The following is a 57,136-nucleotide window of genomic DNA, read 5'->3' as shown; positions in this document are numbered from 1 at the left end:
ATAACAGGTATCAAGGATTGCACTGCCCCCATCATCAGCGTCGGGAGCGACAACATCAAAATTGTGGGCAATGCATTGCCGTTGAGTATCCTTTCTCTTCGCTGCTCCATAGACTGGCTTAAAAATTTAACCTTCATTAATTTATCTCCTACTTATCTATTCAGTCTACCACAAAATATTACGCCCTGCTTTTATTTTTGTCAATGAAGCAAAAGCCGTTATTCACTTATCTATTCTTTTTTCATAAACTAACTATATACTTGTCGAATGGAGTGTCTGCATGGAACCTGTACTCGAGTTAAAAAATATAAGTTATGCGTATCACACATTAGATGGAGAAACCAAAACACTGACGGATATTTCATTTTCCGTTGTCTCCGGCGAATTTGTTGCCATTGTCGGGCCCTCCGGATGTGGTAAGTCTACTTTGCTTTCTATTATATCAGGCCTGTTGGTACCGGAAAAGGGGCTTATAAAAATGAATGGGAGATACACTGGAGAAAATGCAATGAACATTGGCTATATGTTACAGCATGATTACCTTTTTGAATGGCGTACTGTTTATAAAAATGTCTTGTTGGGTCTGGAAATCCAACACATGCTCTCGGCCAAATCCCGGGCGAAGGCAAAAGATTTGTTAGAACAATATGGGTTAAAGCAATTTGCAAATTCTAAACCCTCAGAATTGTCAGGCGGCATGAGACAGCGGGTAGCTCTGATCAGAACCCTTGTACTGGACCCGGACATTCTACTTTTGGATGAACCTTTTTCCTCGCTGGACTACCAAAATCGTCTTTTTGCAGCCGATGACATAGGACAGATTATTCGAAGCACAAAAAAAACTGCACTGTTGGTGACTCACGACCTCTCCGAAGCAGTGAGTCTGGCTGACCGGGTTATCATTCTCACAAACCGTCCGGCATCTATTTCCAAAATTGTTCCTATCACTTTCGATCTGGAAAACGACACTCCCCTGCACAGGAGAAATGCTCCGGAATTTAAGAATTACTTTAACACTATATGGGAGGAGTTGAATCAAAATGAGTGACATATCTGTTGGACAGCAAAGTTACCTGAATAGCCGCAAACGACACAAAAGGATTGTTCGGGTTTCCCGGGTTGCAATCCTTTTAAGTTTTTTATTTCTCTGGGAATTTACAGCAAATGTAGGTTTGATTGATTCCTTTATCTTCAGCAGCCCCTCGAAGATTGCATTATGCTTCTGGAGCATGGTTTTAGATAAAACAATCTTTTTGCATATCTGGACCACATTATATGAAACCATTATTAGTTTTCTGCTTGTGACGCTTATCGGAATTATGCTTGCCGTAGCTCTCTGGTGCAGTGAAAAACTCTCGGAAATACTGGACCCTTATCTTGTCGTGCTGAACAGTCTTCCAAAGTCTGCTCTGGCTCCGCTACTAATTGTATGGCTGGGAGCCAACCCGACCACGATCATTGTAGCCGGCATGTCCGTGGCAATCTTCGGAAGTATTTTAAGCTTATATACCAATTTTGCAACGGTAGATAAAGAGAAAATCAAACTGATCTATACCCTGAGGGGAAACAAATGGCACGCACTTTCAAAAGTTGTGCTCCCCAGCTCCATCCCGGCAATTATCAGCAATATGAAAGTTAACATAGGATTGTGCCTGGTCGGTGTGGTTATCGGAGAATTCCTGGCCGCAAGAAATGGGCTTGGCTATCTGATTATTTATTCCAGCCAGGTATTTAAGATGGATTGGCTGCTTATGTCTATTGTTCTTTTATGTATTATGTCTATGGGACTTTATGCGCTGATTAATCTGCTTGAAAAGCACTACGAAAAAAAAATTTGATTTTATCAGGATGGATGCGTTCCGCGAAGCGGCTCTTATAATTTCGCGGAACGTTCTTCCCTCTGAAAGTACCTTTTGCCAAATAAGATATCTTTATCCACGTGTCGCTTCATCTCTTCCACGGAATCAAATTTTTCCTCCGGGCGCTCATAGGCACAGAACTCCACTGTAATGTTTTTGTCATAGGCATTCCCTTCATATTCAAAAGCATACACTTCCAGGAGCAGCTTCATCTCATCTGTTACGGTAGGCTTTACGCCTACGTTTCCAATACCATGGAAACACTTTTTGTCCACCCATATTCTGCAGGCATACACGCCAAAACGGGGGACAATTTTTCTATCTGCCGGTACAATGTTCATAGTTGGAAATCCCAGGGTCCGTCCCAGGCGTTTTCCATGTTCCACAACACCTGACATATGGTAGGAATACCCTAGAAGAAGATTTGCCAGTTCCACATTTCCTTCTTTCAACGCTTCACGTATATAAGTACTGCTGATTTCTCTGTTCTGAAATAATTCTTTATCCAGTACTTCCAACTGATAGTTATATTTAGAGGCGTATTCTGCCAGCATCTTCACATCACCCCGCTTGTTGTATCCAAAACGGAAATCGATTCCTACAGCGACATAGGAGGCATGAAGTCTTTCTGCCAGAATTTTCTCAATGAAGGCTTCTGCTTCCATCTCCCTGATATCCTTTGTAAAAGGACATTCTATCATACAGTCGACTTGAGTTTCCAGATGCTGCCTGCGCTCCCGGTTGGTCAGCAGAGTCTCTTTATTTATATCAAATGCAAATACAACACTCTTTACGTGTTCTTTCTGTGCAAATTTTTGTATGCTTTGAATTAGTTTTTGATGCCCCCTGTGAAGGCTGTCAAACTTTCCAAGGGTCACTGCTGTTCTTTCCGATCCTTTATAGGAGTTAATGTCTGTATAATATTGCATATCTATCCTCACTTTTTCTTTAAGAAGGAGAAAGGAACATTTTCTCGAGTCTGTATTCCTTGGAAAGTATACTATAATAGTAAATACCTATGAATTTTTCCTCTTCACTGTATACCCTAACTCGTTCTCCTTCAGAAGCAGTTCTTTCTTTTGTCATGTATTCCGGCTTAAGGGGATTTCCATTACAGGCAAAATTCCAGTACCGGTCTGCCACTTTAAGCGCCGGTAATTCAGAAAACATAGCATCCATAGGAATGATTACCTCTGAGAGTCTCCCTCTCTTTTTCAGATCTTCTATCTGCCCAAGTTTCAAACTGTTCTCGATTTCAAACCGGCCCACTCTGGTCCGCAGTAATGTCTCCATACATCCGCCTGTTCCCAGTTCTTGTCCAATATCATGACATAGTGTTCTGATGTAGGTCCCTTTGGAACACGTCACTTCCATGGGAATCCGCGGAATTTCAATCTTACTTGTTATGATATCAAAAATCTGGACTTTTCTTTTCTTCCGTTCTACTTCGATTCCCTCTCTGGCAAGCTCATATAATTTTCTTCCATTTACTTTTAATGCGGAATACATCGGCGGAAGTTGTTCATATTCCCCGATGTATCCTTGTATACATTCTTTTATCTGGCTTTCCGTCAAAAAAGAGGTGTCTCTTTCCTCAAGGACATGTCCGGTAATATCCTGGGTGTCTGTCGTCTTTCCCAGTAATAGGACGGCATCATAGGTCTTATTATTATCTGTCAGCATATCACACAGTCTGGTCCCTCTACCCAGGCATACGGGAAGAACTCCTTCTGCGTCAGGGTCCAGTGTGCCTGTGTGCCCTATTTTCTTCTGTCCCAGAATTACCCGGAGCTTTGCCACCACATCATGGGAGGTATATCCTTTTTCCTTATATACATTAATAATACCATTTAACATAAATCTGATTCCTGTTCCTGCCAATCGCTATCCTTCAGACGCGCACAGATGTTGTTGATTACATCATGGCTGGTGCCCTTCATAGTAAACCCGGCAGCTCTTTTGTGGCCGCCTCCTCCAAAGTACTGTGCGATCATGCTGACATCCACTTTTCCCTTGGAGCGCAGGCTGACTTTAAATTGTTGTGTATCCAGCTCATACATAAATACGGCCAATTTTACCCCTTTTGTCAGACGCAGCTGGCTGACAATGCCTTCCAAGTCACTTGGCTTTGCACCATAGAACTTTAGCTCGCTCATACTGACAGAAGATACAATACACTGCTTGTCCAGAATCAATATGCTCTCAAACAGCGCTCTCCCTAAAATCTGATTCTGTAAATAGGTCTTCTCATAGTATGTTTTATCGATGATTTCATTGCCGTCAATGCCTTTACGCATAAGCTCCGCAGCCGCTTCCATAGTCTCCGGAGAAGTGCAGGAATACTGAAATACTCCTGTATCATGGACGATTCCCATATAAAGTGCTTCTGCTGTGTGGCGATTAATCTTTTTCTTGTCCAGCAATCTGTAAATCATCTCCGACGTAGAGCTGGCCTCCGGTTCGATATAATTTTCATCTGCAAATGCCTGATTGCTCACATGGTGGTCGATACATAAAGTATGTTTCGCTGCGCGAAACAAAGGTTCTGAAAATCCAAGACGGGCTGCATCACCACAATCCAGGCAGATAAACAAATCATATTGTTTATCTGCCGGTATATAGTGTTTTACCTCATCTGTTCTTTGAATCATCCTATAAGCTTCCGGAATATCTTCCAGATACACATCAATCTCTTTATCAGGATATTGCTCTTTCAGATAAATATACAGACCAAGATTTGAACCTATGCAGTCTCCGTCCGGGTGTACATGCCCCCCCAGCGCTATGACTTTTCTTCCCTGAATGACATCTGATAGTTGTATACTCATATGACTATTCCTCATCTTTCAATTCCCGGGTCAGCTCATCAATTTTTTTGCTCATATTCACCCCGTATTCAATGGACTGATCCATGATAAATTTAATTTCGGGGGTATTTCTCATATTGATTGTTCTCGCCAGTTCGCGCCTGATATAACCTTCCGCGCTCTGCAATCCTTTAATAGTCTCCTCCTGTGCCTTCTTATCCCCCAGCACACTGATATATGCTTTACAGGTCTTCAGGTCAGGAGCCACTTCTACAGCCACAACGGATGTCATAGGAGCAACACGCGGATCTTTGATTCCTCCGCGCAGAATGTTGCTCAATTCACGCTGAACCTCTGCGTTGATTCTTGTGTTCTTAATACTGTTTTTTCTCATAATCTGCTCCTTTACACAACCGCTGTCACACTCACGGTTATTATTTTCTTTCTATTTCAACCATCTTGTAGGACTCTGCAAGATCGCCCTCCTTGATGTCATTAAAGTTTTCAAAAACAAAACCACACTCATATCCGGCTCTTACTTCCTTTACATCATCCTTGAAACGCTTCAGTGATGCAAGAGGTCCGTCAAATATTACGATTCCGTCTCTTGTCAGGCGTACCGAACATCCTCTTTCAAAGGTACCATCCTGTACATAGGAGCCTGCAATTGTCCCGACACCGGAAGCTTTAAAGGTCTGACGCACCTCTGCATGGCCCAGAACTTTTTCTTCATATACCGGATCCAGCATGCCCTTCATGGCTGCTTCCACATCTTCAATAGCACTGTAAATGACTCTGTATAGCCTCAGGTCTACGCCTTCGCTGTCTGCAATTTCTTTAGCCGTTACATCTGGTCTGACATTAAAGCCGATGATTATTGCATTAGAGGCCGATGCCAGAATAACATCCGATTCGTTGATGGCACCTACACCACCATGGATGATTTTGATGACAACCTCATCATTGGAAAGTTTCAGAAGACTTTGTTTCAAAGCTTCAACAGAACCCTGAACATCAGCCTTTACTACAATATTTAATTCCTTTAAATTGCCTACTTTAATCTGATTAAACAGATCATCCAACGACATCTTGGATTTCGTCTCATCCAAAAGTTTCACCTTGTTCTGCGCAATAAATGTGTCGGCAAAGCTTCTGGCTTCCTTCTCAGTTTCACAGCTGACAAAGACTTCCCCTGCATTGGGTACGTCATTGAGACCAAGAATTTCTACTGGCTGAGACGGTCCGGCTTCTTTTACGCGGCGTCCCTTATCATCCGTCATAGCCCTAACTTTGCCGTGAGCGGAACCTGCCGCAATGGCGTCTCCTACATGAAGCGTACCTTTTTGTACAAGTACTGTTGCCACAGAACCTTTTCCCTTATCAAGTTCGGCTTCAATCACAAGTCCCCTGGCTTCACGATCCGGATTAGCTTTCAGTTCCATCACTTCTGCTGTCAGAAGGATCATTTCCAGCAGCTCTGGGATTCCTTCTTTTGTATGAGCTGATACAGGTACGAAAATAGTGCTTCCACCCCAGTCTTCCGGAATCAGTTCATATTCTGCCAGTTCCTGTTTTACTCTGTCAATATTTGCGCTAGGCTTATCAATCTTATTGATGGCTACAATAATTTCTATTCCCGCCGCCTTTGCATGGTTAATGGCCTCTATGGTCTGAGGCATCACACCGTCATCTGCAGCTACAACAAGAATGGCAATGTCCGTTGAATTTGCACCGCGCATACGCATTGCAGTAAATGCCTCGTGCCCCGGGGTATCAAGAAACGCAATCTTTTCACCCTTCACCTCCACAACGTATGCTCCAATGTGCTGTGTAATTCCGCCTGCTTCCCGTCCGATTACATTTGTGTGGCGGATAGCATCCAGAAGTGAGGTCTTACCGTGGTCTACATGCCCCATAACACATACAACCGGCGGACGTTTAACCATTTTGCTTTCATCTTCTTCGTCTTCTTTGAGGAGCTCTTCAATGACATCCACAACTTCTTCTTTCTCACACAGGACATCAAATTCCATCGCAATTTCTTCGGCGGTGTCATAGTCAATCTCCTGATTTACCGTAACCACTTTTCCCTGCAAAAACAGCTTTTTCACGATAACTGAAGGCACAACCTTCATCTTATCCGCAAGTTCTTTGATTGTGAGCACTTCCGGAAGGACTATCTGTTTGATCCGCTCTTCCTTCTTCTCTACCGGCTTTGGCTGTGGTTTAACCACTTCTGCTACATTTTTTTGTCTCTTGCCCTTTTTACCTCTGCCGCCGAAATCGTGATCCTTATACTCTTTTTTCTTGTAATCTTTCTCTTTATCTTTTGCTTTATTCCTCTGAACCTTCTTCTGTTCTACTAACGGTGTTGGAATTGCATCCTTGTCATTTCTTCTATTGTCCCTGCGCTCCTGTCCATGCACTGCACCGCCTGCTGGGCGCTGACCACCTGCAGTTCCTCTGCCGCCGAAGTTTCTGTTCTGATTTCCGGCATAACTTCTGTTACGGTTTCCATCCTGATTTCCGCCAAAGTTTCTATTGCGGTTTCCGTCCTGATTTCCGCCGCCGAAATTTCTGTTACGGTTTCCATCCTGACTTCCACTATAGCTTCTATTATGGTTCCGATCCTGATTTCTATCCTGTCCGCCTGTAGGCCTTGTACTGCGGTTATTGTTATAACGTGTATTCTGGTTCCCACCCTCTGTTCTTTTATTCTGACCCTGATAACGATTGTTTTCTCTTCTTGTCTCCTGGCCGGCCGTCTGGGGCCTCTGGGGTCTCTGGGAAGATGCTGCCGCTGTCCCGGACTGTCTGCGTCCCTGAGAGGATTGTCTTTGTGAAGAAGGTGTGGTGCGCTGCCCATCACGGTTTCCGCCCTGGAAACGTGTATTTCCCTGTATGCGTCCTCCACTCTTTGAGTTCTGTGGACGGAATACCTGCACAATATTTTTCTTTTTCGGTTCTTCTCCACTGTTTTTGCTTTTGCTCCTCTTTCGCATATCTTCTACAACTTCATCTTCCAGGGAACTCATGTGGCTTTTAACCTCCACATTCTTCTTTGCCAGTATATCCATTAATTCTTTATTTTCTATTCCCAGCTCTTTCGCCAGTTCATGCACTCTCAATTTTGCCATATTCAAACTACCTCCTCTATGCAATTGAATTGTCTTCTGCTTCTATTTGTTTCTGAATTCCCTTTGCAAATCCTTTGTCCAATATTGCCAGAGATGCACGGAATTCTTTTCCCATTGCATGCCCTAAGGTATCTTTATCTCCGTAAAAATAAATTGGAACTTTATAAAATCCACACATATTGCGAAATTTGCGTTTTGTGTTATCAGACGCGTCACCTGCAACAATTGTCAGAGCTGCCCTACCTGACTTTATTTCCTTTTCCGTCATAAACTCACCGCTTGCCGTCATTCCAGCCTTGGTAGCAAGCCCTATCAGGGATAGCACTCTATTCTGGATCAATCTCACTCATCTCCTTCTTCAGATGCTCATATACCTCCTCAGGAATTGATTGTTTAAAAGAACGCTCCAGGCCTTTGTTTTTATCTGCTTTTTCCAGACAGTTCTGTGAACGGCACAGATAGGCTCCCCGGCCATTCTTTTTGCCGGTAGCGTCAAGTACAAAATCACCTTCCATTGTACGCAGAACACGAATCATTTCCTTTTTTGGCTTCATTTCGCCGCAGCCAACGCATTTACGCATAGGAATCTTCTTAGTACTGTTCTTCATAGTCACCTTCATACCCTTCCGGATTCATGCCCATCTGTTCCATATAGTCTTCCGGGAGATCTCCTGATTCAATTGCCTGTGTCTCACTCTTTATATCTATCTTATATCCGGTAAGCCGGGCCGCAAGCCTTGCATTCTGTCCCTCTTTTCCGATGGCAAGTGAAAGCTGGTAATCCGGCACGATAACACTTGCCGCTCTTTCATCAGGGTCTGCCATTACCGAAATAACTTTTGCCGGACTTAATGCATTTTCAATTAAAAGAGCCGGGTTTTCATCCCAGTTAATGATATCTATTTTTTCTCCTCTAAGCTCATTTACAACGGCATTCACCCTGGCACCGTTCATCCCCACACATGCACCTACCGGATCTACATTCTCCTCGTTGGACCATACTGCCATTTTTGTACGAGAGCCTGCCTCACGGGCAATGCTCTTAATCTCCACTGTACCGTCCCTCACTTCTGCTACTTCCGCCTCAAACAGACGTTTCACAAATTCCGGGTGAGTCCTGGACACAAGAATCTTAGGACCTTTTGGCGTGTTTTTCACTTCTACAATATAAAGTTTAATTCTTTCTGTAGGCTGGAAAACTTCCCCCTTGACCTGCTCATTCTCTGTCAATATGGCATCAGCTCTTCCCAGATTAATACTGATATTGCGTCCTATATAGCGTTGCACAATACCTGTTACAATATCCTTTTCTTTTTCAAAGTACTGATCATAAACAACCTTTCTCTCTTCTTCCCTGATTTTCTGAAGAATCAGGTTCTTTGCATTCTGCGTTGCTATTCTTCCGAAGGACTTGGATTCAACCGGGACCTGAGCAACATCCCCAAGCTGAAGTGCTGAATCAATCTTCTCGGCCTCTTCCAAACTAATCTCCAACGCCGGATCCATGACCTCCTCTACCACTTCTTTCTCAGCATATACTGCATAATCACAGGTTTCCCTATCCATAATCACTTTAATATTCTCAGCTGTACCAAAATGATTCTTACATGCACTGATAAGCGAATTTTCAATTGCATCCATCATCGTTTCTTTGCTGATGTTCTTCTCCTGTTCAAGAATATTCAACGCTTCTAATAGTTCTGTATTCATTGTAATTTCCTCCTAAAAATTAAAAGTCCAAAGCTAAGCGGACCAAGGCTATCTCACTTTTTTGGAAAACCTGTGAAGCTCCATCCTCATACTCTATCGTAACAGTATCTTTATCATAATCCTTCAATATCCCGGTAAATTCCTTCTGCCTGTCAATCGCACGGTAGGTTTTTATTTCCACTTCTTCTCCCAGACTCCGCTTAAAGTCTTTCTCTTTTTTCAGTGGCCTGCCCAATCCTGGGGAACTCACCTCAAAAATATATGCATCCGCAATATAATCCTTTTCATCCAATATTCCCGAAAACTTTCTACTGACCGCCTCACAGTCATCCACGGTAATACCGCCGGGCTTATCAATGTAAGCACGCAGATACCATGTACCGGCCTCTTTTACATACTCTACATCCACCAGTTCAAATCCAAATCCCGTTACAATCGGCTCTAACAGCTTTTCTGTCTGCTGTTCATACTGTTCTTTCCTCGACACGCCAAACTTCCTTTCTATGTGCTTTTATATATTCTGCCACATCCCCAGTCGGGTTTCTATGTAAAAGAGACGAACTTTTCTATTACATAAAGAAGAGTGAACTTTCGTTCACTCTTTCGCTGGTTCCATATAACTGAGGTAAGTATAGCACCATTTATTCAGAAAATCAAGGGAAAACAGGAAATCCCCCCTAATTCCGATTCTTTGTGCCCAATGTGTCTCTGTGGGACTGCTTCAGCCGGTTCAAGGTTACTTCCTTTTTTCCATAAGGTACTTTTGCTTCCGTTCCTTCTTCGAAGAGATATACCTGTTCCAGTTCATCATTCCTCTGAAGTTTGATTCCCCTCACTCCGATTGCTCCCTTTTTCTTCTCCGGTACTTCTGCGACCGGAAACCTCAGGAAATAACCACCTTTTGTTCTGAGGACCACATTCTGACTCTCTGTGACTACATTTACACTGATGAGGGCGTCCTGCTCCTGAAGCTTTGTCGCAGCTACGGTCCTTTTTGACGCCTGAAATTCTGCACCTTCCACTCTCTTAAGCATTCCCTGCCTTGTAGCAAACAAAAGTTTTGCAAAACGTATCTGCTTTGCGTCACAGATCATAACAATCTGTTCCTCACTACTGGAATAGTTGCTGAGATTGTCAACAGGCGTCCCCTTATCACGGAACTTTCCAAAAGGAACATCCAGTACCTTTATCTGATGCAGCTTCCCGGTATCTGTAAAAACACAGATTTTTTCAGTATTTATGCAGTGAATCACATACTTGTTTTCACTGTCGGCAGCCTCCCGATTTCTATCGTAGGTTGCCACATCAATGGCCTTCGCATAACCAAATCTGTCCATTAAAAATACGACTTCCTGCTCCTCAATTTTCTTTTCTTCGAATATAACTTCCCTGGCGTTTTCAACTATTGTGCGGCGCTTCCGTCCATATTCTTTTTTATAGGCATCCAGCTCGTCCATAATAAGATTCGCCATAGAGTCATAGTTATTTAAAATATCTTCATATCGGGCAATGTTTTTGATAGTCTCTTCATGTTCCTTCTGCAAAGCCTCAATTTCCAGTCCGATCAGCTTGTACAGCCGCATCTCAAGGATAGCTGTGGCCTGACTTTCTGTAAACCTGAGCATGGCTGCCATTTTTTTTGATATCGCGGACTTAAACTTGATATTCTCTGTCACGCCATTCACAAGGCAGGCTTTTGCATCTTTCACCGACTTGCTTCCCCGGAGAATCTCTATAATCAAATCTATAACATCGCAGGCTTTAATCAGCCCTTCCTGCACTTCCTTTTTCTTTTGCTCTTTCTGAAGAAGTGTGGTGTACTTTCTGGTCATCAACTCGAACTGAAAGTCCACATGATGTTCAATGACCGCCTTCAGCCCAAGTGTTTCCGGTCTTCCATCGGCCACTGCCAGCATATTTACACCGAAAGTATCCTCCAGCCGGGTCTTTTTGTAGAGCATGTTCTTCAGGTTCTCTACATCCGCTCCTTTTTTCAACTCCAGCACGATGCGGATGCCTTCTTTGGAGGACTGGTTAGAAATATCCACAATGTCCCCGGTCTTCTTGGACTCTACAAGATTGTATACATCATTCAGGAACTTTCCGATACCACTCCCTATCATAGTATAAGGGATTTCCGTAATTACCAGCTGCCGTTTGCCGCCTTTTAATTCTTCAGCCTCCACTTTTCCGCGGATTTTGATTTTCCCCTGTCCGGTCTCATAAATATTTAAAAGTTCATCCTTGTTTACTACAATACCGCCTGTGGGAAAATCCGGGCCTTTGATATACTTCATCAGCTGTTTAGTGCTGATTTCGTTATTTTTCATGTAAGCCTTCACGGCATCGATTACTTCCCCAAGATTATGGGTCGGAATGCTGGTAGCCATACCTACGGCAATTCCTTCCGCACCGTTTACGAGAAGGTTGGGCACACGCACAGGCAGGACAAGGGGTTCCTTTTCTGTCTCGTCAAAGTTCGGTCCAAAATCTACAATATTTTTATCCAGATCTCCAAGATATACTTCTTGGGTAAATTTTGCAAGTCTGGCCTCTGTGTATCGCATGGCAGCCGCTCCATCGCCTTCAATGGATCCGAAATTACCGTGGCCATCCACAAGAATCATACCCTTTTTAAATTCCTGGGCCAGTACGACCAGTGCTTCATATATTGAGCTGTCACCGTGAGGATGATATTTACCCATAGTATCCCCCACAATACGCGCACATTTTCTATATGGCCTGTCATATCGGATTCCAAGCTCATACATATCGTACAAAGTTCTCCGCTGCACCGGTTTCAGACCGTCCCTCACATCCGGCAGAGCCCTGGCTATAATAACACTCATGGCATAGTCAATATAAGACTTCTTCATAATATCGGAATATTCTGTCCTGATTATCTGTGATTCACTGCTCATTTTTTTCTCTCCTTGATTTAGATATCCAGTTCGGCCTCTGTAGCATTTTCATATATGAAGGAACGACGGGGGGGCACCTCTGTCCCCATCAGCATTTCGGTCACACCCGATGCCATGCGTGCATCCTCAATTTCCACCAGTGTCAGCAGCCTTGTTTTCGGATTCAGGGTGGTTTCCCAGAGCTGATGGGCATCCATTTCGCCCAAACCTTTATACCTTTGCAGGGTAAATGAGCCTTCATGAGTCCTTCTGTATTTTTCCAGAGCCTTGTCGTCATAGAGGTATTCTTCTTTCCCCTTTTTGGGCATGACTTTATATAAAGGCGGCATTGCAATATACACATGGCCCTCGTAAATCAATTCTGGCATAAAACGGTAAAATAAAGTCAACAAAAGTGTGGAAATATGCGCACCATCCACATCTGCATCCGCCATAATGATAATCTTATCATACCGCAGCCTGCTAATATCAAAATCATTTCCATAACCCTCGGAAAAGCCACAGCCAAAGGCATTTATCATCGTCTTAATTTCAGCATTTGCCAATACCTTGTCAATACTTGCTTTCTCCACATTGAGGATTTTTCCCCGGATGGGCAGGATTGCCTGATAACTTCTATCTCTCGCAGTCTTTGCCGAGCCGCCGGCGGAATCCCCTTCCACAATAAATATCTCGCACTTCTTTGCATCCCGGCTCTCACAGTTTGCCAGCTTTCCGTTGCTGTCAAAAGAGTATTTCTGCTTTGTCAGAAGGTTGGTCTTTGCCTTTTCCTCTGTCTTTCGGATTTTTGATGCTTTTTCTGCACAGGAAAGGACCTTCTTCAAAACTTCCAGATTGCGGTCAAAGTATAGCGTGATCTCATCTCCTGTTACTTTACCGGCAGCCCTTGCAGCATCAGGGTTGTCCAGTTTCGTCTTTGTCTGCCCCTCGAACCGGGGATCCGGATGTTTGATTGAAATAATAGCTGTCATGCCGTTGCGAATGTCCGCACCAGTAAAGTTGGCATCCTTTTCCTTTAAGATTCCAATCTCCTTTGCATACTGATTCATGACTGTTGTAAATGTAGCCTTAAAGCCGGTTAGATGAGCCCCTCCCTCAGCATTGTAAATGTTATTACAGAATCCCAACACATTTTCATGAAATTCATTGATGTACTGAAATACAATCTCCACCTCAATGCCTTCTGACATACCCTTAAAATAAACAGGTTCATGGATCACTTCTTTTTTCTGATTCATTTCCTCAATAAACCCTATGATTCCGTCCGGCTCATGGTATACAACGTGTTCCGGGGATTCAGCTCTTTTGTCATCAAAGATAATGGTAAGCTCTGGATTTAGATATGCAGTCTCATGCAGACGGCTCTTTACTTCCTCGGCCCGAAATTTTGTTTTTTCAAAAATCGTATCATCCGGCAGGAAATTTATCTTAGTTCCTGTTTTTCTTGTCTTGCCGATCACCGGCAGAAGACCATTTTCCAGTTCAATGACCGGCACCCCCCGCTCGTATCGATCATGGTGAACTGCACCTTCTCTGCTGACCTGTACGTCCATATAGGTCGAAAGTGCGTTTACTACGGAGGATCCAACTCCGTGAAGACCACCGCTTGTCTTATATGCAGAATCGTCAAATTTACCTCCTGCATGCAGTGTGGTGTATACAATACGCTCGGCAGACACACCTTTTTTATGCATACCAACAGGGACGCCCCGGCCATTGTCCTCTACAGTGGCCGAGCCATCCCTCTCCAGGGTTACATGAATCTCTGTACAGCAGCCTGCAAGGTGCTCATCCACCGCATTGTCCACAATCTCATAGATTAGATGATTCAGTCCCTTCGTTGAGACGCTTCCTATATACATACCCGGTCTTTTTCTGACCGCTTCCAGACCTTCCAATACAGCAATACTGTCCGCATCATAAGTATTTTTATTTTCCATATATTTCTCCTTAAAAAGTCTTCGTCCATATTATCATAAACTTTTATCTTTTTCAAATATGTACAAGTTCAGCCATGCGAATTTTAGACACTGTTACCTTTATTCCGACACCACACCAGTGAGTACATCTGCAAGAACTTCCATGGCATTCATCATTTCTCCCACCGTATTTGTCTGAGCACCGGCCTCAATCAACAATGATTTTGGCAGCAGATGCAGATTATATCTGTATCCGGCAAGATAAATGCGCCGTGCAAACCCCGGATATTTATTCTCGGAGTCCAACTCCATCTGCAGCGAAAATGCAAGATTATCCTGAATATAAGGATTGTTCAGGTATGCGATATCCCCATTCATCCTGGTTCGGCTTAACCCGTTAAAGTACATAATCCGCGCTGTAGATTTTCCATTCACCTCTGTTACCAGATGAGTATCCTGATTTACACCGTCCCTGTGCAGATCTATAGCCACTTCTATGGTAGGATTGGCTTCCAGCACCGGACGGACGGAGGCCTCTGCGTTTTCATATGCATTACTTCTGTCCAGCTGCCCATTGATAATATCATAAACCCCGGTATCATGGATAGTCTCAATTCCCTTTTGGTTCAATAACTGTGTCAGATATTCTCCTACCCCCACAATACTGGTACTTGTATCTCCGGGTACAGAATCCACAAATGTCTCCTGAGAGTGGGAATGAAAAATAAGTACTTTGGGTCCTCCGGTGCCTTTGTCAATTTTCATATTTCTTCCAAGGAGATCATCTACATTCAACTGCTCCGGTCCAATCATTGTTGTACTGTCCACCGTATAAAAGTTAGAAAGAAGGTATTGGAAGTCCCGCAATTTTTCAATAGACATGTCAATAGGAGACTGCCCCTGCGGTATGACAGGCTCCTCCTGCACCGGCTTGCTTTCTCCCACAAGATTTCCATCTTCATCTACCATATTTTCATCATTTGCCTGAGCCTCCAATATCTTTGCAATCGTTTCTTCGTCTTCCATTGCAGATTCATAGGGTTCTTTTTGCTCCACATATTTCACCAGAGGAAGCCAGGAATAGGCTCTTTCCTTTATCCATTCTGCCGCTGTGGGCCTGGGATCTTCTTTCATATAAGCCAGGCTTGGCATGTACATTTCTTCCGTATATTTTTGAAGAGTCTCCTGACTCTCATACTTCCATTCCCCCACCATACTTTTTCCAATTATGTATGTAACCCCAATGCATGCCAGAATCCCAAAAACAGACACTGCCATGCGGGAAAAATCCGATTGTTTCATACACCGCCTTCTTTCAAAACAACATATATCAGGGGCACAATAGCGCCCCTGCTCTTCTTCATTTATATGACTATCGTCTGACTTTTATGCCTGCCCGGCATTGGTAAAAAGCATGTTCATGCCTTCAGAAATGGTATAGCTGATTTGCTTCACCATTTCATCCACATCCTTTGGCGTCATAAACATTCCGTTCAAATGCGGGGAAATCAGTTCTTTTACCAGCTCATATTTTTCTGCCGCATTATATGTGCGCAGAACATCCCCTACTCCTTTGAGAGTCTCCGAGGTTTCTAATGCCTGAATCAGGTTTTCCATAGTATCATTTACAATTGTTGCCGCATCCACCACGGTAGGCACACCGATTGCAATGACTGGGATTCCAAGAGAATCTTTCGTGAGCCCATTCCTGTGATTGCCAACTCCTGAGCCCGGATTAATCCCTGTATTAGCTATCTGTATCGTTCTGTTCAGTCTCCTGCTGTTTCTGGCGGCCAGCGCATCCACAGCAATCACGATATCCGGCTTTGTTTCTTTAATCACGCCTTTAACAATCTCCACTGTCTCCATTCCCGTCTGCCCCATTACACCGGGTACAATGGCACTCACCATATTTGCATGTTCCATTCCCATAGCATATTTTCCATACTCTTTTACAATATGTCTTGTCACACAGAGATTGTCAGCTACAAAAGGCCCCAGTGCATCCGGGGTCACCTGCCTGTTTCCCAGCCCCACGATCAACACCGATAAATCGTCCTTCTCCTGTATTCCAGTCCCCTCAATCAATTCACGGATGAAACCGGACAGTTTCTCAGATATTTCTCTGTGATACCCTTCATCCGGAACAGCCAGATTCGGAGCTTCCAAAGTAAGGTAAGTACCTACAGGCTTCCCCATGACTTTTGCTCCATTTTCCGTTTCAATACGCACTCTGGAAACACGGATTTCCTTTTCTTCATCGTATTCTTCCTCCAGAACAACACCCTGAACTTCCACATTGTCTGCTTCAAACCGTTCCTTTTCCTCCAGAGCCAAATCTGTCCTAATACTATACTTTTCCAACATCTCCAGTCCTCGCTTTTCCTTTATTCCCGCGAGCAACGAGCCAAGCAGAAATGCTTGCATTTCCATTTGGCGACTGCCGCGAGGGTCAAAGAGCCCTCCGCTTGCTGCGCTACAAGTTTGATGCCCCGTCAGCTTGCTGCGAGTCTTTGACTAACATTTATAACTAGTTTTCGCAATATTTTCTGAAATATGTATTGACAACCATAGTTCCTTATCATAAAATGAATGAGTATGTTTCGTTGATGCGTCCGTGTCCGACTTCAGCGGGATTATAATTTCACAATTTGAAAATTTCACATATTTGGAGGTGTACAGATTGGCTAACATTAAATCTGCTAAGAAAAGGATTTTAGTAAATGAGACAAAAACTGCAAGGAACAAGGCAATCAAGTCAAAAGTTAAGACTTCGGTAAAGAAAGTGGAGACTGCAGTAGCACAGAATGATACAGAGGCAGCAAAGACAGCATTAAGGACTGCTATTAAAGAAATTTCTGCAGCAGGAAGCAAGGGTGTTTATCACAAGAACACAGTTGCAAGAAAGATTTCCCGTTTGTCAAAAGCAGTAAATGCACTCGCTTAATTAATAATATCATAGAAGCTAAAGGGCATCCGCTTCCGTCAGGCAGATGTTCTTTTTTTGTAACCATTCAGATATCAAATAAGAGCTGCCGGGTTCGTGAACAAACACGAGTCCGCAGCTCTTAAGCTTATATTTAATCTTAGTTATTAATCAGCTTATCCTCATCACTCCAGCTGTAAAGTCTCCTTACTTCCTCTCCTATCTTCTCTGACGGATGCTCCGCTGCAAGTTTTCTCATTGCCCTGAAGTGAGCCTGACCGCCTGCATCTGACATATCAAGCAGGAAATCTTTTGCAAAGGAACCGTTCTGGATGTTCTTCAGTATCTCTTTCATTGCCTTCTTAGTGTCTTCTGTAATAATCTTAGGTCCTGTAATATAGTCACCATATTCTGCTGTATTGGAGATGGAATATCTCATTCCTGAGAACCCAGACTGGTAAATCAGGTCTACAATCAGCTTCATCTCATGAATACACTCAAAGTATGCATTTCTCGGATCGTAACCTGCCTCCACCAGTGTCTCAAAGCCTGCCTGCATCAGTGCGCATACACCGCCGCAAAGTACAGCCTGCTCACCAAAGAGGTCTGTCTCTGTCTCTGTTCTGAATGTAGTCTCCAAAACACCTGCCCTTGCTCCACCGATTCCGAGTGAATATGCCAGTGCACGGTCCAATGCTTTTCCGGATGCATCCTGCTCGACAGCCACCAGGCACGGAACACCTTTTCCCACTTCGTACTCGCTTCTTACTGTATGTCCGGGACCTTTTGGCGCGATCATCGTAACATCTACATACGGTGGCGGCACGATCTGCCCAAAATGGATGGCAAATCCATGAGCAAACATCAGCATGTTGCCTTCTTCCAGGTTCGGCTCAATGTCCTTCTTATACATCGCTGCCTGTTTCTCATCGTTGATCAGAATCATGATAATATCTGCTTTTTTTGCTGCTTCTGCCGCTGTAAATACTGCAAATCCCTGGGACTCTGCTTTAGCCCAGGATTTACTGCCTTCATACAGTCCAACAATTACATTGCAGCCTGATTCTTTCAGGTTCAGCGCATGAGCGTGTCCCTGGCTTCCGTAACCGATAACTGCGATTGTCTTGCCTTCCAGTAGGGAAAGGTTGCAATCTTCCTGATAATAAATTTTTGCTGCCATCTTAAACATTCCTCCTAATCCGTATTGCCGAACCTAATTCGTCCGATCATACATGAAATTATATGAGTTAAAGGTCCCGGTTTTGTATCAATACTATACATGACGGTCCTCTAGCTTTCCTAAATATAAACACTATAAACGCTTTCTTTTAGTCAATAAATGTGACGTCCTTGCTTCCTCTTGCCAGTCCTGTGATTCCTGTTCTTGCCAGTTCCAGTATCTCGTAGCCGTCCAGAAGATTCAAAAATGCATCCAGTTTGGACTGGTTGCCGGTGAGTTCTGCTGTCATGGATTCTTTTTCCACATCCACAATTTTTGCTCTAAATATATCGGCAATAGAAATGATTTCCGCCCGTTCTGCAGCGTTGGCACGAATCTTTACCATGATCAGCTCTCTGCAGACAGATTCGCCTTCCTTTAGGAGTTTAATTTCAACCACATCTTCCAGTTTTCTTACCTGCTTCTCAATCTGGGACAGAATCAGTTCATCCCCTGTTGCTACAACTGTAATTCTCGTAAACCTGGGATCTGCCGTCATCCCCGCTGTAATACTGTCGATGCTGTACCCTCTCCTGCTGAAAAGACCTGCAATCCGGCTCAATACACCCGGATTGTTGTCGACCAGCAATGAATAAACCTGACTTCTCATATGCCTCCCCACTTTCCTCCTGTGACTTAAGAAACTTAAAACAGAGTGCGTTCTGTTTTTTTATCATAGCAAGCCATGGCTATTTTGTCAAGCAGTTTTTCTACAGCTAAATAGAAAACCCATCAGATCATATAATCAAGAATCTGACGGGTTTTTACAGCATTTTTAATTGTCCTTCATGGATACTGCTTGTTAACTACGGTATCCGTCCGGATTCATAGACTGCCATTTCCATGAATCGGCACACATCTCTTCAATTCCTCTTTCAGCTGTCCATCCCAGTTCTTCCTTGGCCTTAGATGCATCACAGTAACAGGTTGCAATATCGCCTGCACGGCGGGGTTTCACCTGATACGGTATCTCTTTACCGCAGGCTTTCTCATAGGCCTTCACCACATCCAGCACGCTGTAACCCACTCCGGTTCCCAGATTATAGACATGTACGCCTTTGCATGTCTTCATTTTTTCAATAGCTTTCACATGACCCACAGCCAAATCCACAACATGGATATAATCTCTTACTCCTGTACCGTCGGGTGTATGATAGTCATCTCCGAAAACACCGAGACAATCCAGTTTTCCCACTGCCACCTGTGCAATGTAAGGAACCAGATTATTCGGAATCCCCTTGGGGTCCTCTCCGATTAAGCCGGACTCATGTGCACCGATGGGGTTAAAATATCTGAGAAGCATGATATTCCACTCCGGATCGCCCGTGTGAAGGTCCGTCAGGATCTGCTCCAGCATTCCCTTGGTTCTTCCATAAGGATTCGTAATTTCTCCTTTTGGGCATTCCTCTGTAATTGGTATTTCTGCGGGATCTCCGTAAACAGTTGCAGAAGAACTGAATATCATGCTTTTGCACCCGTGCCTGCGCATTACATCGCAGAGAACCAGAGTCCCGGCAATATTATTATAGTAATATTCCCAAGGCTTTGTCACGGATTCTCCCACGGCTTTAAGTCCTGCAAAGTTAATCACAGCCTCAATGTCTTCATTCTCAAAGACAAGCTCCAGGTCTTCCCTGTTTAGAATATCCCCCTTATAAAATTTCACTGCTTTTCCTGTGATCTCCTCCACTCTTTCCAGAGCCTTTTCGCTGGAGTTGTACAGATTGTCAATTACAACTGTTTCATATCCTCTTTTCAAAAGTTCCACGCATGTATGGCTGCCGATATAACCGGCTCCGCCTGCTACTAAAATCGCCATGATCCTTGTCTCCTTCCTTGTTCTTCTGCTTTTGCATGTCCCCATGTGATTGTCAGCTATTTCCACAGATGATGGGGATAAATTCCCTGTTTCTTCATTTTTGCAACAGCGTCCACTACACTCTGTTTGTCCTCTTTATATGTAATACCATACCATTTGTCCTCTGACTGCAGTACTTTTACAGATGCTTTTCCTTCGTGAATCAATTCACCCACTACTGTCGGAAGGAAAAATTCACATTTCAAAGGAGATTGTGCAAGATTCTCTTCCAGAAACACAGAAAAACGTTCCTCCAGCTCCTTTAACATACTTTTTGTAAAACCAAACATATTCATAGAAACAATGCTATTCTCGTCAATGTCGGTCCATGTATTGCCCTCGTCCTCTGTATAGGCGGCCCCCTTTCTTGTTTTCTCAATATGGATTCTTTCTGTAATTCCGGTCAGATATGCCTTTTCATCTATCTCACACACTCCTCTTGATACATAACCATTCTCCGTAAGCGTATTCACCAGACGGTATCCAACCATGGCATACCGGTACTTTTCATCGTCCTCGAACACAGATAAGTACTGATAAACAGACTGCAGCGCAGACACTCCATAATAATCATCTGCATTAATCACGGCAAATGGTCCGTCAATTACGTCTTTGCAGCTCAAAACAGCATGTCCGGTACCGAAAGGTTTTACACGGCCCGAAGGAACCTCAAAACCCCGGGGCAGACTGTTCAGCTTCTGGTAGATATACTCCACTTCCATGAACTCACTGATTCTGTCACCGATGCTTTTCTTAAAATCTTCTGCATGTTCTTCCTTTATTATAAAAATAACTTTTTCAAACCCGGCCCTTCTGGCATCATATATAGAAAAATCCATAATAATATGCCCTTCTTCATCCACCGGGTCAATCTGCTTTAGACCTCCGTATCGGCTTCCCATCCCGGCAGCCATAATTACAAGTACAGGTTTTTTCATTTTGTTTGTCTCCTTTTTAGTTCCTTATACATCCGCCTTTTGTGCTTCTATTTTTTCAGCCAGATCATTTAGATAAACCCATCGATCCATTTTCTCGCTAAGCTCTTTTTCCTTTTGCTGCTTATTTCCCATCAGTTCGGACAACTTTACAGAATTTGTAGCGTTGGCCAGGATGTCTTCCTCCAAACCTGCAATCTGCTCTTCTAAAATCTCTATATCCTCATCTATGGCTTCATACTCTTTCTGCTCTTTATAAGAAAATTTCAATTTCACAGCATGATTCTGTTTCCATCTCTTGCCCTGACTCTCCTTTGCAGAAGTGTCATTTTCTGTTTCCCGCTTGTCTGTTGTCTTTGACCCTGACAAAGACTGTGTCCTTGCCTTTGCTTCCAGGTAATCAGTATAACCGCCTTCATACTGCTGCAGATGCCCATTCCCGTCAAATTCAAAAATTCTGTCCGCCACATTATCCAGGAAATATCTGTCATGAGACACAGTGACGACAATTCCCGGAAAAGAAATCAGATAATCTTCCAAAATCGTCATAGTTGGAATGTCGATATCATTGCTTACCTCATCCAGCACAAGAAAATTAGGGGCTGACTGAAGAATACTGAGGAGATAGAGTCTCTTCTTTTCTCCCCCTGAAAGCTTATTGACGGGAGCATACTGCATATCCGGCGTGAAGAGAAAACGCTCCAGCATCTGGGATGCCGTAATTTTCCCCTCCTTTGTGGAAACATATTCTGCAATATCTTTTACATAGTCAATAACCCTCTGTTCTGTGTCCATATCAGGCACTTCCTGGGCAAAATACCCCATCTGAATAGTCTCACCGATTTCCACCTTCCCTTCATCCGGCTCTTCCAGCCCTGCCATAATCTTCAGCAAAGTAGATTTTCCGCAGCCGTTAGGTCCAATGAATCCCAGTCTCTGATTCTTCAGAACAATGTAGCTGAAGTCCTCTATCAGTTTCCTGCCGCTATAGCTCTTGCTTATATGGTGCAGTTCTACTGTCTTCTTTCCCATCCTGGTTCCCACAGATTCCAGTTCCATAGACTGATCTGCCGCCGGGCCGGTACTTTTCTTTAGTGTCTCCAATCTTTCCAGCCTTGCCTTCTGTTTTGTGCTCCGGGCCCGGCATCCCCGTTTTGCCCACTCAAGCTCCATGCGCAGCACACTCTGGCGCTTCCTCTCGGTCGCCAGTTCCATTTCTTCCCGCTGTGCCTTCATCTCCAGAAACTTAGAGTAGTTCGCTTCATAATTGTAAACCTGCCCGTGGCTGATTTCCAGAATCTTGTTTGTAACCTTATCCAGAAAATATCTGTCATGTGTCACCATGATTATAACGCCCCTAAATCGATGCAGATAATCCTCCAGCCATATAATCATCTCACCGTCCAAATGATTGGTAGGCTCATCCAGAAGTAAAACATCAAAGGGGGCTGCCAGCACCTTTGCAAGAGCAACTCTTTTTTTCTGTCCCCCAGAAAGGTGCGCAATCTGTTCGTCATAGTCTGTAATATTCAGCCTGCTGAGTGCACTTTTTGCTTCACTTTTAGCAGTCCAGTCAGACTCCGGTATTCCTTCCAAAACATAGGATAATACGGTAGCATCTTCAGGAAATTGCGGATTCTGTGTAAGATATGCGATTCGCAGACCATTCTGCTTTATAATCTGCCCGCTGTCCGCTTCCTCCATGCCTGCTATCATTCTCAGCATCGTAGTCTTCCCGGTTCCATTCATGCCAATGATACCAATCTTATCCCCCTCCTGGATTCCACATGACACGTCGTCAAAAATCACCTTTTCTCCGTATATTTTGCTGATATGCTCTATATTTAACACATTCATAGACTGCTCCTTTATTTTGTCTCACTTTGTCTATCATACTGGATTTCAGACAAAACGTCAATTCCAGGCTGCTAGATGATCTGCTGCTTTTTCCATTTGCCTGTATCCTGCCACAAGCCGGACAGAACAAAGGCCAAAACGACTCTCAGTATCAAATCTGAAAATGTAGAGATCATAAAAGCTTTCATCGCCCCTGCTCCTCTTAGTATTCCGTCTGATATCAGCTTAAAGGAGACAACCACATAGAAAGGGGATACGATTCTCAAAAATTCCACACCCACATTAGCTGCTCTTTCGCCGCCCGCACTCATAAACAGTTCTGCCAGCGGCCGGGCTGCAAAGAAAAACAGCAGGAATGCCGGAATTGCCACACAGAGCACCAGAGTAATACCAGCTTTGAATCCTTTTACAACACGTCCGGTTCTGCCGGCCCCAAGATTTTGTGCTGTAAAGCTGGACACACCGTTCCCAAGTGTAGTAAAGGATATAATTGCAAAGGTATTGATCTTCATTCCCGCCGAATACCCCGCTATCCCTGTACATATATTATACAAAAACAAAAATAGCAGACCACCACAGAACATCCGATGTTCAGCCCTGTGGCCACAGCCATAAAAATCATCGTAATTGCATAAGATGCCCCGACTGCAGCCAGGGCATTAACTCCTACGAATTTCCCTGCAACTACACTGTCCGCAACATTATAAAACTGCTGAAACATTACACTGATCAGCATAGGAACTGTGAATTTCCATAGAACCCTTGATGGTTCTCCTTCTGTCATATCTGTTATCATTTATGTGCCCTGTCTGAATACCTCATAATTGCATATCCTGCACAGCGGCACACCCTTAAAGTAAAGTGTTAACATGTCACTGTGTTAAATAGCATTACAACTTTTTTATTTTACTACTTTTATAAAAAATATGGAATATTTCTTAGAACTTTATGAATTTTCTATGTTAACCCTTGAGTATATATAAAAAAAGTTATACAATGACATGCAGCAAAGAAAAGAGGAGAATTTCAATGCAAGGTACAAAAAGCACTACACCCTTTGATGATGATTTTGAAGTGACTTATGAAGAAGAAGTCCCGTTTACATATAGTTTTGATACGAAGCCTGTGACAAAAGATCTGTCCGATGAGACCATCGTTATGGATACCCCTCTGCAAAACCCGGCAGATAACTACGCATCAGATGATTATAATTCGGATGTTTATGACTCAGACGATAAATATGATTGGGACGGTGACGATGAGGATTCTTATGGTGCAAACAGATACCCATCAGATGATTATGATGGAGAGGAATGTTCCTATGGCCCCAGAGGTTCCCGCAATGATTACAGCAACTCGTCCCGGCAGATGAGCCGCCGCAGAAAATCTGCATCCCGTATACCTAATTTACTGTCTCCGGCAAAGAAAACTGCCAAATATGGGACCAAAGCTATCTACCGTGTTGCACGTTCTGTTGTAAGGATTGTATCATTCCTTATTACGGCAGGAACACTGTATGTGCTTGCCTCTAATTTCTGGCGTGGTGCAGCCCCTTACGGTGATCCCCTGACCATTCTGGAAGAAAAAAATTATACACTGGCCGGCTATGCTGCTGTTGCTGCTGTTTTTCTTGTTTTCGAATTCATTGCACTGCTGTGGTCTTTAACAAAAGTAAAAGTCCGGGACGGCAGAAAAATATACAGGCAAGATACCGGAAGGGGATTATTCTCTTATATCTTCCTGTACGTGGCATCTTATGTGTCTTTTCTCCTGTGTTCTTTTTTACCTGAGTCCTTTGAGTCCTTTGAAATTTTGAATGGAGTAAGAGGCGGACTGGATGTATTCGGCTCCATGCACAATACACTGCTTGGTCTTTGTATAGCAGGTGTTGCTGCCTGCATTGTGCGAAAACATATGGATTAATACTTTTATATACTCTCTGTTTAATAGATACCATGTACCCAGCGATATTTGTATGGTTGCAGCAGTATTGTTTAAATTCTGATAATATTGGACGTTATTATAACTCTTTGTATAACATGTAATAATCGGTTTCCATATTATCCTGCTGCTGTTGGTACCATTTTCTAGCATCATCCAATGCCCTGTTGTATATAAGTGGCACAAGATTTTCCGCAAACAAATCCAACAGCTGTTCCTTCTCAATAATACCAATCTGCTCACCACGGATATCCAGATAAAAAGCTGATATTTCTTCTCTCAATAGTTCCTTCTCTTTATCAGTTAATTTAATTGTCTTAAAAGATTCTCTTTTCATTATTCCTCCGCCTGTTTTTGTTTTACATTTTTATTCTTATGTTAAAATACTGTTCTTGGAAATGTGTTTGTCTTATGATTTCCTCCTTTGAGAACATCTTGTTTTCAGGTGCAACCACCCACTTTTCCTCAACATCATCATTTCTGTGAATGATTGCAATGATTTTACCTGTAAATTCTTCAACAGATTTATTTGCCCCTAAAACATAGACATCTTGCTCTTCTCCATCAGACGACATACACCCTTTAATATATCCGTAATTGACAGGATAACGCATATCCGGATATTCCGGATGGCATGTTCCCATTGGTCTGTCTACAGTTACGGTGACAATTTCTCCGATCATAATTCACCTACTAAATCTTCCATTAACAAGTGACCCTTTTTGAAATGCCCTGATATAAGATATTTATATTCAAGACAATTAAAACTTCTCGTAATGCACTTTTCCAATCTCTATATCCTCTAATGTATGAGCCGGCGGATGTTCTTTCCATATGCCCACTGATAATATTGCTTCCAATACATATTGATCTGGAACAGCAAGGATTTTCCTGCAAACCTCCTCTGCAGATTTTTCATTTTCGGCCTTCCGGCATCTTCCCTGAATCCAGCAGCTGCCCAAACCTAAACTGTCAGCCATAAGATGCATATTACTCATTGCAATAGAGCAATCCTCGGTCCAGACGTCTGTTTTTTCTGGATCCGCAAATACTAAAATTGCACATCCGGCATTTTCAAGCATCCCGGCAGCCCCCTGACGGCAATGAGAAAGCTTCATCAAAGTTCCGGTTTCTTGTACCACCACGAATTCCCATGGTTTCCGTTTTCTCCCTGACGGGGACAGCAAACCGGCCTGCAGAATTTTTTCCAGTTTTTCCGCTGGAATTTTCTCCCCCGTATACTGCCTGACACTTCTTCGATTTAATAATACATCTAACAAATTTATGCACCTTCTTCCAACATATTATTCCAGTCCCTGGTTTTTCAAACTTCCATAACAGCTTTCTCAAGTAATTTGGGCTGGATTTCAGGATAAGTCCAGTTGACCGGCAAAGTATCCAATAAGACTACTTCCTCTATTTCGCTGCATAATTCTCGGGAAAACCTCTTTAAATCTGCATAATATAGCATTCCGAAGGTTTCTTTGCCGGTTTCATTGACTCTGTTCTTCCCGATAACTGAATAAGCACAAATTGGCTTTATACTATAATCCAATGCTCCAGTTTCTTCATGAAGTTCCCGCCTAGCAGTATCAAGAATAGATTCGCCCTTTTCCCTGTGCCCACCCGGACACTCATATGTAGCTCTTTCTTCATGTCTGCAGAAAACCCATTTGCCTTCACTTTGGGCAACAATAACTGCAAACTTTAATTTATCGTCTGCAACTTGTTTATAAAATTGAACTTCCAGCATTGAATCACCTTCCTTTTAGCCACAGTATACTAGATATTTATTTTTTCATCAATCATATTTTAATCACTGGAGTTTTTTCTTGAAATTATATAAATAAAAAGAAGTAAAAGAAAAATATTATCTTCCGTACACAGGTGACAAAAATCATGTTACTGCGGGAATAGAACTGAATGTAGGAGTAACATTGCAGAAATAGTTACGTGTTTGTCTCACTTAGTTGTTCAAGGACATCTCTACCAGCATACATAATTCGGATAACATTTACTGTATTTTTGGATTCATCCGGCAGATAAAACACTAAATAATTATCCACAGGCAGATACCTCACTCCTTGACTGGTCCAAGGTTCAGCCTTATATAAGTGATGAGCATTGGCATTTCATCAAGAGTTCGGATGGTGACGGTTTTAAGACAGGGGCAAAATTGATGCTTGAAATCTGTTCCCCAAACAACAGGTAACACTATTGCATTACTATACTGAATATAAAAAACTGGCAGGACTCAACCGCCAGTTTTTTATGTCTACACGCTAAAATTATGCTTCATGTTTAAAATTCTTTCCTCTATCCTCTTAATCACCTCGACAAATTCACTATCGCTCTTTCCAGTAGGGTCAGCCAATCCCCAATCCTCACGATAATCACATGGGAGAAACGGACATTCAACATTGCATCCCATTGTTATGACTATGTCAACAGGCGGTATATTCGATAACAGCTTAGAATATTGCTTTTCTTCCATGTCAATACCATATAGCTTTTTGATTAGCCTGACCGCATCCTGATTTATTTGTGGCTTCGTCTCGGTTCCGGCAGAATAACATTCAAAAGTATCCCCTGCCAGATGTCTGCAAAGTGCTTCTGCCATTTGAGAACGGCAGGAATTATGAACACATATAAACGCAACCTTTTTCATATTTTCTCCCTTAAACGTGAAGTAGTTTATCTCCTTTGACTTCATCCGTACTCCATTTAATGACTGCAAAATTCCCGTCAGAAATTTCATCCACTTTATTTATCCATTCAATTTCATGGCTTGCCTTTGCTTTTAAAAGTTGATTGGTTGTTTCCGTAGCATACAGGGAGGAATTGATAACCCACCATTTCGCCGCAATCCCTGCACGCTCTAAATCTTCCTCTAAACGCATAGCTTCATAGACCGGAGTAGTCTCGGCAAGTGTGACAATGATTACTTCTGTCTCCACTTTATTGCGAAGTCTGGGCAACAGCTTTTTCACTGATTCGGGAATATCGCCCTGTGTACGTTTTACTTCGCGGTGATAGCTTTGGGTGGAATCAAGCAACAATAACGTATGCCCGGTTGGAGCTGTGTCAATTACCACGATTTCATTTTCTGCCTTTTCAACGATTTCTGCAAAAGCCCGGAATACGGCAATTTCCTGTGTACATGGGGAACGCAAATCCTCTTCCACATATGCCACATCATCTTCTGACATGGTTTCCCTTGCCTTTTTAAGTACCTCTTGTTGATAACGCTTAAGCTCTTCCTTTTCGTCAATGTGACTCATTGTAATGCCACTGTTTTCTTCCACAACATATTTCAAATGCGCCGCCGGATCAGTTGTAGTAAGATGTACTCTTTCGCCCTTCTGATTTAATCCAAGGGCAATTGCCGCCGCAATGGAAGTCTTTCCTACACCGCCCTTACCCATTGTAAATATAACCCGCTTACGGCTTTGATACAAATCATCAATAACCTTACTAAGCCCCGGAATTTCAGATGTTTTCAATGTATCACTTCCTAGTTCCAAATTATCTCTTACCAACAGGCTCCGAATATTATCAAGACCCATGATATTATAAGCCCTAAGTGGAACGGAATATGTCTCCATGCTATCAATTACCGCCGGGATATGCTTAAGTGCATATTGTTGATTATCATATAAACGTCTTGATACTTCATCATCGTAGGATGGAAGTACCCCATTGATAATTAGCATCTGGTTCCTGACACCCAAGTCAGAAAGCTCCTTAGAAGCCCGTTCTGCTTCCTTTAAAGGATTTTCTTCCGGGCGTGAAACCAGAAGTAAAGTTGTCAGTTCTCCATCTTCTAATGTCTCCACTGCTTTTTTATAAATCTCTTTCTTACTCTCCAAACCAGAAAGTTGCCCCAGACAAGATGCTCCGTGTGTACTCTCACTGATAAAATTACTCCATGCCGACGGAAGCTGTAACATTCGCAACGTATGCCCGGTTGGTGCCGTATCGAAAATGATATGGTCATAATCTATTTGTGCCTGTTCATCCGTTATGAAATGGGAAAACTCGTTGAAAGCGGCAATCTCTACCGTACAGGAACCGGATAGCTGTTCTTCCATATTGGCAATTACCGCTTCCGGTAACTTGCCACGGAAAGGAGCTATCACACTCTCCCGGTACTCTGCCGCCGCTTGCATCGGATCAAGATTTGCAACCACCAAGCCCGGAACCTCTGGGATGGGGATGCCTTTGCTTGTGAGCACCGTTGCAAATACATCTTGCAGATTAGAAGCCGGGTCTGTACTGATAAGCAATACCTTCTTCCCTTCATCCGCAAGGGTTACTGCTGTCGCACAAGCCGTAGAAGTCTTACCTACTCCTCCTTTTCCGGTAAAGAACAGATACTTCGTCAAACTTATTTTTTTCAAGTCATATGCTTGCATTAACAACATCCTCCCTCACAACAACAGCCCCCCTGGTCACTCTTTCCCTCGCTTAGATAATCCTCTGGAATGTCAAGCCAATTCATAATCTCTGCATTGGTCGGGTACTGCTTTGTCTTTACAATTTCACCATCAATCATGGTTGCCGGAAGTAAGTCTACACCGCCTTCACCGTTAATCAGTTTGTTGATTTCCCGATTGTCAATAAACTCTTGCGGGAAATTATTGAGGTTGTAACGTGTAACATTGACACCATTCTTTTTCAGATTATTAATCACCGTAGAAATGCGGAGCAATTCGGGGTCAACACCAACACCACAGATTCCGGTTTCACAGCACATAGCAGGCTCATAAATATACATAGTTTTCATAATTGATTCTCTCCTTCTGAAATAATTGTTGAGGTTTTGGGGTAATTCATAAGATACTTCGGCATTATATTCCCTTCCATAAAGAACACCTAGGATACCATCCACAATCATAGCCACAGGTGGTTGTTCGTACTCTTTACCATCATAAACGAACACCCGGCAATCCACGCTGTCACCGCACAGATCACCGCAATCCTTGCAGTTGCTTTCTTTCAGTTCACTGCATATATCCACACCATTTACACGGATGGTAGGTGAACTGATGAAGTGGTATTGTTCTGCCAATTCCTTCGTAGTAACATTGATTTTCATAACTTCTACAGTGTAATCCAAGGTCTGAAACACTGGAACCAAGAGCCTTACTGCTTCATCCAATGTATCACTGGTTGCAACACACCGTTCACAGGTATTTAAATCGAGATATAGAAATTCTATTGTTACCATTTTCATTCTTTAAACCACCCCTTCGTTTTGTTTGCTATCCGCACAAGTACAAGCATCACTGGCACTTCCACCAATACCCCGACAATCGTAGCCAGTGCAACGGGGGATTGTGTGCCAAACAGAGCAATGGCAACAGCAACAGCAAGTTCAAAGAAATTCGATGCTCCAATCATTCCCGCTGGAGCCGCTATGTCATGGGGCAGCTTCAATACCTTACTCGCCAAGTATGCGATGAAGAATATCAGGAATGTTTGAATGATTAGCGGTATAGCAATCAAGACAATGTGGAGTGGATTATCCAAAATCACTTTTCCTTGAAATGAAAAAATGATGACCAATGTCAGTAACAATCCAATGATAGTTACATTACTGAATTTGGGGATAAACTCGTTATTAAAATAATCTTCACCCTTTCGCCTGACAATTTGTATCCGTGTGATAATACCGCCCGCAAGCGGGATAACAACAAACAACCCAACCGAAAGAAGCAAAGTATCCCACGGAATAGACACACCCCCGATGCCAAGAAGGAACGCTACAATCGGTGTAAATGCTACAAGTATAATCAAGTCATTCGTTGCTACCTGTACCACGGTATATGCTGGGTCACCTTTTGTTAAATGGCTCCACACAAAGACCATCGCCGTACATGGAGCCGCACCGAGTAATACCGCTCCGGCTAAGTAATCCTTTGCTAAGTCCGCAGGAATCAAAGCCTTGAATACCACAAAGAAGAAAAGACTGGCAATACCAAACATGGTAAACGGCTTAATCAGCCAATTCGTTACCCACGTCACAAATAAACCTTTTGGATTCTTACCGACATTCTTAATACTCGCAAAATCCACCTTTAACATCATCGGAAATATCATTAGCCATATCAAAATGGCTATCGGGATAGAAACCTGTGCATATTCCAGTTTACCTAAAAAGGATGGAATAGCCGGAAGAAACTGCCCAATTAACACTCCTACCACCATGCAAAGGATAACCCAAACAGTCAGATACCTTTCAAAAAAACCAATGTCCTGTTTACTCTTTTCCACAGATACATCCCCCTTCCTTACAAATACAATCTTCTTTGTCTGTTGTAATCGCACACAAGAAATTCTTAAAGTCCTGTACTTTTTCGCCATTCAAGGAATAATACATCCACTTTCCCTCTTTGCGACCATTTACCAACCCACACTCACATAAAATCTTCATGTGGTGTGAAAGTGTTGGTTGCTTGATGTTAAATTTCTCTAAGATTTTACAGGCACAAAGTTCTCCACATGACAGCATATCAACAATCATAAGCCTGTTTGTATCTGCCAGTGCCTTAAATAATTCAACATTCTGACTGTACTTTATTCCCATTTCAAACCTCCTTATATAGATGATTGTCTATGTATAATATATTCTTTACATAGATGATTGTCAATATATCAATCTGTTTTATTTCCGACAAAAAAATAAGAGGTAGCTTTTATTCTGGCTGCCCCTTACTTTCTATATTTCGTTTATCATACCAAAATGACAAAATGCTTGTTTAATCACTTCCATTTTTTCTTGAGAACATGGACGGGTTGCAAATTCATCTGTCTTTCTATTGGATGCTTGCTTCGGTTCTAATCCACACTCTCTCTTTGCCTGTGCTATATTAGCTGTGTGTACCTTCATCCCATAAGTTTCTAAGATATACTCCTTAATACGGCTATAGGTTGGCTTCGTATTAACCTTATCTTTCTGCTTCACTTCCATCGTAATTTTCACAGTGTTGATATCTCTGCGTGACAAAAGTACACACGTCTCGACGTGCAACAGAATGGATATTTGTTCTTACTGCCTAGCAAAGCAATGTATAGCTTCATTATTTATTTTACTGTAATATCCTCAAATGCCGCAATATTAGGGCGTCTCTCTTGTTTCGTCAGATATCTAAGTGCATCTTTTCCGGTCACTTGTGACCTGTCAATAAACACCCCTATCTCTGGGACATAGCCTCTTCGATTGAAACCGCCACGGCCACCGTCATTCCAACCATCGGGTTGTTTCCTGCCCCAATCAGTCCCATCATCTCTACATGGGCCGGCACAGAGGAAGACCCTGCAAACTGGGCATCTGAGTGCATGCGTCCCATTGTATCTGTCATACCGTAGGAAGCCGGACCTGCTGCCATATTATCCGGGTGGAGTGTGCGTCCTGTACCGCCGCCGGATGCCACGGAGAAGTATTTTTTACCCTGTTCGATACACTCTTTCTTATATGTACCTGCCACCGGATGCTGGAAACGAGTCGGGTTTGTAGAGTTCCCTGTGATAGATACGTCTACCCCTTCTTTATGCATGATTGCGACACCCTCACGCACATCATTTGCACCATAGCAGTTTACCTTTGCACGAAGTCCTTCAGAATAAGAAATTCTCTCGACTTCTTTGAGTTCTCCTGTGTAGTAGTCATATTCTGTCTGTACATATGTAAATCCATTAATTCTGGAGATAATCTTTGCAGCATCTTTTCCAAGACCGTTCAAGATTACACGGAGAGGTTTTTTACGCACTTTGTTCGCTTTCTCTGCAATACCGATAGCACCTTCTGCTGCCGCAAAGGACTCGTGTCCTGCCAGAAATGCGAAGCAGTCTGTGTCTTCTTCCAGAAGCATCTTTCCTAAATTTCCGTGTCCAAGCCCTACCTTTCGCTGGTCAGCAACGGAGCCCGGGATGCAGAATGCCTGAAGACCTTCACCGATTGCAGCTGCAGCTGCAGCTGCAGTTGTGCATCCTTTTTTGATTGCGATAGCTGCACCTGCAATATATGCCCAGCAGGCATTCTCAAAGCATATCGGCTGGATTCCCTTAACCTGGTTATATACATCAAGCCCGGCATCTTTCGTAATTTTTTCTGCCTCTTCAATAGAAGCAATGCCATAGCTGTTTAAAACATCATTGATTTTATCAATTCTTCTTTCATATGATTCAAATAAAGCCATTTAATTGTCCTCCTGATTTATTCTGTGCTGCCTGTTATGTAACATCAATAATCTTTCCCTGTTATTCTTTACGGGGATCGATAATCTTTACAGCTTCATCAACACGTCCGTACTGGCCCTGTGCCTTTTCCCATGCTTCGTTAGGCGTATCTCCGGCCTTGATGAAATCTGTCAGTTTTCCAATGCTTACAAACTGATATCCGATAATCTCATCATTGGCATCCAATGCGATTCCTGTCACATAGCCTTCTGCCATTTCCAGGTAACGAGGACCTTTGGCTAATGTACCGTACATTGTACCCACCTGAGAACGAAGTCCTTTTCCCAAATCCTCCAGACCTGCACCTATTGGAAGACCATCCTCGGAAAATGCACTCTGTGTTCTTCCGTATACAATCTGTAAAAACAATTCTCTCATGGCTGTGTTAATAGCATCACAGACAAGATCTGTATTCAATGCTTCCAAAATAGTCTTTCCGGGAAGTATTTCTGATGCCATAGCTGCAGAATGAGTCATTCCTGAACACCCGATTGTCTCAACTAAAGCTTCCTGAATGATTCCGTCTTTTACATTCAGTGTCAGCTTACAGGCTCCCTGCTGCGGAGCACACCAGCCTACACCATGTGTCAGACCGGATATATCTTTCACTTCTTTTGCCTGTACCCATTTTGCTTCTTCCGGAATCGGAGCTGGTCCGTGATTTGCACCTTGTGCTACCGGACACATCATCTCTACTTCATGTGAATAAATCATGTTTTAAAACTCCTTTCAATATGTGGTTCTTGTTATACTTTTAACGCCGTACATGTGACATTTTCCCACAATTCCTGACATTCGTCAATCGTGACTTTTTACAAACTGCAATTATAAGTCTTCTATTTCTTTCAGTGCCAGCTTCAAAGCCTCCTCCACTGTGGAAACTCTGTTTTGCATTCGGCTGCCTTTGAACTGGAACTTCACCACATTTGTCCTTCCGCAGACACAGCATCCTATATATACCAGCCCCACCGGCTTCTCTGCTGTGCCGCCTCCGGGTCCGGCAATACCTGTAGCACTTAAAGCGACTTCCGCACCTGCTGCCCGGGCTGCTCCTTCTGCCATTTCTTTTGCTGTCTGCTCGCTGACAGCCCCATAGCTTTTCAAAGTCTCCCGGTCCACGCCCACCAGACGTTCCTTTGCCTCATTGGAATAGGTAATATAACCTTCACTTAGGACATCCGAAGCTCCGGCAACATTGACCAAAGTTCCTGCAATCATACCTCCCGTGCAGGATTCCGCTGTTGTTATGGTAAACTTCCGCTTTGTCAGGGCGTTCACCAGACGTTCCTCTAAGTCCATTTCTTCGTCTTTTGTTTTCTGCCACATCCACTCCGGATACATTATTACATTCCTCCCTGTGTCAGCACCTGTCTGTTTTTCCACACATAATCTACTAAAGATATAATAGTCAATACAAGCGCAATCCATACAAATATAGAACCAATCATATCAAAAACACCGCCCAGATCTGCAATCAATACGATAACCATTGCCATCTGAAACACGGTCTTAAACTTTCCCCAATAGCTTGCGGCAATCACAACTCCGTTGTCGGAAGCCACCAGACGGAATCCGCTAATAATAAATTCTCTGCTTATAATCACAATAACGATCCAGGCTGCCAGTTTATTCACCTCTATCAAACAGATCATAGCAGAACATACCAGAAGTTTATCCGCCAGAGGGTCCATGAACTTTCCGAAGTTGGTAACCAAATTATGCTTTCTGGCAATTTTCCCATCCAGTAAATCAGTCAGACTGGCCACAATAAATAAAGCAAGTGCAATCCACTTATTCGCCAATCCTCCTGCATTTGTCAACATAAAAAACACAAAAACCGGAACCATAAAAATCCTTAATATTGTTAGTTTATTAGGCAAATTCATTATATCAGACCTCCTATCAAATCATAATCTGCTGCACCGGAAACTTTTACTTTTGCAAAATCTCCAGAATTTAATTCTTCCCCTGTATTAACAAAAATCAGACCGTCCACATTTGGTGCATCCCTGTAAGTTCTGCCTACATAGGCATTTTCGTCTGCCACTTTTCCTTCGATCATTACAAGAACTTCCCTGCCTATCATGTTTTCTGCCTTATCAAATGCGATGTCCTGCTGAAGCTCCATCAGTTCAGCCTGACGTTCTTCTTTTAACTCCTCTTGAACTTGATCCGGCATTTCGGCTGCAGGCGTATCTTCTTCCGGCGAATAGGTAAACACTCCCAACCTGTCAAATTCCATCTCGTCTACAAATTCCATTAACTCTTCATGCTGTTCTTTTGTCTCGCCGGGAAAACCTGTAATCAATGTTGTGCGCAGGCAGATGTCCGGAATTTCCGTCCTAAGCTTGCCGATGATATCTACCAGCTCCTGCTTCGAGGTCCGTCTGCCCATCCGCTTTAATATCTTGTTACTTGCATGCTGAATCGGCAAATCCAGATAGTGGCAGATTTTTTCTTCCTCCTTCATGACCTGTATCAGCTCGTCGGTAATTTCCTCCGGGTAGCAGTACATCACGCGGATCCACCGGATGGAGCTTATTTTACACAGTTCTTTTAAAAGCAGGTGCAGGGACTTCTTCCCATAAATATCCTTTCCGTAAAGAGTTGTTTCCTGTGCCACAAGAATCAATTCCTTCACTCCCTGTTCTGCCAGGGATCTGGCCTCCTCTAAAAGCTGCTCCATGGGAACGCTTCTAAAGTTGCCCCGAATCTTCGGAATAATGCAGTAAGTACAATGCTTATCGCACCCTTCAGCAATCTTTAGATAGGCGAAGTGCCCACCTGTAGTCACCAGACGCTTTGTGGAAACGTCTGGAAGGGCATCCACATCTTCCATTGTGACAGTAGAATGCCCTTTAAGCGCCTCGTCTATAACATCCAGAATCTTGTCATAGGAAGCTGTTCCAAGGATTGCATCCACTTCGGGAATCTCGTCCAAAACCTCCTGGCGATAGCGCTGGGCCATACACCCGGTTACGATGAGAGCCTTAAGATGCCCCGCTTTTTTGTATTTCGCCATCTCCAGAATATTCTGAATGCTCTCCTCCTTTGCATCCCGGATGAAGCAGCAGGTATTTACCACAATAATATCTGCTTCTGTCTCTTCATCTGTCATTTCATATCCTCTGGATGAGAGCAGACCCAGCATCACTTCACTGTCAACCAGGTTTTTGTCGCATCCAAGAGAAATAAACAGTATTTTCATTAAAACCTCCCATTTTGAAAGGCAGATACCCTATGTGCATCTGCCCCCATTTTTATCTCTATTCTTCTGTGTTTTCGGCAATAATCTTCAACTTTCCTTCATTCAGTTCTTGAACCGCCGTGGAAAGAGGCTTCTGGTCTTCCTTCGTAGATATCAGCGGTAGTTCTCCATCAATTAACTGTCTCGCCCGCTTGGATGTTGCCATTACAATGGAGTAGCGGCTGTTTACAATCTTTGTGCTGCCCTCCTCGACATCCTGGTTAACAACCTTCATCAAATCTGTGTAAGATGGATGTAACATATCTTATGATTCTCCTTTCAAACTTCTGTTAAGTTCTTCTTTTATTTCCTGCATAAATTCTATATTGCGAAAACTTCTGGAATGCTCCGCCTGAATAATTGCGTGCATTTCTTCTGCACAGCGGCTTAAGCTGTCATTCACAACCAGATAATCATACTTATCCATGCCTTTGGCCTCCTGGGCGGCGCGTTTCATCCGGCACTCAACCACTTCCATTGTCTCTGTGCCCCTGCCCACAAGCCGCCTTTTAAGCTCATCTGCATCAGGTGGGGTGACAAACAAAAGCAAGGTTTCCGGAAAAGCCTTCTTTACCTTCAATGCTCCCTGAATCTCAATTTCCAGAATAACATCCCGACCTGCATTCAACTGCTTTTCCACATAATCACGGGGTGTACCATAGTAATTTTCTACATACTTAGCATACTCTATCAATTCTTTTTTCGCAATCTTTTTTTCAAATTCTTCTGTTGCCATAAAGAAATATTCTCTTCCGTTAACCTCCCCTTCTCTTGGCTTACGGGTCGTTGCTGAGATAGAGAGGGCATAATTTTCTCCATGGCGCAAAAGCAGTTCCTTCATTAAAGTCCCCTTACCAGAGCCGGAAAAACCGGAAACAACAATCAAAATTCCTTTCTTACTCATAACTGACTTATCATCCTTTACTCAATATTCTGAATTTGCTCCCGCACCTTCTCAATCTCTGTCTTGAGACCGATGGCACAGTTTGATACTTCTAAATCATTTGCTTTAGATAGGATCGTATTCGCCTCCCGGTTCATTTCCTGGGCGATGAAGTCCAGTTTTCGGCCAATGCCTTCCGTCTCCTCCAGGGTAGATCTCATATGGCTGATGTGGCTCTTCAAGCGTACTGTTTCCTCATCTGTACAGATTTTATCGGCAAAAATAATCACTTCCGCGGCAATCCTGCTTTCCTCTATCTGTGTATCTGCCAGGAGTTCCCCGAGCTTTGTCTCCAATTTCTCGCGGTACCGGGTCACGATTTCAGGGGAATGTTCTTCTATGACAGCAACCATTTTTTCCATACCGTCGAGTTTATCCAGAATATCTTTCCTGAGGTTTTCTCCCTCTGTCACCCTTGTCTCCACAAACTGTCCAAATGCACCTTCCAGTGCCTGTTTCAACCCGTTCCAGAGCTCTTTTTCATCCTCACTTTGTTCCTCCATTGTAATTACTTCGGGACAACGTGACAATGTGGAGACTCGCACATCATTTTCCAGTCCGAATTTCTCTTCCATCTGTTTGAAATATCTCAGGTATTCCGCCGCCAGAAAAGCATTGTATTTCAAAGACACCTGATTCTCCGATGTGTCCTCATAATTAATAAAAATATCAATCTTTCCTCTGCCTGCATATTTCTTCAGCAAAGACCTTATAGATGTTTCAAAAAAATTAAGCTTCTTCGGCATTCTGATATTCACATCCAGATAGCGGTGATTCACACCTTTTAGCTCTACCGTAAACTTTCTGGAGCCTTTCATTATCTCACATCTTCCAAAGCCTGTCATGCTCTTTATCATGTCTGTATTTCCTTTTCCTTTAGAATAAGTCTTTATGCTCAAAGGCATTGTATGTCATTATACTCCAGTTTCCTGAATTAGGTCAACCTTTTTGCATTCTGTTTCACAATTCCAATATTTGTGATATACTTTTTCAAGGAAACAACCATTATCTTGGAGGAATTTATTATGGCATTTGACGGAATTACTGTGGCCTGTCTGGTCCACGAATTGAAAGAACAACTATTAGGCGGAAGAATTGCGAAGATTGCACAGCCTGAGACAGATGAACTGCTTCTCACTATAAAATCCCCTGGGGGGCAAAAGAGGCTCAGCATCTCTGCAAGTGCATCGCTGCCGCTTGTTTATCTGACTGAATCTAACAAGCCAAGCCCTATGTCTGCCCCGAATTTCTGCATGCTTCTCCGCAAGCACATCAGCAGCGGCCGAATTACAGACATTTATCAGCCTGGCCTGGAACGTATTATTCATTTTACCATTGAACATTTGGACGAACTGGGGGATGTCTGTCAAAAAGATCTAATTGTAGAAATTATGGGCAAACACAGTAATATCATTTTTTGTAATACTGAGGATAGGATTATTGACAGTATCAAGCATGTGCCTGCTCAGATGAGTTCTGTCCGGGAGGTTCTGCCCGGCAGGGAATATTTTATTCCGGATACTCAGAATAAATCTGACCCTTTGACTGTGAAGGAAGCGGAATTTATAGAAAAGCTTACCGAAAAACCCATGCCTCTTTCAAAGGCAATTTATACCAGTTTCACAGGTGTCAGCCCTGCTGCAGCGGAGGAAATCTGTCATCTGTCGGGGATAGATTCTTCTATCACACCAAAAGAATTATCAGAAGATGTGCTGCGGCATTTATATAATCAATTTACTTTTTTCTTTGTTTCTGTAAAAGAAGAAAAGTTCTTTCCCGCCATCTACTATGACGGCCCGGAGCCAAAGGATTTCTCTGCGCTGCCACTGACTCATCTTTCCGACTATGCCCGAAAAGATTTTTCCTCTATGTCCCAGGTCCTGGAAACTTATTACGCTTCAAAAAATGCACTCACCCGCATTCGGCAGAAGTCGGCAGATTTACGTCATGTCGTGCATACCGCCCTGGAGCGCAGCCGAAAGAAATATGATCTGCAGTTTCGGCAGATACGGGATACCCAAAACCGTGATAAATACAAGATTTACGGAGAACTCATCAACACTTACGGTTATCATTTGGAAGAGGGGGCAAAAAAGCTGGAGGCCTTAAACTATTACAATAATGAAATGGTTTCCATTCCGTTGGATTCCACAAAAACTCCCCAGGAGAACGCCCAGCGTTACTTCAATAAATATAATAAGCAAAAGCGTACCTACGAAGCACTTTCTAAACTTATTCAGGACACAAAAGATGACATTGCTTATCTTGAATCCATCAGTACCTCACTGAACATTGCTATGACAGAAGATGATCTGGCTGAAATCAAAGAAGAGCTTATCCATTCCGGTTATATGCGTAAGAAGGTTAACCACAAAAAAGTGCACATAAAAAATAAGCCGCTGCATTATATCTCCAACGATGGTTTCCATATGTATGTGGGGAAAAACAATCTACAGAATGATGAACTCACATTCCGTTTCGCTGTGGGGAACGACTGGTGGTTCCATGTAAAGAATGCCCCAGGCTCACATGTTATTGTCAAAACAGAAGGCGTAGATCTGCCCGACCGTACTTTTGAGGAAGCCGCCCGTCTTGCCGCCTACTATTCTAAGGCACGGGGAGGTGAAAAGGTGGAAATCGACTATGTAGAAAAGAAACATGTAAAAAAGCCCAAGGGTGGAAAACCTGGGTTTGTTGTCTACTATACAAATTATTCCCTAGTGATAGACAGTGATATCTCTCAAATTCAAGAAGTAAAATAAACTATGTGTGAGCCGGACATCTTTTTCCGGCTCCCTTATTGTCAGTGGGCTGTAAAAAAGTTAATGTGGCTGCACACTAGGCGGCTTTTGCTGCAGCCTTTATATCCGCTGGGACTTCAATTTTCTGTGTCTGGTTGAACCCTGTATATTCCAGCTTAATCATAAAGTTGTTTATATTTGTAGTTTTCCCGTTCTGGTCATACAGGTCATTCATAACATCTGTCATATCTATCATAATCCTGGCTGGGAGCAGCTTTTCCTTATATATGTCTATTGTAATGGGAATCTTCATGTTTGCAATTGTGTCTGTTCCGGGAAGATTGACTAATCCGAAAGCCCCCACCATATCCAGTCCCATAAACTGCAGAAGTTCCTTTCCTGTAATATCCCCGTACATTTCATAACACTCTTTTTTCTCTAATTGAATTGGTTCCTTTGCAATTCTAAAAGACTTAAGAGTTTTTCCCGATTCCTGGAACAGACCTTTGTTCAGTGCGGTGTTTTTTGAATGGTTTGATGTTTCCCTGCTCCATTTCCCATACATACTGCTATAGGTGACAAATTCTTGTCCTTCTTTTATCTGATATATCTCTATGTCGCTTCCCACTTCTGTTCCGCTCAAATTTACATGAGCAGATCCTTTTGCATGTCCCGCCATAGGCTTTGTCGTATTTTCTGTCTTCATATCCATGGCAATCTCTGTGGTCTGCAGCACATCCTCCAGTTCAACATCCATATTCAGAGAATTAGAGACAGATTTCACCTTCGCCAAATTCCCCGTCACCTTCGACATCAGACTTTCAGGTGTCATTTTACGGTTGCATCCGGAGATACTATTTACACACCACACGCAGACTATAAGCGTGCAGATTGTCTTTTTAATATACCTTTTCATAAATCAGCCTTTCTGACCCAGCAGATAATCGACAAATTGCTGTGCTGTCCTGCCTGTCATTCCTCCATGGGTAAGCTCCCATCTATTTGCCTGCAAAAGGAGCTCCTCTTCAGGCATTTCTATTGCATTCTGCCTTGCCAGTTCCATAACTATCTGCTGGAATTCCTTTTTATCCGGCGATCCGAAATAAATAGTCACGCCAAATCTGGCGACAAGAGACAGCTTTTCCTGAACCGTGTCGTTCGTATGCAGTTCTTCGTCCCTGTCCGCCTTATCTTTGAATGTCTCACGGACAAGGTGACGCCGATTGGAAGTGGCGTAAATCAGAACATTATCCGGTTTTCTCTCCAGCCCGCCCTCGATCACAGCCTTCAGGTATTTGTACTCAATCTCAAACTCTTCAAAAGATAAGTCATCCATATAAATAATAAATTTATAATTTCTGTTTTTGATCTGAGCAATCACATCATTCAAATCCCGGAATTGATGCTTGTAAACTTCTATCATACGCAGTCCCTGTCCATAATACTGATTCAAAATAGCTTTGATGGAGGAAGATTTCCCTGTTCCCGCGTCTCCGTATAAAAGGCAGTTGTTCGCCCTTCTACCCTCCACAAATGCCTCTGTATTGTCAATCAGCTTTCTCTTCGCAGACTCATATCCTACCAGGTCATCCAAGTGTACATGTGCAATGTTTGAAATAGGAACGATCTTAGTTTCTTCCCCTTTAGAATGCTCCACTCTGAAGGCCTTGTGAAGTCCAAGCTTACCTACCCCAAACTCCCGGTAAAATTGTGTCAGAATATCTTTAAACACATTCACGTCAGAGGCTTCTCCCAACGTCTTTGCCAGATGACAGATTCTGTCACGTATACGCTTATTAAATACTTTACTTCCCTCATTTATATTTTTATATCTTTCCAATATAGAAAAAGAGTCTACATTTAGTTCCTTCTCCATGTTTTCAAAATCATAATCATACAATTCTTTAAACACTGCAAAATCGTGGAAAGCAATTGCATTGATACTGCCCTCCACTGGTCCTACAATTTCACAGGAAGTGCTGTAGGCGTTTTCATCATTGGCCAAAAGAAATGTCAGATATACATGCCACAGATTACCCTCAAACCCATGACTTACGGATAATTCAAGGATAGCATTTATACAGTCAAAAAATAACGTTCTCAAGTCCTCTCTATTATAATATTCATTGTTGTAATTCTCCACCAGAAACGTCATGTCATGGAGGATATCCCCATATTCCATGTTTTTATACAACATCAACTCATTCGTACGCATTCCTTTCCTCTTCTCCAGTGTGCCGGGACACTTATTTAATAATTACCAAGTATCTTTAAATTCATCGCCTCTTCCCGAAGGCCCCGGATTGCATTTTTTACCGCCGCATCTCCCATATTTCCTTCGAAATCTGCAAAAAAGCGGTATTCCCAGCTTCTTCCTTCCACAGGGCGGGATTCAATCCTGCTCAGGTTTAAATCATTGTATATAAAATGAGACAATATGTGATATAAGGAACCACTTTCATGGGGTACCTCAAAACAAATGCTGATCTTTGAAGCATCCTTGAGGAAAATTTTCTGATTCGTCACTATGATAAATCTGGTGGAATTATTCGGCTCATTATTAACGTTATCCTGCAGAACAGACAGTCCGTGAAGTCTGGCTGCGTATGCACTGCATACAGCTGCCTGGGACTTGTCCTTATCCTCCAGGACTTTTTTTGCCGCAAGGGCCGTATTCATCACGCTAATCTGCTGCCAGCCACTGTGCTCATCCAGAAAACGGGAGGTCTGCATCAGAGCCTCAGCCTTGGAGTATACTTTTTGGATATCCTTTAGCTTCGCCCCCGGCAGGCCGGCAAGTGTATGAGCTACAGGAATAATTGTCTCGCCTACAATATAATTTTCAAACTCCACAAGTAAATCATATACTTCATTTACAGCTCCTGCGGAAGAATTTTCAATGGGGAGTACCGCATAGTCTGCAGACCCCTCCTCAATAGCTTCCATTGCATCCCGAAAAGTCCGCACATGGAAACTGTTGCATTTTTCCCCGAAATAGTGCTGCATCGCCGCCTGCCCGTAGGCCCCTTCCACCCCTTGAAATACAATTCTTGCATTCTGCTTATCCAAGGAAGCAACCTCAATAAACGGCAGACGCCCCAGCGCCCCCTCTTCCGCAAGAAGGCGGTACTGTAATTTTCGACTCATAGACATCAGTTGTTCATACAATTCCCGGATTCCCTTCATATTAAAGTCCCCGGATACTTTAGAAGCCACATCTAAAAGCTTCTCCTGCTCCCTTTGACGGTCAAATATCTTGCTGCCCGTTTTAACCTTTAGCTCGCCGACTTCTTTGCAAACCTTCATCCTGTTCTCATATAATTTCACAATCTGCCCATCTATTTCATCCAACTGCAGCCTGAGCTCTTTCAATGTAGACATTTTTGCTTCCCCTTTCAGACCAAATAATCATATGAAAGTTATTATAATACATTTGCCAGTATAATCCAAATATTTTTTTGAGTATGTAACTTTGCATATTTAATGCGCCTGAATATTATCTGAATTTTTCTGGAAATATTATGTATAATTTTCTTCTTTTCAAACCATACTTCTGAATATGAAAAAGAAATTTATGTTATGTGGCACCATCGGTTGGTGTATGGAAATTATATTTACGGCAATCCATTCATTCAAGAAAAAGGAATATACTCTGATGGGACGCACCTCGATCTGGATGTTTCCAATCTATGGAGCAGCATGCCTTCTCACCCCTTTGTGCCGACGGATGAAAGGTAAAAACACGGTCCTTCGAGGCGGTGTCTATACATGCTGCATTTTTCTTGGCGAGTTTGTCTCCGGCAGCATTCTGCAGAAGCATCATGTCTGTCCCTGGGATTACAGCAAGGCCAGGTACAATGTAAACGGAGTTGTAAGATTTGACTATGCCCCTCTCTGGTTCGGAGCAGGACTGCTCTTTGAAAAAATTCTTCGATGATGTTATGTCTTCCTGTTGAAAATCTTTTTATTTTAGTATATGATTAACAAAATATAATTTAAACAGGAGGTAAAAAATGAACGTTATTGAATGTATCAAAGGTCGGAGAAGTGTCCGTAAGTATAAGCCGGATCCAGTTGGACATTCTACTATTGATTCTATTGTTTCTGCAGCATCCTATTCTCCTTCTTGGAAAAACACCCAAATTACCCGTTACATTGCAATTGAAGACTCTTCTATTCTCGACAGGATTGCCGATGAATTCACGCCGTCCTACAATTCCAGTATTATCAGACAGATACCGGTATTGATTGCTGTCACTTTCGAGAAGGGGCATTCCGGCTTTGAGCCTGATGGTTCTTATACTACTAAAAAAGGTGGTGGATGGCAGATGTTTGACGCCGGAATATCCTGCCAAAGTTTCTGCCTGGCCGCAAAGGAATTGGGACTTGGCACTGTCATTATGGGAGTCTTTGATGAAGATGGAATATCAAAACTTTTGAATCTTTCCGAAGATCAAGAACTGGCTGCATTAATTGCATTAGGACATCCCAATGTCAGCCCTAATACGCCGGCACGCAAATCCGTAGAAGAATTACTACAATATAGATAAAATGAAATATGCTTTATTGACGCATAAGGAGGTTGTTTATGAAACATTTGATGAGTCCTCTGGATTTTTCCGTTGAGGAACTTGACGAACTTTTAAATCTGGCACAAGACATTGAGGCACACCCTGATAAATATGCCCATGCCTGCGATGGCAAAAAGCTTGCCACTTTATTTTATGAGCCAAGTACACGTACCCGGCTGAGCCACGAGGCAGCTATGCTTAATTTGGGAGGCAGTGTCATGGGATTTTCCTCTGCCGATTCAAGTTCCGCAGCAAAAGGAGAGAGTGTTTCAGATACTATCCGCACAGTCTCCTGCTATGCGGACATCTGTGCTATGCGTCATCCAAAAGAAGGTGCACCCATGGTTGCCTGCCAGCACTCTTCCATTCCGGTTATAAACGCAGGGGACGGTGGGCATCAGCACCCTACACAGACACTGACAGACCTTTTAACCATTTTAAACGTAAAAGGACGTCTGAACAATATGACAATCGGCCTATGTGGGGATTTAAAATTCGGGCGAACCGTACATTCTCTGATTCATGCCCTGGTGAGGTATGAGGGAATCCGATTCCTCCTCATTTCACCCGAGGAACTAAGACTGCCTGACTACATTCGCCACGATGTATTGAAAAAGAATAATATTCCTTATGAAGAAGTGGTCCGTTTAGAAGATGCATTGCCAAAACTGGATATTTTATACATGACAAGAGTACAGAAAGAACGCTTCTTTAACGAGGAAGACTACGTTCGTATGAAAGACTTTTACATATTAGATAAGAAAAAAATGAAATTGGCTCCCAAAGATATGTATGTACTTCATCCTCTTCCCAGAGTGAACGAGATATCGGTTGAAGTAGACGATGATCCAAGAGCTGCATATTTCAGGCAGGTACAGTATGGCGTCTATGTACGAATGGCACTCATCCTTACCCTGCTGGACGTACACGTTGATTAAGCAGCCCATTTTAATATACATTAGCTAAGAAAGGAAAAATCATGGTAAATCATACATTGAACGTTGGCCGTATCTCAGAAGGCTTCGTATTGGACCACATTGAAGCCGGTAAGAGTATGGAACTTTATAGATACTTGCATCTTGACAAACTGGACTGCTGCGTTGCTATCATTAAAAACGCAAAAAGCAATAAGATGGGAAAAAAAGACATCTTGAAAATAGAGTGTCCTATAGACATCATAAGTCTGGACATTCTCGGCTTCATAGACCACAACATCACCGTCAATATCATCCAGAATGAAGAAGTTGTAGAAAAAAAACGCCTGACTCTCCCAAAAGAGATTAAAAACGTCATCCACTGCAGGAATCCAAGATGCATCACCTCAATTGAGCAAGGTCTTGACCAGATATTCATACTGACAGATAAAGAAAACGAAACCTATCGCTGCAAATATTGCGAAGAAAAATATTCACAAAAAGGGGTCTGACCCCTTTGCACTCCATTTTCAGAATATTCTACCAACTAAGGAGAGCAGAAATACCCACGATCAACCTGTGCAAGCTTGCTTGCTAAAGGTTAATCGTGGGTATTTCTATTCGGCGAGGCCGCCGAAGCGAGATGAAGCGAAGCGGAATCGAGCTTGCTCTCCTGGACGCCTTCATATATTATCATCCCACAATTATCAACCTGTGCAAGCTTGCTTGCTAAAGGTTAATCGTGGGTATTTCTATTCGGCGAGGCCGCCGAAGCGAGATGAAGCGAAGCGGAATCGAGCTTGCTCTCCTGGACGCCTTCATATATTATCATCCCACAATTATCAACCTGTGCAAGCTTGCTTGCTAAAGGTTAATCGTGGATATTTCTATTCGGCGAGGCCGCCGAAGCGAAGCGCACATGCTAACAGTTTTCAGCTATCTTATAGATTAGCCGCTCTGTATCCTCCCACCCCAGACACGGGTCAGTAATTGATTTTCCATACATCATTTCACTGCCGATACCCTGGCAGCCTTCGACCAGGTAGCTCTCTATCATGACCCCTTTAATCAGCCTTTTCAGCTCCGAATTATAATTGCGGCTGTGCAATACTTCACTGACAATACGTATCTGTTCCTTATACTGCTTATTTGAATTAGAATGGTTGGCATCTATCAGCGCCGCAGGATTCTTCAAATCTCTCTTATTATACATATCCAGAAGTCTCACCAGATCCTCATAGTGATAATTTGGTATAGATGTACCGTATTTGTCTACACCACCCCTTAAGATAACATGTGCGAACTCATTTCCATCCGTTGTCACATCACTGCCACGGTAAATAAAAGTGTGGGGACTCTGTGCAGCGACTACAGAATTAAGCATCACAGAAAAATCTCCGCTGGTAGGATTTTTCATTCCAACCGGAATATCCATTCCGCTGGCTGTCAGCCGGTGCTGCTGATTCTCCACAGACCGGGCTCCAACTGCCTCATAAGACAAAAGATCATCCAGGTAACTTCTGTTTTCAGGATACAACATCTCATCAGATGTTGGCATGCCCCCCTCTTCAATAGCGCGGATGTGCATTTTCCGAATAGCAATAAGTCCCGCTAGAAGATCCGGTGCCTGGTCCGGATCCGGCTGGTGAAGCATTCCTTTATACCCCTCTCCTGTAGTTCGGGGTTTGTTTGTGTACACTCTTGGGATAATCATTAGTTTATCTGAAACCTTCTCGTTCACCACCGCCAGCTTACTTATATACTCACACACTGCATCTTCATTGTCAGCCGAACAGGGACCAACCACAACAATGAACTTATCTGATTTCCCTCTGAATATATCTTGAAGCTCCTCATCCCTTTTTCTTTTTAGTTTCTTTATACTGTCTGACAGAGGATACTCTGCCTTTAAATCTGCCGCATGAGGCAGCCTTGCGTTTGTCCGCATTCCCATGACACTACCTGCCTTTCCAATAACATTTTATCTATAACTCAAAATGACGCCCGCAAAAAAGGGGCATCATCACTTTTTCCTATTTCAATTTGACGCGCTTCCTGCGTGCATGTTTCCTAACTTATATAGTTAATACTGGTTAAGCAAGACTGTAAGCCGGGTTATGTCTTGGACAATCATCTATCTAGGCCTGATGTCGCCACCAGGCTCAAGCGACCTACCTAAAGCGTGACGGGCCGCCACACAGCTTTTATTCGGTCTTGCTTCGGATGGGGTTTACATGTGCCCTCTCTGTTACCAGGGAGGCGGTAGTCTCTTACACTGCCTTTCCACCCTTACCCGGGATAAACCCGGGCGGTTTATTTCTGTTGCACTGGCCTTAGAGTTGCCTCCACCGGACGTTATCCGGCATCCTGCCCTGTGAAGCCCGGACTTTCCTCGTCTGCTGCCTTTCGGCACCTGCAGCCGCGATTGTCTGTCTTGCTTAACACAATTATGTATTATACTATGTATTTTTCCTTCTGTCTACAGATTTATTTTATGATGAGAGTGTAAACTGTTCTATGAATTATGCCAGTCCATCATCAACTATTAACTTATCACCGTCTGCTGCCCTGGTTGCCAGTTCATCGCACCTTTCGTTCTGAGTTTGTCCAGCATGTCCTTTTACCCAATGGAACGTAACTGTGTGCTGCCTCTTTACTGCTAAAAGGCGCTTCCATAAATCCACATTTTTCACAGGTTCATTTTTGCCGCGCTTCCATCCTTTTTTCAGCCATCCGTCAACCCAGTGCTGGTTAAATGCATCCACCACATATTTTGAATCTGAGTAAACCTCCACTGTACAGGATTGGTTCAGCGCCTCCAGGCCGGCAATTACAGCCATCAGCTCCATCCGATTATTTGTTGTCTTAACGTAGCCCTGGGACAGTTCCTTTATGTGTAGTTCTCTGTTTTTATCCACATACTCCAGAACTGCTCCATAGCCTCCCGGTCCGTCCGGGTTTCCTCTTGCCGCTCCGTCTGTGTACAATTTAACCTGCATGGTTTGCTGTTCCTCCAATCTCCAGTTGAAATACCTGACCTTCTTCGGATATCTGCTGAATTTTATCTGCATACTCTTTCGTACAATCCTCCAGTTGCAGTCTGTCAAAAATGCTATAGTTATCCCAAAAATGCATGGGGAATACAGCTTTTGTTTCTGTTCGTTTCATAAAACAGTCGAGCCCCCAGCAGTATTGGTCGCCCAGGCGTGGATCTACCGGTATGAAAGCAACGTCAATCTTCATTCCCTGGAGTTTGTTAATCTCACGCTGATAATTGCGGCGCATCATCGTATTATATGCCTCGCCTTCCTCTTCCCAGTGCCACCAGTTCAAATCCCCGGCATGATAAACAGTATATTCCTCATATCGCAGAAGAAATGCAACACCTTCATCAGTGGAGCGCAGCGTACGTATTTTACACCCGTCTATCTTTTCCTCTTGGTTTGGAGCCATAAAAATAATATCCTCACCGGCGTCTGTATCTATATCATCAGAAACAATAAAATGAACCCCGGGAATCTGCTCTCTCCATTTAAAAATATCATTTCTATAATGGTCAAAGTGGGCATGACTGATAAAAACATAAAACTTCTTGTCTGTATTTATCTTTGGTAATTCTCCTTTATAAAAATCAAATAAAAAGTACGCAGTTTCCACTTCCACAAGAAACCCGCTGTGACTTAAATAGGTTATACGTATCATTTACTCACCATCTCCACTACATGTACTAATTCCGGAAGGATATATTCCAGGCTTTCCTTTGCAGCCTTGACTTTCCCCGGAAGATTTACCAGTAACGTATTCTTTCTAATACCTGCTGCCGAACGGTCCAGGATTGCTCTTTTGCTGTACCGTAGGTTATAAGCCCGCACTGCTTCCGGAATCCCCGGCAAAAGCCTGTCCGATATATCCGCAACCACATCCGGAGCACAGTCGTTCTCCTCAATCCCCACAGCGCCGGTGGTCAGAATCAGATTCACTGCTTCTGTATCTGACAGTCTCTCCAATACTGCAGATAACACCTTTTTGTCTTCCGGTAAAACACCGGCAGCCTTCACCTCAAATCCCACCTGTTCCAGCATCCGTTTCAGCGCGGCCGTAGCAGCACTCCCCTTTTTTGCCTTATATAAACCTGTATCCAACGTAAATATTGCCGCCTTCATCTTACAGTACCCCTTTCTTCAGAGCTGCAAAGGGGACTGTCCCCTTTGCCTGTCGTTTTCAGAATATTCTGTCTTTATTTCTTACAGCTACCCTAAAATGCGCCGTGCCGATTCGTTTGCTTTGGCAAATATCTCTTCTTTCGAAGAATCCAGATAGTAGTCTCCGTCCTGATAAAGAATTTTTCCGCCTACCATGGTCATTTTTATATTCTGCTTGCTGCCGCTGTAGACTAGGTTCTTCTCTATATTCTGAATCGGCTGCATATTGGGCTGCTGTAAATCTATCAAAATCACATCCGCTTTCTTTCCCACTGCAATAATGTCACATTCCGGGAGTCCCATCGCATGTGCCCCATTTACTGTTGCCATTTTAAGAACTTCCATAGCGGGAACAGCCTCCGGATCGTCACACACTGCCTTTTGCAGACCTGTCGTCAAAAACATCTCCCGGAACATATCCAGGCAATTGTTACTTGCCGGTCCGTCAGTTCCAATAGCAACAGGTATTCCCATATCCAGATATCTTTTTATTGGAGCTATACCGCTTGCAAGTTTCAGATTTGAGGCGGGGTTGGTTACAATATAGAGGCCTCTTGATTTTACAATGTTAAAATCTGCTTCATCCAGGTGAACACCATGGAACAAGCCGCCGCCATACTTAAAAAGCCCCAGGGAATCCAGGTATGCAATAGGGGTCATGCCTGTTCTGCTCCTGCAGTCCTCCACTTCCTTTTTGGTTTCAGAACAATGCGTATAAACCGGAATCTGATATTTCTCTGAAAGTGCCGCAAGTCCCTCCATCAGTTCTCTGCTTGTGGTATATTCTGCATGAAATCCCAACTGATAGGATATCAGCTTGTCTGGATCTTGGCTGTAACGTTTATAATCCTCCTCTACCTGCTCAAGTGTGCCTCCGAAATTATTGATACTCTCACAGATAACCGTGCGGAAACCGGTTTCTTCTGCAACCTTCTCTTCCACAGGTTTGTCCAGGTACATATTAAAAACAGATGTAATACCACTTGTCAGATATTCCATAATCGCCAGTTTATTCAGCCAGTAGATATCTTCACCTGTCAGCTTTGCCTCCGCAGGAAATACTCTCCTATTCAGCCACTCATCCAGCTTCATATCATCTGCGTGAGAGCGCAGGAATGTCATGGCAGAATGAGTGTGGGCATCTTTAAAGCCGGGCATCAGAAGATTTCCCTGACCGTCTATTTCTTTATCCCATATTTCCCTTGTATCCGGCACCTGAGGGCCGGCATAGGCAATGGTATCTCCTTGCACCCACACTTCACCGTCAAAAATTTCTTTTTCTGCCTCCATTGTCAAAATTCTTACATTATAAATTCGAATGTTCATCTTAACTACCTTCCCTTTTGGTATTTTTACATTTGTTCGATGATCCGCGTCACCAGACGTTCAAATTCTTCTCCGCGCTTATCAGCCACGGCCTGAACATCCAGATGGCTCAGTTCTTCTTCTGCAATACCCGAGGCCATATTTGATACACAGGAAATTCCGCACACGCGCACATCTTCATGGCGGGCAGCAATAGCCTCGCAGGCGGTGCTCATTCCCACAGCATCCGCACCTAGCGCGCCAAACATTCTGATTTCGGCAGGGCTTTCAAAATTAGGACCTGTGGTCTGCAGGTACACACCCTCATGAATTACTATGTTCTCTTCTTTTGCCACTGTACGGGCTAATTCCAGCCACTTCTCATCATAAATATGAGTCATATCTGGGAACCGGGTGCCTAACTCTGACACATTTTCCCCAAGCAGAGGTGACGGTACGAAATTGGATATCTGGTCAGTAATCAGCATGAAATCTCCTGCCTGAAAATTCCTATTGATTCCTCCCGATGCATTTGTAAGTAACAGGGTCTCAATTCCCATCATCTTCATCAACCTGGTGGGAAGTACTACATCTTCCATGCTGTACCCTTCGTAATAATGAACCCGGCCTTTCATTACAACCGCCGGAACATCACCGATATATCCAAGCAGAAACCTGCCGTCATGCCCTTCCACAGTAGATACAGGAAATCCAGGAATGTCCCCATAAGGAATCTCGTGCTCAACCTTCATATTCCTGGCGTAATTTCCCAGCCCCGACCCAAGAATCAATCCCACACGGGGTTTAAAGTCTGTTACAGACCGGTAATATTCATAACACTTCATCAACTTTGCATATTGTCTGCTCATATTGCCTCCTCATATCAACAATTGTACGATATAGAAATTGTATCACATCTTTTTAAAGATTAGTAGACCCAAAAAGCTTCTGCCGCCGTCCATATAAATCATAGATTTGCTTGACATTTGTATATTGCTGGTAATATATGGATATGATAATGTACAATTGCGGGAACGGTTGACCCTTTGAGAAAGGGGATGATGCCTATGCAGTATGTTACATATGATACCCTGTTTCAATTGGGGATCCTTACTGTTTCTATAATAGGTCTTGTTTACAAGATAAGTCATAAAAACAAAAAATAACCGCCCCTAGACCTGAGAATCTAAGCGGTTATCTTTGCCTTAGCAATTACTCACAAGGGGCACAACTTAGCACCACCCTTTGTATATAAATAGTATATACAAATCTCTATCAAAAATCAAGAGGTGATTTCATGGGTGCTAAATACACTAAGTCACAGAACAGAGCCACGCAACGATATTTAAAAGTAAACTATGATCAAATAAATATACGGGTTCCAAAAGGTAAACGCGAAATATACAGAAGTTATGCGAAAGCTCTGGATAAAAGCCTTGCCCAGCTTATTACCGAACTATTAGAAGCCGACATGGAGAATACCCCATAACAATTCATTAGAGAGAGCATATCTGCTCTCTCCATAAGTAGTCATATAGATCGTCTAAATGATAATGCACACCAGTCCGCCGTTACTGTCGTTTACTACTTTCTGCATAGTATCCTGGAGCTTTACCTGACTTTCATCATTGATCATTGTCAGCTTATTATGCATTCCGTCCATCACCAGATCTTCAACGGATTTTCCAAATATATTGGTTCCCCATACTCCATCCGGTGTTTCACTCTCAGCCTTTAAGTACTCCACCAGGTCCTGGGCCTGTTTTTCATTACCTACAATAGGCGCGATCTCTGTCTCAATATTTGCCCTTATCATGTGAATAGAAGGTGCCTCAGAATGGATTTTCACGCCGTATTTGTTACCCTGCTTAATAATCTGTGGTTCATTTAGTACAATTTCCTCTTTCTTCGGACTCACCATTCCGTAGCCTTTCATTTTCACATCGGCAAATGCGTCTTTTATCTGCGTATATTCTTCTTTCATTGCTGCCAGCTCTTTCATGGCAGATATTAACTCATATTCGCCTTTAATATCTGTACCTGTCAGTTCACTGAGTACCTCATAATAATACTGGTCCGCTAAATCTATCTTGATTTTCACCTTCCCGGTATCCATCTCGATTTTTTCTACACTAGCCTTCTCTATGTAAGGACTTTCCGTCTGAGGAGCCCCGCCGGCGGTGCTGCGCATATCTTTCATTTCATCCATAATCACTCTTACATTTTGCAGCAGATCCTTCTTAATCCGATGGTCTTTTGACAGCATTTCCACCCATTTGGGAATATAAAACTCCACTTCAGATATAGGAAATTCGTACAACACTTGTGCCATAATATTGTGAATATCCTCTGTTCTAAGCTGCTCACAGTTTACCGGCAGTACAGAAACCCCATATTTTTCTTCCATTTCCGCCTGCAGCTCTTTTGCACCATCCCCATGTGGTTTCTGGGTATTCAAAAGAATGATAAAAGGTTTGCCGATAGACTGAAGCTCTTTAATCGTTTTTTCTTCTGCCGGTATGAAATTCTCCCTTGGCAGATCCCCGATACTTCCATCTGTAGTGACCACGATTCCGATTGTCGCGTGGTCGTGTATTACCTTTTGAGTTCCTATAGCTGCTGCCTTAGTAAATGGAATCTCATACTCAAACCAGGGTGTCTTGACCTGGCGCTCCATATCATTTTCAATGTGACCGGAAGCACCGTCCACCATATACCCCACACAGTCAATCAGCCGCACCTTTACCTGTGCATCATCCGATAATTTTATAGTAGCGGCCTCCTTGGGGACAAATTTGGGCTCTGTTGTCATAATGGTTGTGCCGGATGCAGACTGTGGCAGTTCATCCTTAGTTCTTTCTTTTGCATGTTCATCTGTCATATTGGGCAGTACAAGCAGATCCATAAACCTTTTAATAAAAGTTGACTTGCCTGTCCGAACCGGGCCCACCACTCCAATATAAATCTCTCCGTTTGTTCTTGCTTTCATATCATTGTATAATTGAAATGAATCCATAGAAATACCCCCTTGTTCTGCTTATACCAATGTATGCACAGAAAAGGGGGATTATTCCTGGTGTTTAATGTTCACTCTTCACCTCGCGGAGCATTAGTTCATCTACTGCCTCTGCAGGGTTTTTTCCTTCAAACAGGACTTTATTGACTTGCTCTACAATGGGCATGGGAACCTGATATTTCTCTGCCAGTTTGGCGGCAGCTTTTGCGGAATAGACTCCTTCCACCACCATGTTCACTTCTTTCATGGCTTCTGACATGGTTTTTCCCTGTCCCATAAGATAACCGGCCTTTCTGTTCCGGCTGTGCACGCTGGCGCATGTAACAATTAAATCTCCGATTCCGGAAAGTCCGGTAAATGTTTCGATTTTGCCCCCCATTTTCACTCCAAGCCTTGCTATCTCTGCAATTCCTCTAGTGATCAATGCCGCTTTCGTGTTATCTCCATAGCCCATCCCATCGGCAATTCCGGCTGCCAGTGCAATCACATTCTTCAATGAGCCGCCCAGCTCTATCCCTAACATGTCCGGGCTTGTATACACACGGAATACACGGCTGATAAACATATCCTGCAGGTATTTTGCAGTCTTCTCCGTCTTTGCTCCGATGACACAGGTAGTAGGCAGTCCTCTTCCCACTTCTTCCGCATGAGTTGGACCTGACAGAACTGCCACATCTGCCTGCGGTATCTCTTGTTTAATCTGTTGAGAAAGGGTCATCAGAGTTGTCTCCTCAATGCCTTTCGCAACATCTACAATTATCTGTCCTTCTTTTATATAGGGGCTCATCTTTCTCGCAGTCTCTCTTGTAAACGGTGACGGCACTGCCAGCACAAGAAAATCTCTGCCCGTGAGTGCCTCTTCCAGATTACTCGTAAAGATTAGCTCCCGAGGCAGTCTCACTCCGGGGAGTTTTGCCTCGTACTCTCTTTTTTCAGAGAGCATCTTCACCTCTTCCTCGCTGATAGACCAGACCGTAACCTGATGTCCATTGTTGTGAAGCAAAAGAGACAGCGCTGTTCCCCAGCTTCCGGCTCCCAACACACTTACATTTGCCATGATATTCCTCCCTTTTTCTATTTACTTGTCCGTTTTCTTGCTGTCTGAACCAAATTTATTTTCCGTACCTGCAAGAAGACGCTTGATGTTTTCTTTATGTCTGAACCATGCCAGAATAGTTAGTAATAAAACTACTATGTAAAGCTCATACCGATAGGGAACCGTCATATTAAATTCTCCCAGGGCTCCAAACACAAGCACCTCCAGAAAAAATGTAGAGGAGGCCAGCAGAGATCCCAACGATACAAACCTTGTAAAAATCGCTGCTATCAAAAATGCTGCCAGCGGTATGGGCACCATCAACGGGTTAAAGGATAATACAAGTCCGGCCAGCACAGCGATTCCTTTTCCTCCTTTAAAATGAAGATAAAACGGAAAGTTATGCCCCAGAGTGGTGCCAATGCCTGCGTACATACACAGCAGAGGCAAAAGATTGCTGTCTTCATACATGTAACGCACAATAAAAATTGCTGCCACACACTTCAGCACATCTCCTGCAAATGTAAGAAACCCGGCCTTCCACCCCATCACACGCACTGCATTGGTAGAGCCTGCATTACCGCTCCCTGCTTTTCTGATATCAATATGATTTAGTTTTCCCACAAGATACCCTGTCTGCAAAAGGCCACAGGCATACCCAATCAGAATACAAATGACCCGTTCCATAACTACTGCTCCTTTTCCTTTCTCTCCCTGATGAAAAATTTCAATGATGTCCCTCGAAAGCCAAAAGCCTCCCGAATTTTATTTTCCAGATATCTGGTATAAGAAAAATGCATCAATGCCTTGTCGTTTACAAAGATAACGAACGTAGGCGGTTTTACAGACACCTGTGTGATATAGTATAATTTTAGTCGTTTTCCCTTATCAGAGGGGGGCTGCTGCATGGCAACAGCTTCCGACAGGATCTCATTGAGCACACCGGTAGCCACCCGCAGTGTCTGGTTCTCAATGATTATATCGATTCTCTCATAAAGCTTAGACAGGCGTTGTCCTGTATGAGCTGAGACAAACATAATCTCTGCATAAGACAGATAAGACAGAACCTGGCGGATCTTATTTTCATATTCTTTCATGGTTTTATCATGCTTCTCAATAGCATCCCATTTATTTACGACAATCAAAATCCCTTTGCCGCGCTCATGTGCAATTCCGGCGATCTTTGCATCCTGTTCCGTCACACCCTCCACAGCATCAATAATCAGCAGAACCACGTCTGCACGTTCCACTGCCGCTACGGTTCTGATAATACTGTAACGTTCCAGTTCTTCTTTAATCCTGCTTTTCCTGCGCAGTCCGGCCGTGTCAATGAAAATATACTCCCTTCCACCGTGCACAATCTCTGTATCAATCGCATCCCTGGTTGTCCCTGCCACATCGGAAACAATCACTCGGTTCTCCCCCAGCAATTTATTGATAATAGAAGATTTTCCCACATTTGGCTTTCCTACAATTGCAATCCGGGGCCTGTCATCCTCTTCCTCTTCACCGGCCCTCTCAGGAAAATACCCTGTCACTACGTCCAGCATATCCCCAAGTCCGAGCCGGGATGCTGCTGAAATCGGAACCGGATCACCGATTCCAAGGTTGTAAAATTCATATATATCCGGCATCGTTTTTGCAAAATTGTCTACTTTATTTACTACAAGAACAACAGGCTTTCTGGATCTCCGCAGCATATCTGCCACCTTGGAATCAGAATCCACCAGCCCTTGTTTTACATCTGTGATGAAAAGAATTACATCCGCCGTATCAATGGCAATTTGTGCCTGATCTCTCATCTGGGAAAGAATAACATCCTTACTGTCCG

General features: G+C 43.2%; 63 protein-coding genes, 1 other RNA gene and 1 pseudogene (2 of these 65 only partly in view). 10 read left to right on the top strand and 55 right to left on the bottom strand.

The window, feature by feature from the left end; genetic code table 11:
• Positions 1-137: the start of an MATE family efflux transporter gene (locus BN3456_RS11645; protein WP_089984303.1), read on the bottom strand. 1,222 nt of this gene lie to the left of the window's left edge; the window shows 137 of its 1,359 coding nt (coding positions 1-137); its start codon is at positions 135-137; the stop codon falls past the left edge of the window.
• Positions 138-280: 143 nt separating this feature from the next.
• On the opposite strand from BN3456_RS11645, the gene BN3456_RS11640 reads away from it, so the two are divergent.
• Positions 281-1,048, top strand: a complete 768-nt coding sequence (locus tag BN3456_RS11640; protein WP_089984302.1) for an ABC transporter ATP-binding protein — start codon at positions 281-283, stop codon at positions 1,046-1,048.
• Positions 1,041-1,838: an ABC transporter permease gene (locus tag BN3456_RS11635; protein ID WP_089984301.1), complete on the top strand. Its 798-nt coding sequence runs from the start codon at positions 1,041-1,043 to the stop codon at positions 1,836-1,838. The genes BN3456_RS11640 and BN3456_RS11635 overlap by 8 nt, the downstream gene beginning before the upstream one ends.
• Positions 1,839-1,873: 35 nt before the next feature.
• On the opposite strand, the gene BN3456_RS11630 is transcribed toward BN3456_RS11635, so the two are convergent.
• From BN3456_RS11630 to gpr, 13 genes are all read right to left on the bottom strand, one after another.
• The gene (locus BN3456_RS11630) at positions 1,874-2,788 is read right to left on the bottom strand and encodes a bifunctional riboflavin kinase/FAD synthetase (RefSeq protein ID WP_089984300.1); all 915 of its coding nucleotides are present in this window, start codon (positions 2,786-2,788) and stop codon (positions 1,874-1,876) included.
• A 19-nt stretch (positions 2,789-2,807) separates the two neighbouring features.
• Positions 2,808-3,716, bottom strand: coding sequence for a tRNA pseudouridine(55) synthase TruB (gene truB / locus BN3456_RS11625; protein ID WP_089984499.1), 909 nt, complete (start codon positions 3,714-3,716; stop codon positions 2,808-2,810).
• A complete protein-coding gene (locus BN3456_RS11620; protein WP_089984299.1) occupies positions 3,710-4,687 on the bottom strand; it encodes a DHH family phosphoesterase in 978 nt (325 codons plus the stop codon). The genes truB and BN3456_RS11620 overlap by 7 nt, the downstream gene beginning before the upstream one ends.
• Before the next feature lie 4 nt (positions 4,688-4,691).
• Positions 4,692-5,060, bottom strand: a complete 369-nt coding sequence (gene rbfA / locus BN3456_RS11615) for a 30S ribosome-binding factor RbfA (RefSeq protein WP_089984298.1) — start codon at positions 5,058-5,060, stop codon at positions 4,692-4,694.
• A gap of 40 nt (positions 5,061-5,100) precedes the next feature.
• A complete protein-coding gene (gene infB / locus BN3456_RS11610; RefSeq protein WP_089984297.1) occupies positions 5,101-7,803 on the bottom strand; it encodes a translation initiation factor IF-2 in 2,703 nt (900 codons plus the stop codon).
• Between the two features lie 16 nt (positions 7,804-7,819).
• Entirely contained in the window at positions 7,820-8,143 is a 324-nt protein-coding gene (locus BN3456_RS11605) for a L7Ae/L30e/S12e/Gadd45 family ribosomal protein (protein WP_089984296.1), read from the bottom strand.
• Positions 8,130-8,411: an RNase P modulator RnpM gene (locus tag BN3456_RS11600; RefSeq protein WP_242862867.1), complete on the bottom strand. Its 282-nt coding sequence runs from the start codon at positions 8,409-8,411 to the stop codon at positions 8,130-8,132. Before BN3456_RS11600 ends, BN3456_RS11605 begins: the two co-directional genes overlap by 14 nt.
• Positions 8,395-9,513, bottom strand: coding sequence for a transcription termination factor NusA (gene nusA / locus BN3456_RS11595; protein WP_089984295.1), 1,119 nt, complete (start codon positions 9,511-9,513; stop codon positions 8,395-8,397). The genes BN3456_RS11600 and nusA overlap by 17 nt, the downstream gene beginning before the upstream one ends.
• 19 nt (positions 9,514-9,532) lie before the next feature.
• Positions 9,533-10,000 carry a ribosome maturation factor RimP gene (gene rimP / locus BN3456_RS11590; RefSeq protein WP_089984294.1) on the bottom strand — a complete coding sequence of 156 codons (468 nt, stop codon included), beginning with the start codon at positions 9,998-10,000 and terminating at the stop codon, positions 9,533-9,535.
• 190 nt (positions 10,001-10,190) lie between these two features.
• On the bottom strand, positions 10,191-12,434 hold the full coding sequence (locus BN3456_RS11585) for a DNA gyrase/topoisomerase IV subunit A (protein WP_089984293.1): 2,244 nt from the start codon (positions 12,432-12,434) through the stop codon (positions 10,191-10,193).
• A gap of 17 nt (positions 12,435-12,451) precedes the next feature.
• Complete coding sequence (locus BN3456_RS11580; RefSeq protein WP_089984292.1) at positions 12,452-14,374, bottom strand: DNA gyrase/topoisomerase IV subunit B; 1,923 nt, start codon at positions 14,372-14,374, stop codon at positions 12,452-12,454.
• Positions 14,375-14,473: 99 nt separating this feature from the next.
• A complete protein-coding gene (gene spoIIP, locus BN3456_RS11575; RefSeq protein ID WP_089984291.1) occupies positions 14,474-15,655 on the bottom strand; it encodes a stage II sporulation protein P in 1,182 nt (393 codons plus the stop codon).
• An 84-nt stretch (positions 15,656-15,739) separates the two neighbouring features.
• A complete protein-coding gene (gpr, locus tag BN3456_RS11570; RefSeq protein WP_089984495.1) occupies positions 15,740-16,720 on the bottom strand; it encodes a GPR endopeptidase in 981 nt (326 codons plus the stop codon).
• Positions 16,721-17,036: 316 nt separating this feature from the next.
• Between gpr and rpsT the strand changes: the two genes are divergently transcribed.
• Entirely contained in the window at positions 17,037-17,300 is a 264-nt protein-coding gene (rpsT, locus tag BN3456_RS11565) for a 30S ribosomal protein S20 (protein ID WP_074180230.1), read from the top strand.
• Positions 17,301-17,439: 139 nt separating this feature from the next.
• Here the strand turns inward: rpsT and ilvC are convergent, their stop codons facing one another.
• The 7 genes from ilvC to BN3456_RS16610 all read right to left on the bottom strand — a co-directional run bounded on the left by ilvC (position 17,440) and on the right by BN3456_RS16610 (position 23,944).
• Complete coding sequence (gene ilvC / locus BN3456_RS11560) at positions 17,440-18,459, bottom strand: ketol-acid reductoisomerase (RefSeq protein ID WP_089984290.1); 1,020 nt, start codon at positions 18,457-18,459, stop codon at positions 17,440-17,442.
• A gap of 148 nt (positions 18,460-18,607) precedes the next feature.
• Positions 18,608-19,108: an acetolactate synthase small subunit gene (ilvN, locus tag BN3456_RS11555; RefSeq protein WP_089984289.1), complete on the bottom strand. Its 501-nt coding sequence runs from the start codon at positions 19,106-19,108 to the stop codon at positions 18,608-18,610.
• 192 nt (positions 19,109-19,300) lie between these two features.
• Positions 19,301-20,317, bottom strand: coding sequence for a UDP-glucose 4-epimerase GalE (gene galE / locus BN3456_RS11550; RefSeq protein WP_089984288.1), 1,017 nt, complete (start codon positions 20,315-20,317; stop codon positions 19,301-19,303).
• Between the two features lie 56 nt (positions 20,318-20,373).
• Positions 20,374-21,294 carry a nucleotidyltransferase family protein gene (locus BN3456_RS11545; protein ID WP_089984287.1) on the bottom strand — a complete coding sequence of 307 codons (921 nt, stop codon included), beginning with the start codon at positions 21,292-21,294 and terminating at the stop codon, positions 20,374-20,376.
• A 24-nt stretch (positions 21,295-21,318) separates the two neighbouring features.
• Positions 21,319-23,148: an ABC-F family ATP-binding cassette domain-containing protein gene (locus tag BN3456_RS11540; protein ID WP_089984286.1), complete on the bottom strand. Its 1,830-nt coding sequence runs from the start codon at positions 23,146-23,148 to the stop codon at positions 21,319-21,321.
• A gap of 71 nt (positions 23,149-23,219) precedes the next feature.
• Positions 23,220-23,660 (bottom strand): MATE family efflux transporter, encoded by a 441-nt coding sequence (locus BN3456_RS16615; RefSeq protein WP_347458050.1) that lies wholly within the window; start codon positions 23,658-23,660, stop codon positions 23,220-23,222.
• A gap of 17 nt (positions 23,661-23,677) precedes the next feature.
• Positions 23,678-23,944 (bottom strand): MATE family efflux transporter, encoded by a 267-nt coding sequence (locus BN3456_RS16610; protein ID WP_347458049.1) that lies wholly within the window; start codon positions 23,942-23,944, stop codon positions 23,678-23,680.
• A 233-nt stretch (positions 23,945-24,177) separates the two neighbouring features.
• Between BN3456_RS16610 and BN3456_RS11530 the strand changes: the two genes are divergently transcribed.
• Positions 24,178-25,071, top strand: coding sequence for a hypothetical protein (locus BN3456_RS11530; RefSeq protein ID WP_089984285.1), 894 nt, complete (start codon positions 24,178-24,180; stop codon positions 25,069-25,071).
• A 97-nt stretch (positions 25,072-25,168) separates the two neighbouring features.
• Here the strand turns inward: BN3456_RS11530 and BN3456_RS11525 are convergent, their stop codons facing one another.
• The 20 genes and pseudogenes from BN3456_RS11525 to BN3456_RS11440 form a co-directional block, all read right to left on the bottom strand.
• Positions 25,169-25,426, bottom strand: a complete 258-nt coding sequence (locus BN3456_RS11525) for a DUF2164 family protein (protein ID WP_176699179.1) — start codon at positions 25,424-25,426, stop codon at positions 25,169-25,171.
• Between the two features lie 22 nt (positions 25,427-25,448).
• The gene (locus BN3456_RS11520; protein ID WP_089984284.1) at positions 25,449-25,772 is read right to left on the bottom strand and encodes an inorganic diphosphatase; all 324 of its coding nucleotides are present in this window, start codon (positions 25,770-25,772) and stop codon (positions 25,449-25,451) included.
• A gap of 78 nt (positions 25,773-25,850) precedes the next feature.
• Positions 25,851-26,369: a nitroreductase family protein gene (locus BN3456_RS11515; protein WP_347458048.1), complete on the bottom strand. Its 519-nt coding sequence runs from the start codon at positions 26,367-26,369 to the stop codon at positions 25,851-25,853.
• A 44-nt stretch (positions 26,370-26,413) separates the two neighbouring features.
• The gene (locus BN3456_RS11510) at positions 26,414-26,842 is read right to left on the bottom strand and encodes an NUDIX hydrolase (protein ID WP_176699178.1); all 429 of its coding nucleotides are present in this window, start codon (positions 26,840-26,842) and stop codon (positions 26,414-26,416) included.
• Positions 26,843-27,038: 196 nt separating this feature from the next.
• A complete protein-coding gene (locus BN3456_RS16605; RefSeq protein WP_347458047.1) occupies positions 27,039-27,155 on the bottom strand; it encodes a hypothetical protein in 117 nt (38 codons plus the stop codon).
• 209 nt (positions 27,156-27,364) lie between these two features.
• Positions 27,365-27,757, bottom strand: coding sequence for an arsenate reductase ArsC (locus BN3456_RS11505; protein ID WP_089984490.1), 393 nt, complete (start codon positions 27,755-27,757; stop codon positions 27,365-27,367).
• 10 nt (positions 27,758-27,767) lie between these two features.
• Entirely contained in the window at positions 27,768-29,504 is a 1,737-nt protein-coding gene (gene arsA / locus BN3456_RS11500; protein WP_089984282.1) for an arsenical pump-driving ATPase, read from the bottom strand.
• Complete coding sequence (gene arsD, locus BN3456_RS15935) at positions 29,504-29,875, bottom strand: arsenite efflux transporter metallochaperone ArsD (protein WP_176699189.1); 372 nt, start codon at positions 29,873-29,875, stop codon at positions 29,504-29,506. Before arsD ends, arsA begins: the two co-directional genes overlap by 1 nt.
• A gap of 108 nt (positions 29,876-29,983) precedes the next feature.
• Positions 29,984-30,319, bottom strand: a pseudogene (locus BN3456_RS16340) (DUF2703 domain-containing protein); the annotation flags it as partial.
• A 2-nt stretch (positions 30,320-30,321) separates the two neighbouring features.
• Positions 30,322-31,365 carry an ACR3 family arsenite efflux transporter gene (arsB, locus tag BN3456_RS11490; RefSeq protein WP_278280300.1) on the bottom strand — a complete coding sequence of 348 codons (1,044 nt, stop codon included), beginning with the start codon at positions 31,363-31,365 and terminating at the stop codon, positions 30,322-30,324.
• Complete coding sequence (locus BN3456_RS11485; protein ID WP_089984280.1) at positions 31,352-31,678, bottom strand: ArsR/SmtB family transcription factor; 327 nt, start codon at positions 31,676-31,678, stop codon at positions 31,352-31,354. Before BN3456_RS11485 ends, arsB begins: the two co-directional genes overlap by 14 nt.
• 132 nt (positions 31,679-31,810) lie before the next feature.
• A complete protein-coding gene (locus BN3456_RS11480) occupies positions 31,811-32,098 on the bottom strand; it encodes a 23S rRNA methyltransferase (RefSeq protein ID WP_141654515.1) in 288 nt (95 codons plus the stop codon).
• Between the two features lie 187 nt (positions 32,099-32,285).
• Positions 32,286-33,290, bottom strand: coding sequence for a GGGtGRT protein (locus BN3456_RS11475; RefSeq protein WP_089984278.1), 1,005 nt, complete (start codon positions 33,288-33,290; stop codon positions 32,286-32,288).
• A gap of 61 nt (positions 33,291-33,351) precedes the next feature.
• Positions 33,352-34,044: an iron-sulfur cluster assembly scaffold protein gene (locus BN3456_RS11470; RefSeq protein WP_089984277.1), complete on the bottom strand. Its 693-nt coding sequence runs from the start codon at positions 34,042-34,044 to the stop codon at positions 33,352-33,354.
• 111 nt (positions 34,045-34,155) lie between these two features.
• Entirely contained in the window at positions 34,156-34,671 is a 516-nt protein-coding gene (locus BN3456_RS11465; protein ID WP_089984276.1) for a CinA family protein, read from the bottom strand.
• A gap of 2 nt (positions 34,672-34,673) precedes the next feature.
• Entirely contained in the window at positions 34,674-35,216 is a 543-nt protein-coding gene (gene pgsA / locus BN3456_RS11460; RefSeq protein ID WP_089984275.1) for a CDP-diacylglycerol--glycerol-3-phosphate 3-phosphatidyltransferase, read from the bottom strand.
• Positions 35,216-36,538 carry a 30S ribosomal protein S12 methylthiotransferase RimO gene (gene rimO, locus BN3456_RS11455; protein WP_089984274.1) on the bottom strand — a complete coding sequence of 441 codons (1,323 nt, stop codon included), beginning with the start codon at positions 36,536-36,538 and terminating at the stop codon, positions 35,216-35,218. Before rimO ends, pgsA begins: the two co-directional genes overlap by 1 nt.
• 58 nt (positions 36,539-36,596) lie before the next feature.
• Positions 36,597-36,839 (bottom strand): DNA-directed RNA polymerase subunit omega, encoded by a 243-nt coding sequence (gene rpoZ, locus BN3456_RS11450; protein WP_089984273.1) that lies wholly within the window; start codon positions 36,837-36,839, stop codon positions 36,597-36,599.
• 3 nt (positions 36,840-36,842) lie between these two features.
• The gene (gmk, locus tag BN3456_RS11445) at positions 36,843-37,481 is read right to left on the bottom strand and encodes a guanylate kinase (RefSeq protein ID WP_089984272.1); all 639 of its coding nucleotides are present in this window, start codon (positions 37,479-37,481) and stop codon (positions 36,843-36,845) included.
• A 17-nt stretch (positions 37,482-37,498) separates the two neighbouring features.
• Positions 37,499-38,377, bottom strand: coding sequence for a YicC/YloC family endoribonuclease (locus tag BN3456_RS11440; protein ID WP_089984486.1), 879 nt, complete (start codon positions 38,375-38,377; stop codon positions 37,499-37,501).
• Positions 38,378-38,545: 168 nt separating this feature from the next.
• Between BN3456_RS11440 and BN3456_RS11435 the strand changes: the two genes are divergently transcribed.
• Positions 38,546-40,282, top strand: coding sequence for an Rqc2 family fibronectin-binding protein (locus BN3456_RS11435; RefSeq protein ID WP_089984271.1), 1,737 nt, complete (start codon positions 38,546-38,548; stop codon positions 40,280-40,282).
• 76 nt (positions 40,283-40,358) lie between these two features.
• On the opposite strand, the gene BN3456_RS11430 is transcribed toward BN3456_RS11435, so the two are convergent.
• Genes BN3456_RS11430 through pheA form a run of 3 tightly spaced genes read right to left on the bottom strand, consistent with a single transcriptional unit; the run spans position 40,359 to position 43,642 of the window.
• Complete coding sequence (locus tag BN3456_RS11430) at positions 40,359-41,177, bottom strand: DUF6612 family protein (protein WP_089984270.1); 819 nt, start codon at positions 41,175-41,177, stop codon at positions 40,359-40,361.
• A gap of 3 nt (positions 41,178-41,180) precedes the next feature.
• Positions 41,181-42,476 carry an ATP-binding protein gene (locus tag BN3456_RS11425; RefSeq protein WP_089984269.1) on the bottom strand — a complete coding sequence of 432 codons (1,296 nt, stop codon included), beginning with the start codon at positions 42,474-42,476 and terminating at the stop codon, positions 41,181-41,183.
• A gap of 35 nt (positions 42,477-42,511) precedes the next feature.
• Entirely contained in the window at positions 42,512-43,642 is a 1,131-nt protein-coding gene (gene pheA / locus BN3456_RS11420; protein ID WP_089984268.1) for a prephenate dehydratase, read from the bottom strand.
• A gap of 178 nt (positions 43,643-43,820) precedes the next feature.
• Here pheA and BN3456_RS11415 point away from each other — a divergent pair, with 178 nt between their 5' ends.
• The 4 genes from BN3456_RS11415 to BN3456_RS11400 all read left to right on the top strand — a co-directional run bounded on the left by BN3456_RS11415 (position 43,821) and on the right by BN3456_RS11400 (position 46,258).
• Positions 43,821-44,198 (top strand): putative ABC transporter permease, encoded by a 378-nt coding sequence (locus BN3456_RS11415; protein WP_089984267.1) that lies wholly within the window; start codon positions 43,821-43,823, stop codon positions 44,196-44,198.
• A gap of 76 nt (positions 44,199-44,274) precedes the next feature.
• Positions 44,275-44,811 carry a nitroreductase family protein gene (locus BN3456_RS11410; protein ID WP_089984266.1) on the top strand — a complete coding sequence of 179 codons (537 nt, stop codon included), beginning with the start codon at positions 44,275-44,277 and terminating at the stop codon, positions 44,809-44,811.
• A 38-nt stretch (positions 44,812-44,849) separates the two neighbouring features.
• Positions 44,850-45,770: an aspartate carbamoyltransferase gene (gene pyrB / locus BN3456_RS11405; protein ID WP_089984265.1), complete on the top strand. Its 921-nt coding sequence runs from the start codon at positions 44,850-44,852 to the stop codon at positions 45,768-45,770.
• Positions 45,771-45,811: 41 nt separating this feature from the next.
• On the top strand, positions 45,812-46,258 hold the full coding sequence (locus BN3456_RS11400; RefSeq protein ID WP_089984264.1) for an aspartate carbamoyltransferase regulatory subunit: 447 nt from the start codon (positions 45,812-45,814) through the stop codon (positions 46,256-46,258).
• A 410-nt stretch (positions 46,259-46,668) separates the two neighbouring features.
• Here the strand turns inward: BN3456_RS11400 and BN3456_RS11395 are convergent, their stop codons facing one another.
• The 7 genes from BN3456_RS11395 to BN3456_RS11365 form a co-directional block, all read right to left on the bottom strand.
• Positions 46,669-47,700: a 3-deoxy-7-phosphoheptulonate synthase gene (locus tag BN3456_RS11395; protein WP_089984263.1), complete on the bottom strand. Its 1,032-nt coding sequence runs from the start codon at positions 47,698-47,700 to the stop codon at positions 46,669-46,671.
• Between the two features lie 136 nt (positions 47,701-47,836).
• An RNA gene (rnpB, locus tag BN3456_RS11390) (RNase P RNA component class A) lies at positions 47,837-48,187 on the bottom strand.
• Positions 48,188-48,268: 81 nt separating this feature from the next.
• Complete coding sequence (rnhA, locus tag BN3456_RS11385) at positions 48,269-48,745, bottom strand: ribonuclease HI (protein ID WP_089984262.1); 477 nt, start codon at positions 48,743-48,745, stop codon at positions 48,269-48,271.
• Positions 48,735-49,448: an MBL fold metallo-hydrolase gene (locus BN3456_RS11380; protein WP_089984261.1), complete on the bottom strand. Its 714-nt coding sequence runs from the start codon at positions 49,446-49,448 to the stop codon at positions 48,735-48,737. The genes rnhA and BN3456_RS11380 overlap by 11 nt, the downstream gene beginning before the upstream one ends.
• Entirely contained in the window at positions 49,445-49,909 is a 465-nt protein-coding gene (locus BN3456_RS11375) for a MogA/MoaB family molybdenum cofactor biosynthesis protein (RefSeq protein ID WP_089984260.1), read from the bottom strand. Before BN3456_RS11375 ends, BN3456_RS11380 begins: the two co-directional genes overlap by 4 nt.
• Before the next feature lie 87 nt (positions 49,910-49,996).
• On the bottom strand, positions 49,997-51,274 hold the full coding sequence (locus tag BN3456_RS11370) for an amidohydrolase (RefSeq protein ID WP_089984259.1): 1,278 nt from the start codon (positions 51,272-51,274) through the stop codon (positions 49,997-49,999).
• A gap of 26 nt (positions 51,275-51,300) precedes the next feature.
• A complete protein-coding gene (locus BN3456_RS11365) occupies positions 51,301-52,122 on the bottom strand; it encodes a purine-nucleoside phosphorylase (protein WP_089984258.1) in 822 nt (273 codons plus the stop codon).
• A gap of 428 nt (positions 52,123-52,550) precedes the next feature.
• Here BN3456_RS11365 and BN3456_RS11360 point away from each other — a divergent pair, with 428 nt between their 5' ends.
• Positions 52,551-52,742: a hypothetical protein gene (locus BN3456_RS11360; RefSeq protein ID WP_089984257.1), complete on the top strand. Its 192-nt coding sequence runs from the start codon at positions 52,551-52,553 to the stop codon at positions 52,740-52,742.
• A gap of 54 nt (positions 52,743-52,796) precedes the next feature.
• Here BN3456_RS11360 and spoIVA read toward each other — a convergent pair whose 3' ends face one another.
• From spoIVA to der, 4 genes are all read right to left on the bottom strand, one after another.
• A complete protein-coding gene (gene spoIVA / locus BN3456_RS11355) occupies positions 52,797-54,269 on the bottom strand; it encodes a stage IV sporulation protein A (protein WP_089984256.1) in 1,473 nt (490 codons plus the stop codon).
• A 64-nt stretch (positions 54,270-54,333) separates the two neighbouring features.
• Positions 54,334-55,326: an NAD(P)H-dependent glycerol-3-phosphate dehydrogenase gene (locus tag BN3456_RS11350; RefSeq protein ID WP_089984255.1), complete on the bottom strand. Its 993-nt coding sequence runs from the start codon at positions 55,324-55,326 to the stop codon at positions 54,334-54,336.
• 21 nt (positions 55,327-55,347) lie between these two features.
• The gene (gene plsY / locus BN3456_RS11345) at positions 55,348-55,992 is read right to left on the bottom strand and encodes a glycerol-3-phosphate 1-O-acyltransferase PlsY (protein ID WP_089984254.1); all 645 of its coding nucleotides are present in this window, start codon (positions 55,990-55,992) and stop codon (positions 55,348-55,350) included.
• 2 nt (positions 55,993-55,994) lie between these two features.
• Positions 55,995-57,136 carry the 3' portion of a ribosome biogenesis GTPase Der gene (gene der, locus BN3456_RS11340; protein ID WP_089984253.1) on the bottom strand. It continues 187 nt past the right edge of the window, so only the last 1,142 of its 1,329 coding nucleotides appear in the window; its start codon lies off the right edge, out of view; its stop codon occupies positions 55,995-55,997.

It is taken from the genome of Clostridium sp. C105KSO13 (assembly GCF_001517425.1).
Lineage (GTDB): Bacteria > Bacillota > Clostridia > Lachnospirales > Lachnospiraceae > Muricomes.
This window is presented reverse-complemented; position numbering and strand designations above follow the sequence as displayed.

What these genes read in the sequence shown, in the direction of transcription:
- BN3456_RS11640 (WP_089984302.1), top strand. Translation starts at nt 281, where the DNA reads ATGGAACCTGTACTCGAGTTAAAAAATATAAGTTATGCGTATCACACA.
- BN3456_RS11635 (WP_089984301.1), top strand. Translation starts at nt 1,041, where the DNA reads ATGAGTGACATATCTGTTGGACAGCAAAGTTACCTGAATAGCCGCAAA.
- BN3456_RS11630 (WP_089984300.1), bottom strand. Translation starts at nt 2,788, where the DNA reads ATGCAATATTATACAGACATTAACTCCTATAAAGGATCGGAAAGAACA.
- truB (WP_089984499.1), bottom strand. Translation starts at nt 3,716, where the DNA reads ATGTTAAATGGTATTATTAATGTATATAAGGAAAAAGGATATACCTCC.
- BN3456_RS11620 (WP_089984299.1), bottom strand. Translation starts at nt 4,687, where the DNA reads ATGAGTATACAACTATCAGATGTCATTCAGGGAAGAAAAGTCATAGCG.
- rbfA (WP_089984298.1), bottom strand. Translation starts at nt 5,060, where the DNA reads ATGAGAAAAAACAGTATTAAGAACACAAGAATCAACGCAGAGGTTCAG.
- infB (WP_089984297.1), bottom strand. Translation starts at nt 7,803, where the DNA reads ATGGCAAAATTGAGAGTGCATGAACTGGCGAAAGAGCTGGGAATAGAA.
- BN3456_RS11600 (WP_242862867.1), bottom strand. Translation starts at nt 8,411, where the DNA reads ATGAAGAACAGTACTAAGAAGATTCCTATGCGTAAATGCGTTGGCTGC.
- nusA (WP_089984295.1), bottom strand. Translation starts at nt 9,513, where the DNA reads ATGAATACAGAACTATTAGAAGCGTTGAATATTCTTGAACAGGAGAAG.
- BN3456_RS11585 (WP_089984293.1), bottom strand. Translation starts at nt 12,434, where the DNA reads ATGAGCAGTGAATCACAGATAATCAGGACAGAATATTCCGATATTATG.
- BN3456_RS11580 (WP_089984292.1), bottom strand. Translation starts at nt 14,374, where the DNA reads ATGGAAAATAAAAATACTTATGATGCGGACAGTATTGCTGTATTGGAA.
- spoIIP (WP_089984291.1), bottom strand. Translation starts at nt 15,655, where the DNA reads ATGAAACAATCGGATTTTTCCCGCATGGCAGTGTCTGTTTTTGGGATT.
- gpr (WP_089984495.1), bottom strand. Translation starts at nt 16,720, where the DNA reads ATGTTGGAAAAGTATAGTATTAGGACAGATTTGGCTCTGGAGGAAAAG.
- ilvC (WP_089984290.1), bottom strand. Translation starts at nt 18,459, where the DNA reads ATGGCAGCAAAAATTTATTATCAGGAAGATTGCAACCTTTCCCTACTG.
- ilvN (WP_089984289.1), bottom strand. Translation starts at nt 19,108, where the DNA reads ATGAGAAGTCAGGTTTATTCATTGCTGGTCGACAACAATCCGGGTGTA.
- galE (WP_089984288.1), bottom strand. Translation starts at nt 20,317, where the DNA reads ATGGCGATTTTAGTAGCAGGCGGAGCCGGTTATATCGGCAGCCATACA.
- BN3456_RS11545 (WP_089984287.1), bottom strand. Translation starts at nt 21,294, where the DNA reads ATGAAAAAACCTGTACTTGTAATTATGGCTGCCGGGATGGGAAGCCGA.
- BN3456_RS11540 (WP_089984286.1), bottom strand. Translation starts at nt 23,148, where the DNA reads ATGAATGTGTTAAATATAGAGCATATCAGCAAAATATACGGAGAAAAG.
- BN3456_RS16615 (WP_347458050.1), bottom strand. Translation starts at nt 23,660, where the DNA reads ATGAAGATCAATACCTTTGCAATTATATCCTTTACTACACTTGGGAAC.
- BN3456_RS16610 (WP_347458049.1), bottom strand. Translation starts at nt 23,944, where the DNA reads ATGATAACAGATATGACAGAAGGAGAACCATCAAGGGTTCTATGGAAA.
- BN3456_RS11530 (WP_089984285.1), top strand. Translation starts at nt 24,178, where the DNA reads ATGCAAGGTACAAAAAGCACTACACCCTTTGATGATGATTTTGAAGTG.
- BN3456_RS11525 (WP_176699179.1), bottom strand. Translation starts at nt 25,426, where the DNA reads ATGAAAAGAGAATCTTTTAAGACAATTAAATTAACTGATAAAGAGAAG.
- BN3456_RS11520 (WP_089984284.1), bottom strand. Translation starts at nt 25,772, where the DNA reads ATGATCGGAGAAATTGTCACCGTAACTGTAGACAGACCAATGGGAACA.
- BN3456_RS11510 (WP_176699178.1), bottom strand. Translation starts at nt 26,842, where the DNA reads ATGCTGGAAGTTCAATTTTATAAACAAGTTGCAGACGATAAATTAAAG.
- BN3456_RS11505 (WP_089984490.1), bottom strand. Translation starts at nt 27,757, where the DNA reads ATGAAAAAGGTTGCGTTTATATGTGTTCATAATTCCTGCCGTTCTCAA.
- arsA (WP_089984282.1), bottom strand. Translation starts at nt 29,504, where the DNA reads ATGCAAGCATATGACTTGAAAAAAATAAGTTTGACGAAGTATCTGTTC.
- arsD (WP_176699189.1), bottom strand. Translation starts at nt 29,875, where the DNA reads ATGAAAACTATGTATATTTATGAGCCTGCTATGTGCTGTGAAACCGGA.
- BN3456_RS11485 (WP_089984280.1), bottom strand. Translation starts at nt 31,678, where the DNA reads ATGGGAATAAAGTACAGTCAGAATGTTGAATTATTTAAGGCACTGGCA.
- BN3456_RS11475 (WP_089984278.1), bottom strand. Translation starts at nt 33,290, where the DNA reads ATGGCTTTATTTGAATCATATGAAAGAAGAATTGATAAAATCAATGAT.
- BN3456_RS11470 (WP_089984277.1), bottom strand. Translation starts at nt 34,044, where the DNA reads ATGATTTATTCACATGAAGTAGAGATGATGTGTCCGGTAGCACAAGGT.
- BN3456_RS11465 (WP_089984276.1), bottom strand. Translation starts at nt 34,671, where the DNA reads ATGTATCCGGAGTGGATGTGGCAGAAAACAAAAGACGAAGAAATGGAC.
- pgsA (WP_089984275.1), bottom strand. Translation starts at nt 35,216, where the DNA reads ATGAATTTGCCTAATAAACTAACAATATTAAGGATTTTTATGGTTCCG.
- rimO (WP_089984274.1), bottom strand. Translation starts at nt 36,538, where the DNA reads ATGAAAATACTGTTTATTTCTCTTGGATGCGACAAAAACCTGGTTGAC.
- rpoZ (WP_089984273.1), bottom strand. Translation starts at nt 36,839, where the DNA reads ATGTTACATCCATCTTACACAGATTTGATGAAGGTTGTTAACCAGGAT.
- gmk (WP_089984272.1), bottom strand. Translation starts at nt 37,481, where the DNA reads ATGAGTAAGAAAGGAATTTTGATTGTTGTTTCCGGTTTTTCCGGCTCT.
- BN3456_RS11440 (WP_089984486.1), bottom strand. Translation starts at nt 38,377, where the DNA reads ATGATAAAGAGCATGACAGGCTTTGGAAGATGTGAGATAATGAAAGGC.
- BN3456_RS11435 (WP_089984271.1), top strand. Translation starts at nt 38,546, where the DNA reads ATGGCATTTGACGGAATTACTGTGGCCTGTCTGGTCCACGAATTGAAA.
- BN3456_RS11430 (WP_089984270.1), bottom strand. Translation starts at nt 41,177, where the DNA reads ATGAAAAGGTATATTAAAAAGACAATCTGCACGCTTATAGTCTGCGTG.
- BN3456_RS11425 (WP_089984269.1), bottom strand. Translation starts at nt 42,476, where the DNA reads ATGCGTACGAATGAGTTGATGTTGTATAAAAACATGGAATATGGGGAT.
- pheA (WP_089984268.1), bottom strand. Translation starts at nt 43,642, where the DNA reads ATGTCTACATTGAAAGAGCTCAGGCTGCAGTTGGATGAAATAGATGGG.
- BN3456_RS11415 (WP_089984267.1), top strand. Translation starts at nt 43,821, where the DNA reads ATGAAAAAGAAATTTATGTTATGTGGCACCATCGGTTGGTGTATGGAA.
- BN3456_RS11410 (WP_089984266.1), top strand. Translation starts at nt 44,275, where the DNA reads ATGAACGTTATTGAATGTATCAAAGGTCGGAGAAGTGTCCGTAAGTAT.
- pyrB (WP_089984265.1), top strand. Translation starts at nt 44,850, where the DNA reads ATGAAACATTTGATGAGTCCTCTGGATTTTTCCGTTGAGGAACTTGAC.
- BN3456_RS11400 (WP_089984264.1), top strand. Translation starts at nt 45,812, where the DNA reads ATGGTAAATCATACATTGAACGTTGGCCGTATCTCAGAAGGCTTCGTA.
- BN3456_RS11395 (WP_089984263.1), bottom strand. Translation starts at nt 47,700, where the DNA reads ATGGGAATGCGGACAAACGCAAGGCTGCCTCATGCGGCAGATTTAAAG.
- rnhA (WP_089984262.1), bottom strand. Translation starts at nt 48,745, where the DNA reads ATGCAGGTTAAATTGTACACAGACGGAGCGGCAAGAGGAAACCCGGAC.
- BN3456_RS11380 (WP_089984261.1), bottom strand. Translation starts at nt 49,448, where the DNA reads ATGATACGTATAACCTATTTAAGTCACAGCGGGTTTCTTGTGGAAGTG.
- BN3456_RS11375 (WP_089984260.1), bottom strand. Translation starts at nt 49,909, where the DNA reads ATGAAGGCGGCAATATTTACGTTGGATACAGGTTTATATAAGGCAAAA.
- BN3456_RS11370 (WP_089984259.1), bottom strand. Translation starts at nt 51,274, where the DNA reads ATGAACATTCGAATTTATAATGTAAGAATTTTGACAATGGAGGCAGAA.
- BN3456_RS11365 (WP_089984258.1), bottom strand. Translation starts at nt 52,122, where the DNA reads ATGAGCAGACAATATGCAAAGTTGATGAAGTGTTATGAATATTACCGG.
- BN3456_RS11360 (WP_089984257.1), top strand. Translation starts at nt 52,551, where the DNA reads ATGGGTGCTAAATACACTAAGTCACAGAACAGAGCCACGCAACGATAT.
- spoIVA (WP_089984256.1), bottom strand. Translation starts at nt 54,269, where the DNA reads ATGGATTCATTTCAATTATACAATGATATGAAAGCAAGAACAAACGGA.
- BN3456_RS11350 (WP_089984255.1), bottom strand. Translation starts at nt 55,326, where the DNA reads ATGGCAAATGTAAGTGTGTTGGGAGCCGGAAGCTGGGGAACAGCGCTG.
- plsY (WP_089984254.1), bottom strand. Translation starts at nt 55,992, where the DNA reads ATGGAACGGGTCATTTGTATTCTGATTGGGTATGCCTGTGGCCTTTTG.